Source organism: Bradyrhizobium sp. USDA 4516, from assembly GCF_054055915.1.
The window spans coordinates 5986850-6044520 of record NZ_JBSRXT010000001.1 but is presented as its reverse complement, the minus strand read 5'-3'; the positions used below and the strand labels follow the sequence as shown (position 1 = coordinate 6044520).

50 protein-coding genes (2 of these 50 running past the window's edge) are annotated in these 57671 nt (G+C 64.3%); 19 read left to right on the top strand and 31 right to left on the bottom strand.

Annotation, left to right across the window (positions count from 1 at the left end; genetic code table 11):
* A protein-coding gene (locus ACVI1L_RS27505) for a hypothetical protein (protein ID WP_456784327.1) crosses the window boundary here: on the top strand, positions 1-320 show its 3' portion. It extends 88 nt beyond the left edge of the window; 320 of the gene's 408 nt are visible here — the last part of the coding sequence; its start codon lies off the left edge, out of view; it ends in the stop codon at positions 318-320.
* A gap of 290 nt (positions 321-610) precedes the next feature.
* Here ACVI1L_RS27505 and ACVI1L_RS27500 read toward each other — a convergent pair whose 3' ends face one another.
* Complete coding sequence (locus ACVI1L_RS27500) at positions 611-826, bottom strand: hypothetical protein (protein ID WP_168856488.1); 216 nt, start codon at positions 824-826, stop codon at positions 611-613.
* A gap of 289 nt (positions 827-1115) precedes the next feature.
* Here ACVI1L_RS27500 and ACVI1L_RS27495 point away from each other — a divergent pair, with 289 nt between their 5' ends.
* Positions 1116-1562, top strand: coding sequence for a hypothetical protein (locus ACVI1L_RS27495; protein ID WP_076833062.1), 447 nt, complete (start codon positions 1116-1118; stop codon positions 1560-1562).
* Between the two features lie 166 nt (positions 1563-1728).
* Positions 1729-1962 carry a hypothetical protein gene (locus tag ACVI1L_RS27490; protein ID WP_456784326.1) on the top strand — a complete coding sequence of 78 codons (234 nt, stop codon included), beginning with the start codon at positions 1729-1731 and terminating at the stop codon, positions 1960-1962.
* 78 nt (positions 1963-2040) lie between these two features.
* Here the strand turns inward: ACVI1L_RS27490 and cax are convergent, their stop codons facing one another.
* Positions 2041-3144 (bottom strand): calcium/proton exchanger, encoded by a 1104-nt coding sequence (gene cax, locus ACVI1L_RS27485; RefSeq protein ID WP_076833060.1) that lies wholly within the window; start codon positions 3142-3144, stop codon positions 2041-2043.
* A 181-nt stretch (positions 3145-3325) separates the two neighbouring features.
* Between cax and ACVI1L_RS27480 the strand changes: the two genes are divergently transcribed.
* A complete protein-coding gene (locus tag ACVI1L_RS27480) occupies positions 3326-3880 on the top strand; it encodes a Spy/CpxP family protein refolding chaperone (RefSeq protein WP_233475477.1) in 555 nt (184 codons plus the stop codon).
* 98 nt (positions 3881-3978) lie between these two features.
* On the opposite strand, the gene ACVI1L_RS27475 is transcribed toward ACVI1L_RS27480, so the two are convergent.
* On the bottom strand, positions 3979-4386 hold the full coding sequence (locus tag ACVI1L_RS27475; protein WP_076833057.1) for a GFA family protein: 408 nt from the start codon (positions 4384-4386) through the stop codon (positions 3979-3981).
* Positions 4387-4635: 249 nt separating this feature from the next.
* On the opposite strand from ACVI1L_RS27475, the gene ACVI1L_RS27470 reads away from it, so the two are divergent.
* The 4 genes from ACVI1L_RS27470 to ACVI1L_RS27455 all read left to right on the top strand — a co-directional run bounded on the left by ACVI1L_RS27470 (position 4636) and on the right by ACVI1L_RS27455 (position 7344).
* Positions 4636-5589: a metallophosphoesterase family protein gene (locus tag ACVI1L_RS27470; RefSeq protein WP_456784325.1), complete on the top strand. Its 954-nt coding sequence runs from the start codon at positions 4636-4638 to the stop codon at positions 5587-5589.
* Between the two features lie 12 nt (positions 5590-5601).
* Positions 5602-5925 carry a cupredoxin domain-containing protein gene (locus ACVI1L_RS27465; protein WP_028331706.1) on the top strand — a complete coding sequence of 108 codons (324 nt, stop codon included), beginning with the start codon at positions 5602-5604 and terminating at the stop codon, positions 5923-5925.
* 94 nt (positions 5926-6019) lie between these two features.
* Positions 6020-6577, top strand: coding sequence for a sigma-70 family RNA polymerase sigma factor (locus ACVI1L_RS27460; protein WP_018270594.1), 558 nt, complete (start codon positions 6020-6022; stop codon positions 6575-6577).
* A complete protein-coding gene (locus tag ACVI1L_RS27455; protein ID WP_057015688.1) occupies positions 6574-7344 on the top strand; it encodes an anti-sigma factor family protein in 771 nt (256 codons plus the stop codon). The genes ACVI1L_RS27460 and ACVI1L_RS27455 overlap by 4 nt, the downstream gene beginning before the upstream one ends.
* A gap of 102 nt (positions 7345-7446) precedes the next feature.
* On the opposite strand, the gene hpnO is transcribed toward ACVI1L_RS27455, so the two are convergent.
* Complete coding sequence (hpnO, locus tag ACVI1L_RS27450) at positions 7447-8838, bottom strand: aminobacteriohopanetriol synthase HpnO (RefSeq protein WP_057015689.1); 1392 nt, start codon at positions 8836-8838, stop codon at positions 7447-7449.
* Between the two features lie 101 nt (positions 8839-8939).
* Here hpnO and ACVI1L_RS27445 point away from each other — a divergent pair, with 101 nt between their 5' ends.
* A complete protein-coding gene (locus ACVI1L_RS27445) occupies positions 8940-9569 on the top strand; it encodes a DUF2147 domain-containing protein (RefSeq protein WP_057015690.1) in 630 nt (209 codons plus the stop codon).
* Positions 9570-9655: 86 nt separating this feature from the next.
* Here the strand turns inward: ACVI1L_RS27445 and hpnN are convergent, their stop codons facing one another.
* Positions 9656-12268 (bottom strand): hopanoid transporter HpnN, encoded by a 2613-nt coding sequence (gene hpnN / locus ACVI1L_RS27440; protein WP_456784324.1) that lies wholly within the window; start codon positions 12266-12268, stop codon positions 9656-9658.
* Between the two features lie 449 nt (positions 12269-12717).
* Here hpnN and ispH point away from each other — a divergent pair, with 449 nt between their 5' ends.
* A complete protein-coding gene (gene ispH, locus ACVI1L_RS27435) occupies positions 12718-13644 on the top strand; it encodes a 4-hydroxy-3-methylbut-2-enyl diphosphate reductase (protein WP_076833051.1) in 927 nt (308 codons plus the stop codon).
* A 43-nt stretch (positions 13645-13687) separates the two neighbouring features.
* Entirely contained in the window at positions 13688-14848 is a 1161-nt protein-coding gene (hpnH, locus tag ACVI1L_RS27430; RefSeq protein ID WP_028331712.1) for an adenosyl-hopene transferase HpnH, read from the top strand.
* A 53-nt stretch (positions 14849-14901) separates the two neighbouring features.
* Here the strand turns inward: hpnH and ACVI1L_RS27425 are convergent, their stop codons facing one another.
* The 10 genes from ACVI1L_RS27425 to ACVI1L_RS27380 form a co-directional block, all read right to left on the bottom strand.
* Positions 14902-15804, bottom strand: a complete 903-nt coding sequence (locus ACVI1L_RS27425; RefSeq protein ID WP_456784323.1) for a Rossmann-like and DUF2520 domain-containing protein — start codon at positions 15802-15804, stop codon at positions 14902-14904.
* Positions 15801-16643, bottom strand: coding sequence for a class II aldolase/adducin family protein (locus ACVI1L_RS27420; protein WP_456784322.1), 843 nt, complete (start codon positions 16641-16643; stop codon positions 15801-15803). Before ACVI1L_RS27420 ends, ACVI1L_RS27425 begins: the two co-directional genes overlap by 4 nt.
* A gap of 1 nt (position 16644) precedes the next feature.
* The gene (locus ACVI1L_RS27415; RefSeq protein WP_456784321.1) at positions 16645-18345 is read right to left on the bottom strand and encodes an acyl-CoA dehydrogenase family protein; all 1701 of its coding nucleotides are present in this window, start codon (positions 18343-18345) and stop codon (positions 16645-16647) included.
* On the bottom strand, positions 18342-18986 hold the full coding sequence (locus ACVI1L_RS27410; protein WP_057015695.1) for a TetR/AcrR family transcriptional regulator: 645 nt from the start codon (positions 18984-18986) through the stop codon (positions 18342-18344). The genes ACVI1L_RS27415 and ACVI1L_RS27410 overlap by 4 nt, the downstream gene beginning before the upstream one ends.
* Positions 18987-19337: 351 nt before the next feature.
* Entirely contained in the window at positions 19338-20096 is a 759-nt protein-coding gene (locus tag ACVI1L_RS27405) for a phosphorylase (RefSeq protein WP_456784320.1), read from the bottom strand.
* Positions 20093-22054: a squalene--hopene cyclase gene (gene shc / locus ACVI1L_RS27400; RefSeq protein ID WP_057015697.1), complete on the bottom strand. Its 1962-nt coding sequence runs from the start codon at positions 22052-22054 to the stop codon at positions 20093-20095. The genes ACVI1L_RS27405 and shc overlap by 4 nt, the downstream gene beginning before the upstream one ends.
* A gap of 164 nt (positions 22055-22218) precedes the next feature.
* Positions 22219-23469, bottom strand: a complete 1251-nt coding sequence (gene hpnE / locus ACVI1L_RS27395) for a hydroxysqualene dehydroxylase HpnE (protein WP_456784319.1) — start codon at positions 23467-23469, stop codon at positions 22219-22221.
* Positions 23469-24305, bottom strand: a complete 837-nt coding sequence (gene hpnD / locus ACVI1L_RS27390) for a presqualene diphosphate synthase HpnD (RefSeq protein WP_141339499.1) — start codon at positions 24303-24305, stop codon at positions 23469-23471. Before hpnD ends, hpnE begins: the two co-directional genes overlap by 1 nt.
* On the bottom strand, positions 24302-25180 hold the full coding sequence (gene hpnC / locus ACVI1L_RS27385) for a squalene synthase HpnC (protein ID WP_456784318.1): 879 nt from the start codon (positions 25178-25180) through the stop codon (positions 24302-24304). The genes hpnD and hpnC overlap by 4 nt, the downstream gene beginning before the upstream one ends.
* 194 nt (positions 25181-25374) lie before the next feature.
* Positions 25375-25611, bottom strand: coding sequence for a hypothetical protein (locus ACVI1L_RS27380; RefSeq protein ID WP_057015701.1), 237 nt, complete (start codon positions 25609-25611; stop codon positions 25375-25377).
* A gap of 406 nt (positions 25612-26017) precedes the next feature.
* Here ACVI1L_RS27380 and ACVI1L_RS27375 point away from each other — a divergent pair, with 406 nt between their 5' ends.
* Positions 26018-26521: a hypothetical protein gene (locus ACVI1L_RS27375; RefSeq protein ID WP_028331723.1), complete on the top strand. Its 504-nt coding sequence runs from the start codon at positions 26018-26020 to the stop codon at positions 26519-26521.
* Positions 26522-26616: 95 nt separating this feature from the next.
* Here ACVI1L_RS27375 and ACVI1L_RS27370 read toward each other — a convergent pair whose 3' ends face one another.
* The 4 genes from ACVI1L_RS27370 to ACVI1L_RS27355 form a co-directional block, all read right to left on the bottom strand.
* The gene (locus ACVI1L_RS27370; RefSeq protein ID WP_456784317.1) at positions 26617-29001 is read right to left on the bottom strand and encodes an efflux RND transporter permease subunit; all 2385 of its coding nucleotides are present in this window, start codon (positions 28999-29001) and stop codon (positions 26617-26619) included.
* A gap of 197 nt (positions 29002-29198) precedes the next feature.
* Positions 29199-29993 (bottom strand): ethanolamine ammonia-lyase subunit EutC, encoded by a 795-nt coding sequence (eutC, locus tag ACVI1L_RS27365; RefSeq protein WP_456784316.1) that lies wholly within the window; start codon positions 29991-29993, stop codon positions 29199-29201.
* Positions 29994-29997: 4 nt separating this feature from the next.
* Positions 29998-31584 (bottom strand): B12-binding domain-containing radical SAM protein, encoded by a 1587-nt coding sequence (locus ACVI1L_RS27360; RefSeq protein ID WP_456784315.1) that lies wholly within the window; start codon positions 31582-31584, stop codon positions 29998-30000.
* A 129-nt stretch (positions 31585-31713) separates the two neighbouring features.
* On the bottom strand, positions 31714-33096 hold the full coding sequence (locus tag ACVI1L_RS27355) for an ethanolamine ammonia-lyase subunit EutB (RefSeq protein ID WP_456781179.1): 1383 nt from the start codon (positions 33094-33096) through the stop codon (positions 31714-31716).
* Positions 33097-33434: 338 nt separating this feature from the next.
* Between ACVI1L_RS27355 and ACVI1L_RS27350 the strand changes: the two genes are divergently transcribed.
* The gene (locus ACVI1L_RS27350; RefSeq protein WP_141339491.1) at positions 33435-35141 is read left to right on the top strand and encodes a methyl-accepting chemotaxis protein; all 1707 of its coding nucleotides are present in this window, start codon (positions 33435-33437) and stop codon (positions 35139-35141) included.
* A gap of 165 nt (positions 35142-35306) precedes the next feature.
* The gene (locus ACVI1L_RS27345) at positions 35307-36809 is read left to right on the top strand and encodes a sensor domain-containing diguanylate cyclase (RefSeq protein ID WP_229189439.1); all 1503 of its coding nucleotides are present in this window, start codon (positions 35307-35309) and stop codon (positions 36807-36809) included.
* Between the two features lie 46 nt (positions 36810-36855).
* On the opposite strand, the gene ACVI1L_RS27340 is transcribed toward ACVI1L_RS27345, so the two are convergent.
* The 11 genes from ACVI1L_RS27340 to ACVI1L_RS27290 form a co-directional block, all read right to left on the bottom strand.
* Positions 36856-37734 carry a transglutaminase family protein gene (locus ACVI1L_RS27340; protein ID WP_229189438.1) on the bottom strand — a complete coding sequence of 293 codons (879 nt, stop codon included), beginning with the start codon at positions 37732-37734 and terminating at the stop codon, positions 36856-36858.
* The gene (locus ACVI1L_RS27335; RefSeq protein WP_456784314.1) at positions 37731-40268 is read right to left on the bottom strand and encodes a circularly permuted type 2 ATP-grasp protein; all 2538 of its coding nucleotides are present in this window, start codon (positions 40266-40268) and stop codon (positions 37731-37733) included. The genes ACVI1L_RS27340 and ACVI1L_RS27335 overlap by 4 nt, the downstream gene beginning before the upstream one ends.
* Before the next feature lie 20 nt (positions 40269-40288).
* On the bottom strand, positions 40289-43546 hold the full coding sequence (locus tag ACVI1L_RS27330) for a transglutaminase family protein (protein ID WP_456784313.1): 3258 nt from the start codon (positions 43544-43546) through the stop codon (positions 40289-40291).
* Between the two features lie 226 nt (positions 43547-43772).
* Positions 43773-44276, bottom strand: coding sequence for a GDSL-type esterase/lipase family protein (locus ACVI1L_RS27325; RefSeq protein WP_057015711.1), 504 nt, complete (start codon positions 44274-44276; stop codon positions 43773-43775).
* Positions 44277-44502: 226 nt separating this feature from the next.
* Positions 44503-46026, bottom strand: a complete 1524-nt coding sequence (locus ACVI1L_RS27320; RefSeq protein ID WP_456784312.1) for a UxaA family hydrolase — start codon at positions 46024-46026, stop codon at positions 44503-44505.
* A gap of 198 nt (positions 46027-46224) precedes the next feature.
* The gene (locus ACVI1L_RS27315) at positions 46225-47001 is read right to left on the bottom strand and encodes an HpcH/HpaI aldolase family protein (RefSeq protein ID WP_018270573.1); all 777 of its coding nucleotides are present in this window, start codon (positions 46999-47001) and stop codon (positions 46225-46227) included.
* 40 nt (positions 47002-47041) lie between these two features.
* Complete coding sequence (locus tag ACVI1L_RS27310; protein WP_456784311.1) at positions 47042-48127, bottom strand: malate/lactate/ureidoglycolate dehydrogenase; 1086 nt, start codon at positions 48125-48127, stop codon at positions 47042-47044.
* 36 nt (positions 48128-48163) lie between these two features.
* Positions 48164-48892 (bottom strand): ABC transporter ATP-binding protein, encoded by a 729-nt coding sequence (locus tag ACVI1L_RS27305; RefSeq protein ID WP_057015754.1) that lies wholly within the window; start codon positions 48890-48892, stop codon positions 48164-48166.
* Entirely contained in the window at positions 48892-50664 is a 1773-nt protein-coding gene (locus tag ACVI1L_RS27300) for a branched-chain amino acid ABC transporter ATP-binding protein/permease (RefSeq protein ID WP_141339479.1), read from the bottom strand. The genes ACVI1L_RS27305 and ACVI1L_RS27300 overlap by 1 nt, the downstream gene beginning before the upstream one ends.
* Positions 50661-51536 carry a branched-chain amino acid ABC transporter permease gene (locus ACVI1L_RS27295; RefSeq protein ID WP_016841141.1) on the bottom strand — a complete coding sequence of 292 codons (876 nt, stop codon included), beginning with the start codon at positions 51534-51536 and terminating at the stop codon, positions 50661-50663. The genes ACVI1L_RS27300 and ACVI1L_RS27295 overlap by 4 nt, the downstream gene beginning before the upstream one ends.
* A 75-nt stretch (positions 51537-51611) precedes the next feature.
* On the bottom strand, positions 51612-52757 hold the full coding sequence (locus ACVI1L_RS27290; protein WP_028331737.1) for an ABC transporter substrate-binding protein: 1146 nt from the start codon (positions 52755-52757) through the stop codon (positions 51612-51614).
* A 289-nt stretch (positions 52758-53046) separates the two neighbouring features.
* On the opposite strand from ACVI1L_RS27290, the gene ACVI1L_RS27285 reads away from it, so the two are divergent.
* Complete coding sequence (locus tag ACVI1L_RS27285; RefSeq protein WP_076832993.1) at positions 53047-54042, top strand: GntR family transcriptional regulator; 996 nt, start codon at positions 53047-53049, stop codon at positions 54040-54042.
* A gap of 25 nt (positions 54043-54067) precedes the next feature.
* Here the strand turns inward: ACVI1L_RS27285 and hpaR are convergent, their stop codons facing one another.
* Complete coding sequence (hpaR, locus tag ACVI1L_RS27280; protein WP_057015717.1) at positions 54068-54601, bottom strand: homoprotocatechuate degradation operon regulator HpaR; 534 nt, start codon at positions 54599-54601, stop codon at positions 54068-54070.
* A gap of 110 nt (positions 54602-54711) precedes the next feature.
* Between hpaR and hpaH the strand changes: the two genes are divergently transcribed.
* The 4 genes from hpaH to hpaD all read left to right on the top strand — a co-directional run.
* A complete protein-coding gene (gene hpaH, locus ACVI1L_RS27275; protein ID WP_141339477.1) occupies positions 54712-55518 on the top strand; it encodes a 2-oxo-hept-4-ene-1,7-dioate hydratase in 807 nt (268 codons plus the stop codon).
* 21 nt (positions 55519-55539) lie between these two features.
* Positions 55540-55938, top strand: coding sequence for a 5-carboxymethyl-2-hydroxymuconate Delta-isomerase (locus ACVI1L_RS27270; RefSeq protein ID WP_076832987.1), 399 nt, complete (start codon positions 55540-55542; stop codon positions 55936-55938).
* A complete protein-coding gene (gene hpaE, locus ACVI1L_RS27265; RefSeq protein ID WP_456784310.1) occupies positions 55931-57475 on the top strand; it encodes a 5-carboxymethyl-2-hydroxymuconate semialdehyde dehydrogenase in 1545 nt (514 codons plus the stop codon). The genes ACVI1L_RS27270 and hpaE overlap by 8 nt, the downstream gene beginning before the upstream one ends.
* 107 nt (positions 57476-57582) lie before the next feature.
* Positions 57583-57671, top strand: the 5' end (the start) of a protein-coding gene (hpaD, locus tag ACVI1L_RS27260) for a 3,4-dihydroxyphenylacetate 2,3-dioxygenase (protein ID WP_057015721.1). The gene runs 895 nt beyond the window's last position; 89 of the gene's 984 nt are visible here — the first part of the coding sequence; the start codon lies at positions 57583-57585; its stop codon lies beyond the right edge, outside the window.

Below are 57671 nucleotides of genomic sequence, written 5' to 3'. Positions count from 1 at the left end.
CGCTCGATTCCGATGAGACCAGAGGCTTCCTCAGCGGTTTCCAATACACGCGAACCGACGTCGACGGTGCGCTGGGCAGGATCAACCCGAACACGATTGCCTATGTCGGCGGCTACTATCAATGGCCGAACAATTGGAAATTTACCGGCCGCGTGGGCGTGCAATCCTTCGAGGGCGCGCAGCTTCTGAACCTCGCATCAATTCAGCCCTTTGCGCAACCGATCGTGCGGATCGATCTCGACCGCGTGGACGATAATGACAACCGACTGTTTGGCGTCACAGCCGAAATCATGTGGGTGCGAAACCGGCCTATCAACTGACGTTCAGAACGCCTCTGTATGCCGTCAAGAACTAGCCGGCGCCCCGGCCGCCCGAGCAAGCAAGCACCGAGACCATCCGACGAGGGTGCGAGCGACCCGCCCCCGACCGTGCTCCTACGACAGGTAGTTCTGCCCCGGTCACTTTGACTGCGTCCTCTGCGGCCGTCACCGGGTCGGCCATCGGCGCGCCGGGATGCTGCGCCAATCGGTGCAGTGACACGGCCAAACAGTCATGGCGTCAGCAAGTTACCTCGAAAACCGAAGCACGCTCGCGGCAACCAATCGTCCGGCTATTGTTGATCGTCGATCGGTTTGACCGAGTAGGCCGGCGCGCGCACCGGCTGGATCGTCAGCCGATAGGCGATCAGGTTGGTGCCATCGAAGGCCTCGAGCAAGTAGTCGCAAACGGGACAGCGATACTCACCCTTGGCACCAGGTTCGGACCATAGCTCCAACCGCCGGAAACCTGCGCCACAGCACGCGCACGTCACATCCGCTTTGCGCACGTTGATCCTCTTGGCTGCGTTCCGCAGGACGTAAAAACACCAGGTGAACTCGGCAATGAAACGATGGCTGTCGCCTGACTGAGGCGAAAAGCAAATGCCATGGAACTCACGTTCGCATTCCAGGCAAGATGCTTCGGCAGCAAAGTACAGATTGGCCTGGGGTTGATGACAGCTGCCTGACCCTTTTGGAATGCGCGCCCTACTGCATTCCGTTGATCTACGTCAATCTCGCGAGGCGAAATTGTCGCAGTGTCGCCGTTCGCAAATTGTCCCATAGGGAGGACACGCCATGCTTCGTTGCATCCTCGCCGCTCTGGCGGCTCTGGTTCTCGTCGCTGTCTGCCTGATTCCTGATGACGCCTATGCCCGTCGCGGAGGAGGCGGCGGCTTCCGCGGCGGCGGAGGCGGCTTTCACGGCGGCGGGATGCGCGGCGGTGGCATGCATGTAGGCGGCGGAAGAGTTCACGGTGGAGGATATCGCGTTGCCGGCCGTCCAGGTGGCCGACCGATTGCAGGGCGTCCGGGCTATCCCGGTCGACCGATTGCAGGGCGCCCTGGCCGCCCGGTCGCCGGCTATCCCGGCTACGGCAGAGGCTACTATCGGCCGGGCTGGGGTTATGGTGCTGCCGCCGTCGGCGCTGCAGCCGCAGCCGGCGCGTATGGCGCCTATGGCTACTACGGCAACCAAAGCTGCTACTACAATGAATACGGGCAAATGGTCTGCCCGCAGTATTGATCCGGCTGAGCTGCAATGGATGGACGTGCGGTTGCACCGCACCGGCTCGCTGTCGAGCTTCGGTCAGGCATCGGCATGTCCATTTTGAATGGATCGATCGCAAAGAGACGCCACGATCGCCATCGTGGCGGTCCCTTGAATTTTGCTTTTCCAAGGAGACGGCTCGATGGAGTACGACGCCTTCACCGACGCGAGCCTTAAGATGATGTACGAGGCTGTTCGCGGCGCGCTCGAAGCCGACGATGAGTTCGAGGCAAACGGTGAAGATCCAAAATTCCGGATCCGGTCGACGGCCGAATGGAAGCGGCATGCCAGCAATCTTGAGGCCGAGATTCTGAAACGGGGGCTCCAGATCGACATCATCGACTGGACGCGCGGTCAGAGCGAGCTACCGCTCTAAAGCCATCAGGGGTCCGCGTGAACGCGACGAAGAACACGCGCCCTCGTCCGGATTGGTGCCGGCAACGCTCGCCGTTGATCAAACCGGGCCGTGCGATCCAGGTGGCACCATGTACAGGGTCATGGCGAAAATCACATAGATGAGCACGAGCAAGGCGCCGATAAACCATGCCGACCGTCCGCTGTTGGTGATGAAGCAGGACGTCACGGAGGCGATCATGACCATCGTCACGGCGCCCGGCCAGAACTGCAAATCCATCGGCTTCGGACCGACGACGTAGCTCAGAAGCACCAGTGCCGGCGCGACAAACAAGGCGATTTGAGACGCGCTGCCGAGCGCGATGCTGACGCTCATATCGAGACGGTTCTTGCGCGCCGCAGAAAACGCGACCGCCATTTCTGCCGCGGCGCCGACCAGCGCGACGATGATGAAACCGACGAACGCCGGGCTCAATCCCAGCGTCTCGCCCGCTTTCTGCACCGAGCTGACGAATATTTCGCTGACCAGCGCAACCAGCACCGTGACGACGAGAAGGGTGCCTAACGCAAGTCCGATCGGCCAGCCGGCGCCGCCGGTTTCGCCATGCTCCTCGCTTGCGAACAGCTCCTTGTGTGTCTTGAGCGAGAACAGCAAGCCGAGCCCATAGGCGCATATCAGCAGCACAGCGAGGCCCGTACTGAGAGCCAGCGCCATGGCCTCGCCGCGCGCCGGATCGAGGTCGGCGACAGCCGAGGGCGCAAGCAGCGCAATCGTCGCCATCAGCAGCAGCGCTGCATACATCCTCCCGCCGGCCCGGTTATATTCCTGAACGTGATGGCGGAGCCCCCCGAGCAGGAACGATGCGCCGAGCATGAAGAGTGAATTGGTGACGATGGCACCAGCGATCGATGCCTTCACCAGCATGTATTCGCCGGCATGCAGCGCAGCGATCGCGATAATCAGCTCGGTCAGATTGCCCAGGGTTGCGTTGAGCAAGCCTCCGATTGCGTCGCCCGTTTTCTCCGCGACGCTTTCCGTCGCGTGGCTGAGAAGGGCAGCCAACGGCACGATGGCCAGCACGGCGAGCACAAACAGTGCTGTGTGGGCGGACGGAGCTGCCGTCTCGACCACCAGCACAATCGGCACGAAGACAAGCATCCAGAATAATGGATTGTGACGAATTTCCTTGAGCAGAAGGTGCATGGGACCGCCCGGTCGGTGGGAGTTGGACAGCAATTTCTGAACACCTTGGACCGCCCGCGCTTAATCTAGCTCAACCCGCAAACAGCCGACGTCGCTCGGTATTTTGCGAACGGTCAGAAGAGCGTTCCTGCCTCCGGCTCCCTGCCCCTTTGACCTAGATCAACCGGCAGCCGATCCGGCTATGTTTTCCTTCTCGGGACGTCCAAGAAAAGCAGCTCAGGAGTTTGCAATGACGAGGAACGCAGCCGCAGCAGCGATTGCACTTTTGATGACAACCTCGTCTCTCGCCATCGCAGCAGAGACATCCCCGACTGTCGGCGTTGCGCCACCCAGCGCCGCCGACCTGAAGAGCCTGACCGACATGCGCGTCGGCATCGTCAAGGCCGCCTTGCAGCTGACTCCGGATCAGGAGAAGTACTGGCCGGCCATCGAGGATGCGATCCGCACCAGAGCGAAAAATCGGCAGGCTCGGTTGGAGCGCATTGCCGAATTGCACGAAAACGGACCGATGGACGGAATGCATGAAGGCAATCCGGTCGAATTCATGCAGCGCAGGGCGGATCGGCTGATTCAGCGCGGGACCGACCTCAAGAAGCTCGCCGATGCCTGGGAGCCGCTCTACAAGACATTGAGCGATGATCAGAAGAGAAGGATGGCGTTCGTGTCGTTCGCTGTCATGCGTAGCGTGCGAAATGCGATCGAGCAGCGCGGCGGTCCGGAAGACGAGGACGAGTAAAGCCAAACGGGCGCAGGCGTCTACGTTGCGGGGCGATTCCATGTCGCGGCGCGCATCGCCGCTTCGCCAGAGGCAGCGCCGCGTTCATCAACCGGCGGTCATTCCGGCGGCGGAAAGCGGTCGAAGGTCGGCAGCTCATGCGCATCCTCCATCCAGCGCAGCCGCTCCGCGACCTGGATATGCATCGTGGCCGGCACCGCGTCGGGATCGTCATAGGTGCCGCTCTGGATGTCGATGAACCCGGGCAGCATGTTGCCATTGGTATAGAAAAGTCCGCTGCCGCAGTTCGCGCAGAAGTGCCGCCGGCCATGCTCCGAGGATCGGTAGATCCTGGGCTGCCCCTTGGTCACCTTGACCATGTCCTCGGCAACCATGATCCAGCCAACCATCGGCGCGCCGGCGTGGCGCCGGCAATCGGTGCAGTGGCACAAAGCATGGACGACCGGTTCGCCGGTCACCTCGTAACGGATCTCGCCGCAGTGACAGCCGCCGGTGACGTCAGCCATGTTTTCCTCCGCTCGATCAGTGGTTTGCCGGATCGATAACGCTGCGAGCAGCAATGCTTCAATTGCGCATCTTGCCCTTGCGTCGAGCTGTCGCGCGGTCCCCTGCGCCTGCCGATCATGCGGGCCGGCGTCGCAGCTCACGAAATCGTCATCCCTGCCCTCGGCCCCGCCGAGGCCTCGGGAATAAAGCCCCAGCCCCGCCGATCACCTCCCCGGAAACCCAATCCCTGGGCCCACGGGAGACTTGCCATGAGCGGACACGATCACGACCATCGCGATGAGGAAAAAGGCGTCAGCCGACGCAAGGTGCTGGAATGCATGACCTGGGCCGGCACCGGCGTGCTGTGGACCGTCACCGGCGGCGTGCCGCATTCGCTCGGCATCGTCGGCTCGGCCGCGGCTGCGGAAGCTGCGCCCGGCATGACCTTCATGCAGATCAGCGACAGTCATGTCGGCTTCGACAAGCCGGCCAACCCGAACGCCATCGGCACGCTGGAAGAGGCCATCAACAAGGTCCGGGCGATGCAGGTCAAGCCGTCCTTCATGATCCACACCGGCGACATCACGCATCTGTCGAAGGCATCCGAATTCGATGACGCCGATCGCATCATCTCGCAGGCCAAGCTCGACGTGCACTACGTGCCGGGCGAGCACGATTTCATCGACGAGGAGGTCAAGTTCTACAAGGAGCGCTACGGCCGCGGCACCAAGGGTCCGGGCTACTATTCGTTCGATGCCGGCGGCGTGCATTTCATCGGCCTCGTCAACGTCGTCGACCTCAAGGGCGGCGGCCTCGGCAATCTCGGCAACGAGCAGCTCGAATGGCTGGAGAACGACCTCAAGGGCCGCTCGAAGTCGACGCCGATCGTGCTGTTCGCCCACATCCCGCTGTGGACGGTCTATCCGCAATGGGGCTGGGGCACCGAGGACGGCGCCCGTGCGCTGGAATACGTCAAGGGCTTCGGCTCGGTCACAGTGCTCAACGGCCACATCCACCAGGTGATGCAGAAGGTCGAGGGCAACGTCACCTTCCACACCGCGCGTTCGACCGCCTTCCCGCAGCCGGCGCCGGGCTCCGCCCCCTCGCCCGGCCCGATGAAGGTGGAGGATGCCAAGCTGCGCAGCATGCTCGGCGTCGCCAGCATCAACTTCAAGCAGAACAGCCAGCCGCTGGCGATCATCGACACGCCGCTGCAAGGCTGAGGGACAAGACCGATGAGTTCGATCAATCGACGCGACTTCGGGATCGCCGTGGTCGCGACCATGCTGCTGCCGGTCACGGCGGCCCGCGCCGAAGATACCGCGGTTCACATCGACAACTTCTCGTTTACCCCGCCCCAGCTCGAGGTGAAGGTCGGCACGACCGTGACCTGGACCAACCGCGACGACATCCCGCACACCGTGGTGTGCGCGGGCAAATTCCGCTCCAAGACCATGGATACCGACGGCACCTTCTCGTTCACCTTCACGGAGCCCGGCGAGTACAAGTATTTCTGCTCGCTGCATCCGCACATGACAGGCAGTGTCAAGGTTGGGTAACGTGACAACCCATACAATCACAACCATGCCCGGCCGGTGGCCCTCCGCCCCCGGCCGGGCACGAGCCGTCTCTCGACATGCCGGGCAGGACACGATGGTTGTCAACGCGTCGCAAGACGATCCCGAAAAGGCGCGGCGCTTCCGCGAGGCCGCGCTGCCGTACCTTGACGACGCCTATACGCTGGCCCGCTATCTGCTGCGCGATGCCGCCGACGCCGAGGATGCGGTGCAGGAATGCTATCTGCGCGCCTACAAGCATTTCGACAGCTACCGCGGACCTGCGATGAAGCCGTGGCTGTTCGCGATCCTGCGCAATGTCTGCCGCGCCGAATATGCAAGGCGCAAGACCGCCCCGACCGCGGTCGAGGAGTTGCCCGAAGGCGGCGAGCAGACCCCGTTATGGAATGAAGCCCCGGAGACCCCGGAAAAGCAGCTGCTGCGCCGCTTCGACGGCGAGACCGTGCGCAAGCTGGTCGCGGCGCTTGCCGAGCCGTTCCGCGAGACCTTCGTTCTCAGGGAAATCCAGAATCTTTCATACCGCGAGATCGCCGATGTCGCCGCCGTGCCGGTCGGCACCGTGATGTCCCGCCTCGCGCGTGCCCGCGCCATGCTGCGATCGGCCTGGCTTGCGGAACAGGAGCAAGCGAAATGACCTGCGAGGAAGCCGAAGTGCTGATCCACGCGCTGATCGACGGCGAACTCGACGCCGGCCATGCGCGCGAAGTGGAAGTCCATGTCGAGGGGTGCGCGCATTGTGCCGCGCTCATGAAGGAGTATCAGGAGATCCGCCAGGCGATCGCCGAGAGCGATTTGCGCTACAAGGCGCCGCTCGAGCTGCGCCGCAAGATCGAGAAGTCACTGCCGCAACCGCAAGCGCAGGCGGCGCCGACCCGGCGCTCGGTGCTGCGCGGCTTCGCGCTGGGCTCCGCGGTGTCGGCGATGGCAGCGACCGGCCTTGTCGCGATCGTGCTGCGCAACGATGACGAGCAGCGCATCGAGAACGAGGTGGTGTCGGCGCATCTGCGTTCGCTGCAGGCCGGCCACCTCACCGACGTGATCTCGACGGATCAGCATACGGTCAAGCCCTGGTTCAACGGCAAGCTCGACGTCTCGCCGCCGGTGATCGATCTCACCGCGCAGGGCTTTACCCTGATCGGCGGCCGGCTCGACTACGTCAACGCCCGCGAGATCGGCGCCGTGGTCTACAAGCGGCGCCAGCACGTCATCAACCTGTTCGTGGCGCAGACAGCGAACACCGAACGCAAGGCGGCGAAGATCTCGACACTGCAGGGCTTCAACATCCGCCGCTGGAGCGACCGCGGCCTGAACTACTGGGCGGTCAGCGATCTCGGCGCCGACGAGCTCTCCGAGTTCGGCGACAAGTTCGAGGGCGCAATGCGCGCCAACAAGGAGGGGTGAAATCTTGTAGCCCGGATGGAGCGAAGCGCAATCCGGGAACGGTCTTGCCAGTTGCGAGAATCCCGGATTTCGCTTCGCTCCATCCGGGCTACAGGTTCGAAACTACGCCGACTTGCGCACCGCGTTGTCGACCAGCGTCTTGCCGAGCGACCAGATCGCGCCGGGCACCTTGTGGCTGCCGGCGATCACGTCGTCGAACGACTTCTCGATCCAGGTGCAGTCCTCTTCGGTGATCATGAGCGGCGGCAGCAGCTTGATGGTGTGGAGGCCGTGGCCGGCGACCTGGGTCAGGATCTTGTGATCCTTGAACAGCGGCACCGTGATCAGCTGGCAGAACAGGCCCTTGTTGGCGGTCTCCAGCAGATTCCACGACGCCTTGAGCCGCAGCGATTTCGGCGGACCGAACTCAACGCCGATCATCAGGCCTTTGCCGCGAACTTCCTTCATCAGTTCATAGCCAGGCACCATGCGCGTCAGCGCAAGACGGAGCTCGGCGCCGCGCTTGGCGGCGTTCTCGACGAGCTTCTCGGCCTTGATGACGTCGAGCGTGGCAATGCCGGCGGCCATCGCGAGATCGTTCTTGGCGAAGGTCGAGCCATGCACGACCGCGCGGTCCATCTGGTTGAAGATCTTGTCGAAGATGTTCTTGCGCGTCAGCAGCGCGCCGATCGGCACGTGACCGCCGGACAGCGCCTTCGCCAGCAGCACCATGTCCGGCTCGATGCCCCAATGCTCGATCGCGAGGAATTTTCCGGTGCGGCCGATGCCAGTCTGGATCTCGTCGGCGATGAACAGCGTGCCGTATTTGCGGCACAGCGCCAGCGCGCCGGGCAGGAACTCGTCGGTGGGCATGTTGACTCCCTTGCCCTGGATCGGCTCGACGATGAAGGCGCCGACCTGGCGCGACGACAGCGCCTTCTCCAGCGCTTCGAGATCGTTGAAGGGAATCGGAGTGCAGCCCGGCAGCAGCGGCTCGAATCCGCCGCGGAAATTCGAATCATCCGTCAGCGACAGCGCGCCGTAGGACAGGCCGTGGAACGAATGCCCGCAATAGACGATACCGGGGCGGCCGGTCGCGCCACGCGCGAACTTGATCGCGGCTTCGACGGTTTCGGCGCCGGAATTGGCGAAAAACACCTTGTCCAGGTATGGAACATGTTCCAGAAGACGTTCAGCGAGCACGCCGGCGAGCGTCGAGACATCGAGCTGCACGAGATTGGGCAGATCGGCGTCGAGCACGCTCTTCAGCGCCTGGCGCAGGGCCGGATGATTGCGGCCAATCGCAAAAACGCCAAATCCGCTCAATAGATCAAGGTAACGAGCCCCCTGACGATCGAAGAGGTATTGGCCTTGCCCCTTCTGGAAGCCGACGTCGTAGCCGATGGTCTTGAGAACGCGAACGAGCTGCTCGTTGAGGTGACGCGTATGCATGGCACCGCGCTGCCCCTCGCGCTCCACAAAAATCTCGGAAACGTCTAAATTGGAACTTACCATTCGTTACATACGTCGGTTGATGGCCATCTCGTCAACTTAAAACGCTCGCTAGCGGCGTTTTGACCCCGCTCGGATCGTCCAGTTAAGCACAGGTTTGGACCATGTTGCACTGCCCAAGAACTTTCGCGCGTACAATAGCCTTTTCAGGTTTATTTTTGGCCACCGTATTATCACCGGCACTTGCAGCGGACCCGACCGGCGACTGGAAGGTCGCTGACGGTGTCGCCACCATCCGCGTCGCCCAGTGTAATGGCAACATGTGGGGTGCGGTGTCTTGGGAAAAAACCCCAGGCGGCAAGGATAAGAACAATCCTGATCCTGCGAAGCAGAGCAGGCCGACGCTCGGCATGCCGATCCTGATCGACATGAAGAAGAAGGCCGGCGCGGATGCGTGGGAGGGTCAGGTCTACAACGCCAAGGACGGACAGCTCTACAGCTCGACCATCAAGCCCGTCGGCACCGATCAGCTCGAGATCCAGGGCTGCGTGCTCGGCTTCTTGTGCGGCGGCGAGACCTGGACCCGCGTCGGTCCGCCGATTCCGGTGAGCGCAGCCGGCAGCCCGGCGGCGAAGGGCACCCAGCCCAAGTCAACAGCACCGCAGAAAACCACCGGTGCCGTGGCGCCGGCCACCAAGCCGGGGCAAAAGCAGGCCCCGGGCAATGCCAATGCGCAGGCTGACGCCGTGGGCGATATCTGCCTGCTCCCCGACATCGCGCGACCGACGCATTAGCGGAAACCTGCGGGAACACCGTCCGCTGACATCGCGGCTCGGCGGCGCCTGCCGCCAAGCCGGTTCGACAGCGAATCGCCAACGCGTCAGGTGACGTCGTTGGCGATGTCCTCCTCCTTGACCTCGCGCGGCTTGCCCATCAGCGCCGGCTGGAACAGCAACACCGCCGCGAGCGTGGTGACCAGCGAGAGCGCCAGCAGCTTGCCCATGCTGGCGGTGCCGGGATGGCTCGACAGCCACAGGCTGCCGAACGCGGTCGCCGTGGTCAGCGCGCTGAAAAAGATCGCGCGTGTCAGGCTCGACTGCAGCAGATTCGTCCTGCCCTGGCGCCACGCCGTGACATAGTAGATCTTGAACGCCACGCCGACGCCGAGCAGCAGCGGCAGCGCGACGATGTTGGCGAAGTTGAGCGGCAGCCCGATCAAGACGCAAATCTCCAGCGTGACGATGCCGGCGACGAGGAGCGGCACCAGCGTCATCAGCACGTCGACGACGCGGCGCAGCGTGAGCCACAGCAGCAGGCTGATCGTGACCAGCGCCAGAATGCCGGCGTGGACGAACGCCTTCACGATGACGTCGCCCGACTTCAGGATCGAGACCGGTCCGCCGATCGCGGTCGGCTCGGCGGCGAGCACGGCGTCGGCAAAGCGGCGCAGATTGTCGTTGTCGTTCGGATCGCCCTTCGGCTCCACCTCGACACGCATCAGGCCGTCCTTGGTCTTCCAGCTGGCGACGAGTTCCGGCGGCAGGTTCTGCAGCGTGACGGTCTGGGCCTGCAGCGTATTGCGGAGCTGATCGAACACGATCTTCATCGGCGCGACGAATACGTCCTGCGCCTTGTCGCGGGTCGCCTCATTCGCATCGGCGAGCTTCTGCAGCGCGTCGGCGAGCCGGCGCGCGGCCAGCGCACCCGGCCCCTTGCCGTCGCCCGCGGTCTTGCGCAGGCCGTCGACCGAGCTCTTCAGCGACTCGACATTCTCCTGATCCGACGGCGCCGGATCGACCGAATCCGGGTTGAGCGCGGGGCCGAGCGTCTTGGCCGCCTGCGCGATCAGCTTCAGCTTGGCCGGCTGGTCGTCGGGCACGAAGCTGTCGAGCGACATCACGCGCGACACTTCCGGCAGCTTCTCGAGCTTGGCCTCGATCTTCTTGGCGTCGGCTTCCGAGCGCGTCATCACATTGATGGCATTGGCGCCGGTGTTCGGATCCTTCCTCAGGTCGAGGAAGGTCGCGATCGATTCCACCTTGGAATTGCGCAGATTGATCGGGTTGAAGTCGAACTTCATGTAATGGAGCAGCGGCAGGCCCGCGACCGTGACCAGCAGCGTGCCGACGATGATCGGAACGCGATGCTTCTCCAGGAAGTTATCGAGCGGCGCCAGGAAGGCGTAGCCGACCGGCTCCTTCTCGCCGGGCGGATTGAGCAGATCGAGCAGCGCCGGCAGCACCGTGATGCTGGTGACGAACGCCACCAGCATGCCGGCGCCGGCGATCTTGCCGAGCTCCGAGATGCCCTTGTAGTCGGTCGGCAGGAAGCAGAGGAAACCGGCAGCGGTCGCCATCGCGGCGAGCGACAACGGCACCGCCGAGCGGCGCGCCGCGTTTTCCAGCGCCAGCGTCAGATTGTCGTTCTTGAAGCGCTCGGAGCGGTAGCGGACGCTGAACTGGATGCCGAAGTCGACCCCGAGGCCGATGAACAGCACGGCGAAGGCAATCGAGAGCAGGTTCAGCGAGCCGACCATCATCAGGCCGACCGCCGTGGTGATGGCAAGCCCGATGAACAGGTTCACGAACACGGCGAAGATGATCTTGCCGGAATGCAGCGCCATCCAGAGGATGACCAGCACGATCACCACGGTGCCGATGCCGTTGGTGATCGCGCCGTCCTGCACGGTGGCGTATTCCTCGTTGGCGATCGGCACCGGTCCGGTCAGGCGAACGCGCGCGTGATATTCAGTCGGGAATTTCAGATCGGCCGCCGCCTGGCGGATCGCATCGGTCGCGGCCTTGCCCGGCTCCAGCGCCGAATAGTCGATGATCGGCTTGATCTCGATGAAGGCGCGCTTGTCCGAATCGGTCAGCGGCTTGTCGCTGGTGAGCTCGCGCCACGAGAAGGTCGCGTTGCCCTTGGCGAGGACGGTCTCGACCGTCTCGGAGATCAGGTTGAAGGGCGGCGCGGCATTGTCGAGCTTGACCTGCCCGCGCTTGACGCCGGCAAGGCCGGTCTCGAGCGCGCCGGTCAGGCCACGTATCGAGGGATCGCCGGCCATGATCTCGATCAACGGTGCAGCCGATTCGAGCTGGCCCGCGACCTTGCCGACCTCTTCGGTCGGCAGGAACAAGAGGCCATTCTTCTCGAAGAATTCGCCGGAGCCGAGCGCGGTGATCGCTTCGAAGTTCTTCTTGTCGGCCTGCAGCTTCGCGGTGAGCGCCTTCGCGGCCGAGCTGGTCAGCTCCGGCGTCGCTGCCTCGACCACCGCCAGGATCAGCCGCTCGCGATCAAATGCTTCCTCGAACTGGTTGTCGCGCTTGCGCCAATCGAGATCCGGCGAGATCAGCTTGTTGATGTCGGTGTTGATCGAGAAGTTGCGGGCCGTGTAGAAGCCGGCGCCGATCGACAACAGGACAGAGATAATCACAACCGGAAGGGCAAAACGCGTACAGGTTCTAACAACGGAGACGACAATATTTGTCAGCACTTCGTTTCTTTCTATCTCGGGGAAGCATGGCCGAAAACGCCCGCTCTGTAGCGGAGTTCCCGGGACCGATCTAATGTTGTTTTGGTTATCTTCCTCGACGGGACAGCGAGGAGGTTCCAAACCACAGGAACGGCCACGAATGGCCGGTATAAACCGCATCAGTGGGCGATAAAGTGACGAACAAGTGAGGGAGACGGACGGTCGCAGGGGTCGAAATCCACACCATATTACCTCTAACGCCCCTAGTCCGTGACCACGCCCCCATCGAACCGCTACCTTTTTGCCACAAATCGCTGTATTTCCATGCGCTTGGGGCGCAGATCCCGCCCAGGAACTGTGATGGCTCAGACATTGCAACTGACGTTGCGACGTCCGACCTGTGGAGTGCGTTGCCGAAAAGGCCGCAGGGCATTGAACGAGATTGGTGCAATTTGCGTAACGGACGTCAGATGGAAGTGTTTCTTGCTCAGCCGCGCGGCTTTTGCGCGGGCGTTGTGCGCGCGATCGAGATCGTCGAACGCGCGCTCGAGAAGTATGGGCCGCCGGTCTATGTCCGCCACGAGATCGTGCATAACAAACACGTCGTCGAGAGCCTGAAGAAGAAGGGCGCGATCTTCGTCGAGGACCTCTCGGAAGTGCCGGCCAAGGCGGTGACCGTCTTCAGTGCCCATGGCGTTGCTAGGAGCGTCGAGGAGGAGGCGGAAGCCCGCGATCTGCCGGTGCTCAATGCCACCTGCCCGCTCGTCACCAAGGTCCACAACCAGGGCAAGCGCTATATCTCGAAGGGCCGCGCGCTGATCCTGATCGGGCACGCCGGCCATCCCGAGGTCGAGGGAACCATGGGCCAGGTTCCGGGGCCGGTCCTGCTGGTCCAGAGTGTCCAGGACGTGGCGGAACTGAGGCTGCCGAGCGATACGCCGGTCGCCTACATCACCCAGACCACCCTGTCCGTGGACGACACCAGGGACATCATCGCGGCCCTTCAGGCAAAATTTACAGATATTCAAGGCCCGGATATCAGGGATATCTGCTATGCGACACAGAACCGCCAATCTGCGGTAAGGGACCTCAGCAAACTGGTTGACGTCATTTTGGTGGTGGGGGCCGCCAACAGTTCCAACTCGAACAGGCTTCGTGAAATCGGCACCGAGGTCGGCGTCGCGAGTTATCTCATTGCCGATGGGAGCGAACTCAATCCGGATTGGCTCAAGGATGCGAAGGCCGTCGGCATTACCGCGGGCGCTTCTGCGCCCGAAGTTTTGGTCGACGATGTGATCGAGGCTCTGCGGCGGATCGGACCGGTGTCGGTCTCGGTCGTTCCGGGCCGAGAAGAGAATATCGAATTCCGGCTGCCAGCCGAACTGACTGCGGGCTGATCTGAACCACATCCCTTTGATAAGTGCAGAAAGAAATCGTCTAATGGCTATACCGTTCTTCAAGGAAATGCGTATCGGCGGCTATCTGATCAAGCAGAAGCTGCTTGGCCGCAAACGCTATCCGCTCGTGCTGATGCTGGAACCTTTGTTCCGTTGCAACCTCGCCTGCGTCGGCTGCGGCAAGATCGACTATCCCGATGCGATCCTCAATCGCCGCATGACGGCGCAGGAATGCTGGGATGCGGCCGATGAGTGCGGCGCGCCGATGGTGGCGATCCCCGGCGGCGAGCCGCTGATCCACAAGGAAATCGGCGAGATCGTGCGCGGCCTCGTGGCCCGCAAGAAGTTCGTCTCGCTGTGCACCAATGCGCTGCTGCTCGAGAAGAAGCTCGATCTGTTCGAGCCGTCGCCCTATTTGTTCTTCTCGGTGCATCTCGACGGCCTGAAGGATCATCACGACAAGGCGGTGTCGCAGAAGGGCGTGTTCGATCGCGCCGTCTCGGCGATCAAGGCGGCGAAGGCGCGCGGCTTCACGGTCAACGTCAATGCCACAATCTTTGATGGTCATCCGGCCGAGGAGATCGCCAAGTTCCTCGATTTCACCACCGAGCTCGGCGTCGGCGTCTCGATGTCGCCGGGTTACGCCTATGAGCGTGCGCCCGACCAGGAGCACTTCCTCAACCGCACCAAGACCAAGAAGCTGTTCCGCGACGTCTTTGCGCTCGGCAAGGGCAAGAAGTGGAATTTCATGCATTCCGGCCTGTTCCTCGACTTCCTCGCCGGCAACCAGGAATACGAGTGCACGCCATGGGGCATGCCGGCGCGCAACATCTTCGGCTGGCAGAAGCCCTGCTATCTGCTCGGTGAGGGCTACGCCAAGACCTTCAAGGAGCTGATGGACACCACCGACTGGGACACCTACGGCACCGGCAAGTACGAGAAGTGCGCCGACTGTATGGCCCATTGCGGCTACGAGCCGACCGCGGCGACCGCCGCGATCAACAATCCGCTGAAGGCGATGTGGGTTGCGCTGCGCGGCATCAGGACATCAGGCCCGATGGCGCCCGAGATCGACATGTCGAAGCAGCGTCCGGCGCAGTACATCTTCGCCGAGCAGGTGCAGAAGAAGCTCTCGGAGATCCGCCGCGACGAGGCTGCGGCCGCCGCCGCCAAGCAGCAGGCGAAGGCCTCGACCGCCGCCTGACGAGCGAAAGCAACATGAAAGCCCCGGTTCAGCGAACCGGGGCTTTTTTTCGTTCAGGATGCCGCCTGCTCTTCCAGTCTCGTGCGCAGAAGCAATTTCTCGATCTCCGCCGCGCGCGGAGCGCTAAGTGTACCGCGCTCGATCCCGAGCGGGACATTGCGCAAAGCGAGCTCGCGATACAGCGCGCCGGATGGAGGAAATCGCTCATCCAGCGCCCGGAGGTGCTTGAGGATCGTTCCGACGTCGCCGCGCGCCACGCAGCCGCCCATGCCGTTGGCGAGGCCACCGTCGAGAACAGCCGCGACCGTCCCCCGCAGCAGCGGCATCATCGCGCGCAACGCGTCGGCCTCGCTGGCGCCAAAGCTCTTCCAGAGCTCGACGCCCTCCTTGAGCAGCGCGATCAGGAACGGACCGACGTAATAGGCCGACGCATGATAGAGCGCCCGCGCACCGGCCCGCAGCGCGAGCGGTTCACACCCGATGCGGGTCGCAAGCCATTCCAGGTCACGCCTGAAGTCACCCTCTGCCTCGATGCCGACGGTGCATCCGCGCAACCCCTCGAGCGCGACGTCGGGATTGGCGAACATCTGCATCGGATGAAATCCGCCGGTCGCGGCGCCTGCGGATTTCGCGTGATCGAGCGCGGCCAGTTCGGTCGCACCGCTGCAATGAACCACGCGGTGACGCGGCTCCCAGCGCAAATCGCGGCAGACCGGCAGGATCGCGTCGTCGCTCACGGTGAGGAACACCATGTCGCAGCGGTCGACGACCTGCTGCGCGTCCGTCATCGGCCGCGCCGACGGGGTGCGGGATCCGAGCCGCTGCGCGGCATCGGCACCGCGGTTGTAGAACGCCGCGACGTTCAGCCCCGCGCAGGCGAAGGCCGGCGCGAGCGTCTGCGCCACGCGGCCGGCGCCGATGAAGCCGATCCGCAACGCCGCCAGCGCCGTGCTCATTGCGCGTAGCTCCCGTCGATGCGGTCGAGCCTGCGCCGCAGCGCCGGCCATTCCAGCAGGCCGTACCCGGCTTGCAGATTTTGCGCCGCTTCATTCAGCACCGGATTGGTGTCGCGCTCATTGTCCAGCGTGATCTCGGTGCCGGCAAAACAGGTCACCGTGTTGCCGATCGCCATCTCGGTCGGCGCATGCAGCGGCCGGCCACAGCCGAGCGCGTCGACCTGGATCCGGCAGGCCTGCTCCAGCCAGTAGATCGCGTTGAACGCCTGCGGAATCGTGTTGCCGCACACCAGGAGGCCATGATTGCGCAACACCAGCACATTGTTGCGACCGAGATCAGCGACGACCCGGTCGCATTCCTCCCGATCGATCGCCGGCCCCTCGAAATCGTGATAGCCGATCCGACCGTGAAACCGCATCGCCGTCTGCGACAGCGGCAGCAGCCCCTCGGCAAGCGTGCTGACGGCGATGCCTGCCCTGGTGTGGGTATGCAGGACGCAGTTCACGTCGGGCCGCGCGCGATGGATCGGGGCGTGCAGATAGAAGCCAGCCACGTTGACGTTGTAGCCGTGGTCGGGCTGCAGCAGGGTGCGGCCCTCGATGTCGATCTTGACGAGGCTCGACGCCGTGATCTCCTCGTACAGCATGCCATAGGGATTGATCAGATACTGATCGTGACGCCCGGGGACCTGTGCACTGATGTGATTGTAGATCAGGTCGGTCATTCCGTAGAGCGCGACCAGGCGGTAGCACGCCGCAAGATCGACCCGGGTTGCCCACTCCTGTTCCCCCACGACGGCCCTGATATCGCTGACGGCACAAACTTCGGTCTGACGCATGTTACTGGAGCCCTTGGTGACGAATGACGGTGGCGCGCTCAACGATACGGCTGAGGCCTTCCGTCGACGGAAGCCCGCCGAATACCTGCATCCCGTCCGCGCCAAGCCTGGATTTCACGAACAGATCGGCGGCAGCGGCGTCGCCATGCCTCAGCATCTCGGCGGCCTGCAGCGCATGCGCCATGCGGGTGACGAGCGCTCTCGCATGCCCGTCGTCCGGGTATCGAGCACGCAAGCGATCGGCGAGGTCGTCCGTGCTTCGGTCATAGACCGGATTGAGGCCCCTGCTCGCACGCAACTCGTCGACGAATGCGTCCCGGCAATTCGCATCGCGTTGCATGGCGCGCAAAACGTCCATGCACATCATGTTCGAGGTGCCTTCCCAGATCGAATTCAACGGCGCCTCGCGATAGAGCCGGGCCATCGGATTCTCCATGATGAAGCCGTTGCCGCCATGCACCTGCAGGCATTCATAGGTGAAGGCCGGCGCGCGCTGGCAGTTCCAGAACTTCATCACGGGTGTCGCGACCCGCGCCAGCAAGCGCTCGTGTTCGCTTGTCTGCAGGCCATCGGTCGCGCGCGCGACCCGAAACGCGCCGAGCATCGCCGCCTCGCTCTCGAGCGCGAGGTCGGCGAGCACGTTGCGCTGCATCGGAAGCTCGGACATCGGCTTGCCGAACGCGGTTCGGGTTTGCGCGTGGTTGAGGGCGAGGCTCAGCGCCTGGCGCATCAGCCCGGCGGAGCCGACAGCGAAATCCAGCCGCGTCAGATGGGCATGCGAAAGGATTTCCGCGATGCCGCGGCCCTCTTCGCCGACCAGGATCGACCACGTATCGTGGTACTCGATCTCGCTCGATGCGTTCGATCGGTTACCGCACTTGTCCTTCAGGCGCTGAATGTGGATACGGTTGGCGCTGCCGTCCGGCAACAGGCGCGGCACGAACAGGCAACTGACGCCGGACTGGGTGCGCGCCAGCGTGTAGAATCCGTCGGCCACCGGCACCGAGAAGAACCATTTGTGGCCGGTGAGCGCATAGATCTCGCCATGCGCGCCGCGCTCGACAAAGCGCGCGGTGGTCTGGGTCTCACGCAGATCGGAGCCGCCCTGCTTTTCGGTCATGGCGTAACCGATGACCGCGGCGCGCTTGGCCTCGATCGGAAGCCGCCGCGGATCGTAGTCCGCCGCCAGCGTTCGCTCCCGCCACAAATTGAATTGCGGCTTGCCGGAGAACCCGGCGATCGCGGCGTACGCCATCCCGGTGGGGCAACCGACGCCGTTCTCGATCTGGTTCCAGAGATAGCTCAGCGCCGCACGCACCAGATGGCCGTGTGGTTCGCGCGTCGACCAGGCGAGGCTATGCACCTCGCTCCGGAACGCCAGCGCCATCAATTGATGCCAGGCCGGATGAAATTCGACCCAATCATTGCGGTTGCCATACCGGTCATGGGTCAGGAGCTTCGGTTCGTGCTCGTTGGCCAGCCGTGCCGCCTCCTGCACGGATTCGCTGCCGGCATGAGCTCCGAGCGCGGAAAGCTTGTCTTTCGCCCACGGCGCGATCGTCGCGATCAGGCCACTCAGCGCGCGGTCGTCATCGAACGCATTGAAGCCGAGCGCCGGCCGCGCCTGATTGCGTACTTCATGGGTCGCAAACGGAGCGGCTTTCGCTTCAGCGACGGCAACCGGCTGGACGCGCGCGTTCATGCGGAGACTCGCGATACAGGGATGAGTTCAGGCGTGGCGTGGCGAAACAGCATGCGCGCGGAAAGCCCTGCGATCGACTGTGCGATCGCCTTCGCCGCGTCGGAATCGGGGGCCGCTTCGGGCGCAAGGGGACCGACCAGCGCCTCCATGAAGGCGCCGGTCACGCAGGATGCCGCGACGTTCGCGTCGATCTCGACGAACTCACCGCCGGCGATACCGCGCCGAACCAGCCTTGCGATCTGATCGGCCAGGGCCGCCCGGTATTTCAGGCGCGCCGCGTCGATCTCGGGTTCACAGGGTTCGGCAATCAACGCGTACGCCAGGCGGCGGCCGCGCATCGCCCGGACCGCGAAAGTGTAGATCGCGTCGACCAGGCACTGGGACGCCGAGCCTTCCGCCTCGACGATCGCGGCGACGACAGCCACCTCGCGCTCGGACACCAGGGCGAGCACCTGCGCGTACAGGTCCGCCTTGGAGTCGAAGTAGCGATACACGCTGCCTGTGGCCACGCCGGCCCGTGAGGCGATCAGGGCGATCTGGGCGTCCTTCCAGCCACTCAGCGCCACGGCCTCCCTGGCGGCATCGAGAATACGCGCTTTGGTTTCGACCAGTTGGTTGAGGCGAACGGCAGCGATTGCCATAGTGAACCTTAATTCATGAATAAAGGATCATAGTTCATTTTCGGATGAATAGCCGTAGCTGTCAAGCATCGACCCAGCGCGGTCCGCGTAGGGCCCTTCCCGGGGCGCCGGCGCGCTGCTGGCAAGTCGTCAGAGGCTGGCCGCGCGACCCCACCGGCCCGAGGGACACGGATATGCGGGGTCTCTCACCGCACAGCCGACGCGCAAGTCCGCTGACCGCGTGGAACCGGAACAGCGTGGCATCGAGCGAAACCTTTGGGCATCAAAGCAAAAGGCCCGATCGCGATGCGACCGGGCCTGTGAGTTGAGCTTGATGCGGTGAGAAACCCGGTCCCTGCCCGGCGCAGCGGATCAGGCCGCCTTCGCTGTGATCAGAACGTCTTCTACCGGCATCAACACCTCGTTGCCGAGCAGGAAGCCGCGGCAGCTGCGCAGCGAGCGCAGCGCGCGGTTGAAGTCAATTCCGGTCGACACCAGCGCGCGCAGCGTCCGTGGATTGCGGGCGATGCCGCGCAGCACCTTGCGCAGGTCGATGTCGCCGTTCGGCTTCACCGCGGATTTAGCAAGTTCCGGTAGCGCCCGGTGCGCGGGATCGCTGATTACGCGCAATGCGGCAAACGGAATGCGGGCCTTGGCGGCATAGGCCGCCGCGATATGGCTCTCCATATCGACCGCGGCTGCGCCCGTCATCGAGCGCAGAGCGGCCTTGCAGGCCTTTGCCGCGATCACCTCTTCCACGCCGGCGAGACTGCCGCGGACGATCCTGCGGCGCTTCAGCGCGGCGCTGGCGATCATCTCTTCGTTCAGCGCGGATGCGGCCAGGAAACGGGTATCGCCCGACATCACCTCGGTCGCAACCACGACGTCGCCTGACTTGAGCGACGGATCGAGCCCGCCGGCCACGCCGAACGAAATCACGCCACGGAAGGTGCTCGGATCCAGCGTCGCCAGCAACTGACGCAGCTGCTGCGGATCGCTCGAACTGCAGATTACGATCATGCCGGGGCCTGCCGCGATGCGAGCCTCCTGCACCAATCCAGTCACAATCAATACCGGCCGAGGATCAATTCTACTGCCCACGGTCTCGGCGGCCCCCGCCTCAACAATCACATCCCGACCCCTACCACCCTGCTATTGGTGCTTCTCAAATTTCGATACCGCGCCAGCGCCCAGAGCGGAAAGAACTTCGAGTAGCCATGATATCGCAAGTAAAATACCCGCGGAAACCCCGTAGCTGTGTATCGCTGCTCGTCCCACAGCCCTTTTTCCGTCTGTGTTGCCTTTAGGTACTCCACCCCGCGCGTAACAGCGGGATTTTCGACCTCTCCGGCCGCCATCAATCCAAGCAAAGCCCATGCCGTTTGCGAGGAGGTCGAAGGCGCAACTTCATAACCCTTGTAATCCAGCCGGTAACTGACGGCGTCCTCGCCCCAGCCGCCGTCTTGATTCTGGACTGACGCCAGCCAGTCGACCGCCTTCCGAATCATCGGGTCGTTGCGATCGACCCCTGCGACATTTAGCGCCGAGAGCACCGACCAGGTGCCGTAGATGTAGTTCAGGCCCCAGCGGCCGTACCAGGAGCCCTCGGCAAGCTGGGTGCGGCGCAAATAAGCGACGCCGTCAGCCATCGCCTTGTTGCTCTCGGCGGTCTCGCCGAGCTGGCCCAGCATCGAGATGCAGCGCGCGGTGACATCCTCGGTCGGCGGATCCAACAATGCGCCATGATCGGAGAACGGGATGTTGTTGAGGTAATATTCGAGGTTGTTGACGTCGAATGCGGCCCAGCCGCCATCGCGGCTCTGCAGCCCCTCGATCCACTCGCGGCCGCGCGCGATGGACTCATCATATTCCCTGGTTCCGGTATGACGCCGCACGCGATCCATCGCCATCACGACCACCGCGGTGTCGTCGAGATCGGGATAATGGTCGTTGTTGTACTGGAACGCCCAGCCGCCCGGGCGGACGTCCGGCGCCTTGACCGCCCAATCGCCCTTCAGGTCCAGCACCTGGCGCGGCTTCAGCCAGTCGAGGCCCTGCCTGGCCTTGGCCAGGGTGTCGTCGCCGCCCGCTTCCTGCAGCGCATGACAGGCCAGCGCGGTGTCCCACACCGGCGAAACGCAGGGCTGGCAATAGGCCTCGTGTTCACTAATCACGAGCAGCTTGTCGATGCCGCGGCGGGTGGTGGCGCGCGGCGGGAAATTCTCGTCCTTGCCGAGCGCCTCGTACATCATGACGATGTTGGCCATCGGCGGATAAATCGCGCCCATGCCGTCTTCGCCGTTCAGCCGCTCTTCGGTGAAGGCGAGCGCGGCATCGATCGCGCGCTGGCGCAGGCTCTTCGGAAACATCGGCTCGATTACCCGCAGCACGGCGTCGAGCGAGCGGAACAGATAGAACCAGCTCGCGCTCTGATGCGGCGCCTTCGGCGCCATGCGGACCGATTTCGGATCCTCCAGGAACAGTTCGTCGATGCCGACGCCCTTCGGATTCTTCGCACGCGGCTTCAGCGCGGCAAGCACCATCAGCGGCACCATGGTGGTGCGCGCCCAGTAGGAGATCTTGTTGATGTGGAACGGCGACCACATCGGCAGCAGCATGATCTCGATCGGCAGCACCGGCGTCGCGCGCCAGGTCACGACGCCATAGAGCGCGAGCAGGAATCGCGTGAACACGTTGCTGCCCGAAGCGCCGCCGCGCGAACGGATCGCCTCGCGCGCCCGCGCCATGTGCGGCGCGTCGACGGAATCACCGATCATCTTCAGCGCGAAGTACGACTTCACGCTGGCGCTCATGTCGAACGGGCCGTCATGCACCAGCGGCCAGCCGCCATGGGCGCCCTGGACGCGGCGCAGATAGTTGCCGATCTTGGCCTCGAGCCCGGCATCGATCGGCTCGGCCAGGTAGTGACGCAGCAGGATGTACTCGGCCGGAATGGTGCTGTCGGCCTCGAGCTCGAACACCCAGTGCCCGTCGGATTGACGGTAGCCAAGCAGCGCTTCGGTTGCCTTGGAGATGCTCTTCTCCAGCGCGACCGGGTCGACTGCAACGCTGTGATCTCTCGCAAGCATTTCGCTCGATATCCTCTTCATCGCGGGCCGGCTGATCGAAAGCCGCGGCCGCTCCAGAGCATGATCCGATTGCTTCGGATCACGTTCTTGTCCTTCTGTTTGGTCGCGTTTTCTTCACGCGAACCGGTAGCCACTTCGCTCGAAAACGCGCCAACAGGTCGAATCTAACGTCTGGCCAGAACCAGATCGGCGGCGCGATCCCCCGATCGCACCGATCCCTCGATGGTTGCCGGCAACCCGGTAGCAGTCCAGTCGCCGGCAAGGAACAGGTTTTTTTGCGCCGTCGCGGGCCCCGGACGCAGGGCATTCTGTTCCGGCGTCGCCTCAAATGTGGCACGGCGCTCACGCACGATCTGCCAGGGCGGCAGGTCGCCGGAAACCCCCGAGGCCTCGCAGATGTCCTGCCAGATCGCCAGCGCGAGCTCCTCGCGCGGCATATCGACCAGGCGGTCGCCGTTGCTGATCGTCACCGACAGGCGTTGCGGGAACGCGAACAGCCACTCCACGAGGCCGCCGACCACGCCGAGAATGGGCGCGGCGTCGCGCGGCGGATCGACGCGGAAATGCGCGTTCACGATGGCGCGGAATTTGGTCGGGGTTTTCAGGCCGGGCAGCAGTGCGGCCGCGGCGCGCGGCGGCACCGCAAGCACGACGGCGTCGTCGGCTCCCAGCGCGACCTTGTCGCCATTGCCAAAATCGAGCTCACTGATGCGATCACCCGACATGCCGAGCGCACGCAATTCGTGACTGAACTGAACGCTGTGGCCCCTCTCCTGCAGCAGCTTCACGGCCGGCTCGATCAGGACCGAGCTCAGGCCGTCGCGCGCGATCAACGGACGGCAGGCCTGCCCGCCCGCGAGCAGCGTCTCGCGCACGATGGCGCCCGCGAGCCCGGCCGAGCCCTCCGGCGGATCGACGTTCAATGCGGCGAGCAGCAGCGGCTGCACCAAGCGGTCATACAGCGTGCCCTTGCAGGGAATAGTGTTGCCGACCAGCGCACCGGTGCCGGCCCAAGCCAGCGGCGCCAAGGCGAGATAGTCGCGCAGGCTAGTGTCCGGGACGCGGCGCGCCTCGTCGAACACCCACAGCGGCAGGCGGGAATCGCCGAGGTCGAGCTGCCAGCGCCGGCCGCTGGCAAGATCGACGAACGGAAACTGCGCGCGCGCAGGCCCGACGAGGCCGGCCTCGGTGCCGATCGCGCGCGCGTAGCTCAGCGCATGGCGATTGCCCGACAGCAACAGATGGTTGCCATTGTCGATGGTGAGATTGGTGGCCGCGTCGAAATAGGAGCGGCAGCGGCCGCCGGCCTGCTGCGTTGCCTCATGGACGAACACCTTGTAGCCGCCATTGGCGAGGCGCACCGCCGCGGAGAGGCCGGAAATGCCGGCACCGATGATATGAACGGTCTTTTGCATCAGATGATCGCGTAACGAAGAAGGATGCCGATCTTGGCGGCCTTGGACACACGTACCGGCGCGCGCGGCGCGGTGAAGCCGCGCGCGATCAGAAGATCGAGAATCGCGCGGTAGTATTTCGACATGATCCGCGGCGCGCGCACGGCGCGGCGCGAATTGCGCTTCATGATCTCGTCGGATTTCTGGAAATGCATCTTGGCCCGCTCGGCCAGCGGCGCGCACACCTTCGGCAGCGCGCGGTCGGCGGTGACGCGGGCCGGATCGTTATTGGTGATGCCGGCGTGCCAGAGCCATTCGCGCGGCAGATAGAGCCGGCCGAGGCCGGCATCCTCGTCGATGTCACGCAGGATATTGGTGAGCTGCAGCGCGCGGCCGAGGTGGTACGCGAGCTGGATGCCATCGTCCTCGGGCAGGCCGAACACGCGCACCGACAGCCGGCCGACCGCGCTCGCGACGCGATCGCAATACAAATCGAGCGTCGCGAGATCCGGCGCGCGGATGTCCTGCGGCACGTCCATCTCCATGCCGTCGACGATCGCGACAAAATCCTCGCGCTTCAGGCCGAAGGTCTTCACCGAGGCGACATAGTCCTTCAGCCGCTCCGGCGGATGCCCCGCATAGAGCGCGTCTATATCGTCGCGCCACTGCTGCAGCGCGGCCAGCCGCTCCGGCCGCGGGCCGTCGGAATCGGCGATGTCGTCGACCTGCCGGCAGAAGCTGTAGATCTGGAACATCGCCTCGCGCTGCGCGCGCGGCAGAATGCGCATCGCGGCGTAGAACGAGCTGCCCGACGCGGTGCTTCCGTAACTTGCGTTGGCCGCCGCCTCAACGCTCATGCGCCAGCCGCCGATTTGGAGACCGCACGCCGTCCGGTCGCACGCCGCGCCGTCTCGCCGACCACGCCGCCAAGGCTCTGCAGCAGCAGTTCGAGCGGGCTCAGATGCACGCGCTCGCTGAGCGGATCGCGCACCTTCAGCATGTTGACGATCTTGTCGGCGAACGCCTGGATCACGGAGATCTCGAGCCCCAGCCTGAAATCCTTCACCTCGGCGGCGAGCGACTTGCTCTGGTCGAGCAGCGCCTCGGTGCGCACGGCGAGCGCCTGCAGGCATTTGAGCAGGGCCATCTGCGATTTCGCCTCGCCGAGCATCTCGACGGTCGCGCCCGCGGCGGCCAGGGCTTCGCGCGGCAAGTAGACACGGTTCAGGTTGCGGTAGTCCTTGCCGCAGTCCTGCAGATGGTTGTTGATCTGCAGCCCGGCGCAGAGCGCGTCCGACGCCGCCCAGGTCGAGGTATCCTCGCCGTGCACGTCGAGCATGAACCGCCCGACCGGCATCGCCGAGTACCGGCAATAATCGATCACGTCGTCCCAGTTCTCGTAACGCAGCTTGGTGACGTCGAGGCGGAACGCCACCAGCACGTCGAGCGCGTGCCGCGGCGGCATGCTGCGCTCGGCGAACGCGCGGCGCAGATTGACCGCTTCCTTCTGGGTGTCGCCATTGCCAAGCAGCTCGGCCTCCATGAGGTCGAGGTAGCGCAGCTTCTCCTCGGCGGGCAGCGTGGCGTGATCGGCGATATCGTCGGCGGTGCGGACGAAATTATAGAAGGCCAGGATCAGGGCACGATGCCGCGGATGAATGATCCACGACGCGACCGGGAAATTCTCGTCGCGGTGGGTCTTTCCGGATCGCAGGTCGCTCGCGGTGGTCATGGGAAATTTGGGCTACACTGGTCATGGCACGACGCAGGCGCGAAAGGTCAGCGCATGCGGGGGATTTGCGAGCCCCATATAGGGGAATACGCCACCAAAACCAATGCTGTCCGTGACCGCCAGCATACCAAGCCCGTGGCCGGCACACATGCCGAGCACGGGCTTTGCGGCGATCCATGGGGCCCGAACCGGCCTTACTGGCCGTGGGTCTTCAGCACCTGGTCGCAGGCGGAGCTGATCTTGCTGCGGTTCTGCTGCAGGCAGGCGAGAATGGTGAAATCGCCCTGATCGATCACGGCGCGGCAGTGACGCTGCACGTCGCGCGTGCAGGCCTTCTGCTCATCGGGTGTCCCGCGCGTCTGCTGCTGGGCGAAGGCGCTGGAGGAGAGGGGGATCGACAACAGGGCAAGAGCCAAGAGAAATTTACGCATCGTATTCCTTCATTTCCGACAGCAGAAAATCTGTTCCCGAAAAGCGCTTCGGCATGGCCGGGACGGATTTTGGGGATTTGCAGACGCCACGTAACGCGGCAACGGATTGACGACAAGCACCGCTAAATGCGGCTAAATTTGCGGCGCTGTAAACCCCTACATAAGTTATTGATTCGCAATGACGATTCGTGCCATCACTTTGTCGCGTTCGGCTATTGCGGATAGCAGTTGCGCAAAGCTACATGCCGTCACGAAGCCGACGGTTTCTGATTCTGTTCGATGACAATATGGGCGTCGCGCGCCGTTTCTGTCGTTTGAACCTAACATTCTTCGGTGACACTAAACCTTCGATGCGGCGAGACGCTTTCTTGCGTAGGAAGCGTTGATTTTGATGGGAAAATTCACAATGAAACGGTTTGGTTCCAGCCTTTATGGTCAGGCTCTCAGGGCTGTGGGCGTCGGCGCCGCACTGATGCTCTCTGCCTCCGCCGTCCACGCCCAGGCCAGCGGGCCGTTTGCCGGTTTTGCCGGCTCGTGGACCGGAACGGGCACGGTGGCGCTGTCCAACGGCACGACTGAACGGATTCGTTGCAAGGCGGATTACAAGGTCGCACCCTCGGGCATGAGCCTGAAACAGTCCCTGCATTGCGCCAGCGACAGCTACAAGTTCGACCTCTCCAGCGACGTCACCAGCCAGGGCGACCGGATCTCCGGCAACTGGAGCGAGGCGAGCCGCAACATCTTCGGCAATCTGCAGGGCACCGCGGGCGGCGGGCGGATCGACGTGTTCGTCGAGGCGTCCGGCTTTGCCGCGAACCTGAACCTGCAGACCAACGGCTCCAAGCAGGTCGTGCAGATCGACTCCAAGGGCGAGATCCGCGGCGTCTCGATCACGATGACGAAGAGCTGACGCTCCCGGCCGATTGCGCCCACAAGACACAAAGGCCCGGTTCCGAACGCTTCGGAACCGGGCCTTTTTGCTGCAGCTTTTTGATCGCTCGTCGATCAGGCCTTTTCGATCGGCGCGGGCTGGCCGCCCCTGCCGCGGAGCTTTTGCGACAGGTTGATCAGGAACATCGAGGTCGGCCGCAGGATGAAGAGGTCCGCAACCAGGGCTGCGACCATCGAGAAGGCGCTGAGCCAGCCGAACAGGCGCAGCGACGGCAGGTCGGAGAACACGGTGACGACGAGACCGCAGGCCAGCACCACCGTGGTCAGGATCAACGCTGGGCCGACCAGGACGGTGGCGCGCTCCACCGCAAGTTCCGGCGTGACACCCGGCTTGGTCTCGAGCCGCAGGCGATTGAGGAAGTGGATGGTGGCGCTGAGGCCGAGGCCGAACGACACCGTCAAAGCCACCACGCTGGCGAATTGCAGCCCCTCCCCGAGCAGCCACAGCACCGTGCCCGACAGCACCACCGGGAAGATGCCCGGCAGGATGCAAGAGAACATCACCACGATCGAGCGGAACGCGAGCCCGATGAAGATCGCGACCAGCAGGAATTCGATAGTGAGGCCGTGGTTGAGCTTCTCGATCATGCTGGCGCTGTTGCGTGCGGCAATCACCGACAGACCCGTGACCGCGATCTCGTAGCCGGGATGCTCGGCGCGCACCTTGTCCAGCGAATGATCGAGTTTGTTCACCACCGGAAGCAACTGGCTCGAGTCCACATCCGGGACGCGGCCCGACACCACGACAGCATCCTGATTCTTGTCGATGAACCGGCGCACCAGGTGTTCGGGGATCAGGTCGACATATTCCTTCAGCGTCGCGACATCATTGCTGCCGGCCTTTTCGGCGAGCCAGCGCCGCAAGGTCTCCAGCGACCAGACGTTGCCGACGCCGGCAGAGTCCTCGACCATTGCATGGACATCGGCAATCGTCTTCAAGGTCTCCGGCGAGTACAGCGATTGCCCCTTGGGGAATTCGATCAGCACATCGACCGGATTGGCGCCGGTCAGCTTGGCGTCGAGCCGGCTCGACGCCGCCACCGCCTGCCGCTTGTCCGGCACCTGATCGGCGAGCCGGTAGCGCGGCTCGAGATTGGCGTAGATGATGCCGAGGCCGCCGACCACGATCAGCGCAAGCAGGCTGAACAGCCCGGGACGGCCGACCATGCGCACCGCGATCCAGTAGCAGAAATTGCGCAGCGCCTGTACGCCGGCATCCGCGCTCTGGAACTTGACCGCAAAGATCTTCTCGTTGCGCACGAACAGGACGCCGAACACCGGCACCAGCGACAGCACCGCGATCAGCGCGATGATGGTCGCCGCAAGCCCGGCCTCGCCGAACTTGCGGATCAGGTCGGAATCCGAAAACTGCAGCGCGATGAAGGAAATTCCGGCCGTGCCGTGCGTCAGCACGCAGGCCGGGCCGACCACCAGCACCGCATTCTTGAACGCGGTGAACTTGTCCTGCCCGGCGATCAGCCGGTCGCGCGCCGCGAATGTCAGCTGCATCGAGTCGGAGAAGCTGATCACCATGATGAGCGGCGTCATCACGTTGAGGAACATGTTGAGATTGAAATTGGCCCAGCCGAGGCCGCCGAGCGCGAGCAGGATCGCAATCATCGGCGGGAATGCCGCCGCCACCATGAAGGATATCTTGCGGAAGAAGATGATGGCGATGATGCAGCCGGCGAGGATGCCGAGGATGTTGTAGGTCAGGCCGTCGCGCTCGACCGCGTTGCGGATCTCGAGCTGCATGACCGGCACGCCGGACAATTGCGCATTGAGCCCGCTGCCGCCGAGGTCGTCGGCCATGATCTTCCTGATGTCGCCGACCACCTTGCTGAGCTTGTTGCTGCCGACCACTTCGGGCTCGAGCGACAGCACGATCAGCGCGAGCGTGCCGTCCTCCGACAGCAGCTTGCCGCGGATGATTTCGTTGCTTTTGACGGTCTCGACGAATTTGTCGTAAGCCGCGCCCTCGGGCAGCTCGTTCGGGAACAGCGCCGCCGGCAGCTTGCCGGGCTCCGGCGCCTGGCGCGCGGAGAACAGCGACACCAGGCCGCGCACGCCCTCGACGAGCTGCAGGTCGGTGACCATATCGCGCAGCTTTTCGAGATTGTCGCGGGCGAGCAGCGTCTTGCCTTCGACCACGACGAGGACGTCGAACTCGGTCGCCGGGAAGCGTTTGGTCACCGCCTCATATTGCTTGTAGTCCTTGGAGTCGGAGCGGAACAGCTGCGACAGCGAGTCGTCGATCTTGATCCGGTGCACGCCGAACACCGCGCCGATCAGCAACAGAACGAGGACGATGCAGGACAGGATCGGCGCCCGCATCGGGATCAGGCCGAGACGCTCGATCCCGAACGCGATGCTGAGGCCCGACCGCGGCTCTTCGATCTTCTCGACGTGGACCTGACTTTCGGAATTCTTTTCGAGCATGCCCTGTCCAGTTCTGAAAACGGCTCAATCTGTCTAGCTTGGGTCTAGGGGCGCGAATGAGGCGGGTGAGCGCAACTGATCGGCGCTAGTCCTTGAAAACACGCGAATATTGACCGGCGCCGGTTTTACCTGCCCGACCCTTTGCTCGCAAGCGCGAGGGGCTGACCAAATCGACAGGGAACCGCCGATCCCCGCCATTAAGTATCTGATTTGTCACACCCTGGTAGCGCATTCCTCGACGATCCACCGCCGCTTTCATCTTTCAAGGCGACCCCTGTGATCTGGCGTGCCAGGCCCTCGCGCACAAGCCACGAAATCCTGAATGCGGCCTCCGCATAGCTCAGCCCGGCATGGTGGATGTTGGAGATGCAGTTGCGGTCGGCATCGGTGAGGCCGATCCGCGGCGCGAAGGTGAGATAGGCGCCGAGGCTGTCGGGTGCGGACAGGCCCGGCCGTTCGCCGATCAGCATCACCAGCATGCGCGCGCCGATGATGGCGCCGATCTCGTCACCGAGCGCGACCCGCGCGCCGGACGCTGCGATCACCGCGCCGGCCTCGATCTTGTCGGCCGCAAGGCGCGGCACGAGATGCCGAATCAATTCGACGGCATGCACATTGACCGCCGTGGGCGACAGGCCGTCACCGATCACGATGGCGCAGGGGCATGTTGTGATGCCGCAGGTCTCGAGCGACCGCCGCGACCCAGAATCCAGCATGCGCCCGAGATCGGGCCGCCGCAGATAGTCGCGCCGGCTGTGCGCCTGGCTCGATACCTCAAGCGGCGAGATGCCGAGGCCGGCAAGACCGGCCGCGATCCCGCTGACATCGAAGGCGGCGTGGACGGCGTCGCGGGCGCGGGCATGGTCGAGCGTGAACGACAGCAGCGCATCGGTCGGCAGGCTGGCCCCGGACCGGCCAAGGCCGACGCGCGCCGGCGTGAGCTCGCGCAGATCGGCAAGCGAAGGGGACGTGGGCGCCGGCGGTGTCGTCATGCTGTTATTCGGCGGGGACGGAAGCCTCGCGCAGCCGGATCGAGTAGTTCGAGGCGTTCTGCCGGCCGCTGGAGGCTGCACGCGCAAAGGTGATCAAATGATGCGCAACCAACGTCGCCGAGATCAATCCCTCGATGTCGCCGCGCTTGAGCCGGCCAAGCGCAAACTTCCAGAACACGCGCTTGTAGTCGCCGAGCACGCCGACCTTCCAGAAGATGTTGCGGAGCATGATCAGGCCGCGCCGGATGTTGGCCCAGCTCTTCATTTCCGGACTGACCGGCACCTTGATGCGATTGGCATAGGTGTAGTTGCATTGATGCAAATAGCGCGCGAACAGCCTTTTCGGCTCGTAGGCAACTTCCATGCATTTGCGCCAGGAACTGACCACGTCCTCATAGGGCAGCAGGAACTCGACATTGGAGTCGCGGCCCTCGTCATCGATCAGCCGCCCGGCTTTTTCGAGCCGATCCCACAATGGCGTCTTCGGCAGCGCCTGCAGCAGGTTGATGGTGAGCAGCGGAATCCGCGACTCCTCGACAAAGGAGAGCAACGCGTCGCCGGTCTGGGGCTTGTCGGTATCGAGCCCCATGATGATGCCGGAGACGACCTCCATGCCGAACGAGTTGATGGTGCGCACGCCCTCGAGGATCGGAACCATCATGTTCTGATCCTTGTGCATGGCCTTCAGCGCGTCGGGATCGGGCGTCTCGATGCCGACGAAGATCGTCACGAAGTAGGCTTCGCGCATCTTCTCCAGGATCTCGGGACGCTTGGCGATGTTGAGCGTCGCCTCGCAAGCGAGGCGCGTGACATATCCGGTCCGCTTCTGCCACTCGATCAGGTGCGGCAACAGCTCGCTCGCCGCCTTGCGGTTGCCGATGAAATTATCGTCGACGAAATACACGGTGTCGGTGGCACCACAGGCGCGCAGCTTGTCGAGCTCGGCGATGATCTGCTGCGGCGACTTCAGGCGCGGATTGCGGCCATAGAGCCCGGGGATGTCGCAGAACTCGCACTGATAGGGGCAGCCCGAGGAGAACTGGATGCTGCCGAGGAAATACTTCTTGGTTTCGGCGAGCTCATAGGCCGGCAGCGGGAATTCCGTCATCGGCAGCCGGTCGATGGTTTTAAGCACCACCTGCTCGTCGGGACGGCTGGTATCATCAGCCAGACGCTTGATCAGCTCATTGGTCGCATCGCCGAGCTCGCCGACGTGGAGGTAGTCGAATGAGGGATAGTAGTCCGGGCAAGCACTGACCGACGGGCCGCCGATCGCGACCACCAGGTGATGGTCATGCGCGCGATGGCAGATGTCGTTCATCTGCTGGCGCTGGATATGCATACCGCTGACGAACACGGCATCCGCCCATTCGAAATCCTCCGCCGTCGCCGGACGCAGATTCTCGTCGACGAAACGGACCGGCCAGTTCTCGGGAAGGTATGCGGCGATCAGCAGCAGGCCCTGCGGCGGCATGAACGCCTTGACGCCGTCAGTGAGGGGGTAGGCGTGCTCGAAGGTCCCAAACGACGACGTATAGCGCGGAAAAACGCAGAGGATACGTCGTACTGTCTCTATGCCCTCAGCTCTCATCAAGCGACCCCGAAGCACCGGCAAATCTAACCACGGCGCGGAACGCTGGGCCAGAAATTCTTCAACATTGTGGCACTACTTAACGTCATAACGACGAGATAGTTGCTCTGCAGAATTTCGCTATCCCCCTCAGGTCAAGAGCCTGGCAGCGAGGTCGGGCAGCCGCTCCGCATCGGCCACGAGGCGGAAGTCCTGCCCGGCAAGGCCGACGCGCGCGAGCCAGTCGTCGAATTCGGGGGCCCGCCTAAGGCCGAAAAGGTCGCGGACATAGAGCGCATCGTGAAACGATGTCGACTGATAGTTCAGCATGACGTCATCCGCGCCCGGCACGCCCATGATGAAGTTCACGCCGGCGGCCGCGAGCAGCGTCAGGAGATTGTCCATGTCGTCCTGATCCGCCTCGGCGTGGTTGGTGTAGCAGACGTCGATCCCGAGCGGCAGGCCGAGCAGCTTGCCGCAGAAGTGATCCTCGAGCCCGGCGCGGATGATTTCCTTGCCGTCATAGAGGTACTCAGGACCGATGAAGCCGACCACGCTGTTGACGAGCAGCGGATCGAACGCACGCGCCACCGCATAGGCCCGCGCCTCGCAGGTCTGCTGGTCGACCTGGTGATGGGCATTGGCGGACAGCGCTGAGCCCTGCCCGGTCTCGAAATACATCACATTGTCACCGACCGTGCCGCGGCGCAGCGACAGCCCCGCTTCCCGGGCCTCCCGCAACAGCGAGAGGTCGACGCCGAAACTGCGATTGGCCGCCTCGGTGCCGGCGATCGACTGGAACACGAGATCGACCGGCAGCCCCTGCCCGATCAGTCCGAGCGTGGTCGTGACATGGGTCAGCACGCAGCCCTGCGTCGGAATCTCGAATCGCGTGATGATGTCGTCCAGGAGCCGCAGCAGCGTGCCGATGACGTTCGGGTCGTCGCTCGCCGGATTGATGCCGATGCAGGCATCGCCCGCTCCCAGCAGCAGCCCGTCGAGAATCGAGGCGGTGATGCCCTTGGGATCGTCGAAAGGATGGTTCGGCTGCAGCCGCGTGCTCATTCGCCCGCGCAACCCGATGGTGTTGCGGAAGCGGGTCGTCACCTCGCATTTCTTCGCGACCAGGATCAGATCCTGGTTGCGCATCAGCTTCGACACCGCCGCAACCATCTCTGGCGTGATGCCGCGCGAGATCTTCTTGATCGCTTCCCCGCTGGCGGCATCCGACAGCAGCCAGTCGCGGAATCCGCCGACGGTGAGCGACGACACCGGCAGAAAGCCGGCAACGTCGTGGCTGTCGAGGATCAGGCGGGTGACTTCGTCAGCCTCATAGGGGATGACAGGCTCATCGAGGAATTGTTTGAGCGGAACATTGGCCAGCGCAAGCCGCGCTGCGATCATCTCCTCCGCGCTGTCGGCGGCGATGCCGGCCAGGCGGTCGCCTGAACGCGGGGGCGAGGCCTTGGCAAGCAGGATGCGCAGATCGTCGAATGCGTAATTGGTGGCGTCGATGGTGTGACGATAGAGCATGAGGGGTTCGTCGCGGGCTGGGGCAGCGCAATCTAGCACCTCTTTGCGAAAGGCGTGCCATCGGCTTCGCCCCGCGTGCTGGCGCCTTTGCCGGTAACGGCGGCGCAGCCTCGGCACGACCGCAAGCCGCGAGCACCCGGCAGACTCAAAGCGGCCCATAAGGCATTGGGATTATTTACAGATTTTAACGGTCGCGGCTGCACAAATCTCGCGTGTTAAGAAATTGTCCATGAAAATTTTGCATAAGCTTTAATCGGCCGAAGGTACTCCCCGGCCTCTTGGAGTGCCCCGCAATGCCCGCCCCCGTCACATCCCCCATCTCCATGTCCCGGCCTCCAATGGCATCCCGATTCTCGCTTGCTGCCAGGCTGTACTCGACGTTTGCGCTGATTGCGGCGCTGACCGCGGCCATCACCTTCCTGTCCGAATACAATGCGCGGCGTAATGCCGAGCTGACCGAGGCCGTCGACCTCGCAAGCCGTGCCGCACTCAATGTCGAGCGGGTCAATTCACTGGTCTACGCCGTGGTGATGGAATCCCGCGGCATCTACATGTCGACCGATCCGGCAGCGGTGAAGAAATACGGCGACGGGCTGCTGGCGTTCAACGAACGCATTCTCGGCGTGGTCAAGAACTGGGAAACGCTGGTGCAGGCCGACGACGCCGCCCAGTTCGCGGTGTTCAAGAAGCGCATCGAGCAGTTCATCGATTTCCGCAAGGAGCTGGTACGCCGCGGCATCGAGATCGGCGCCGCAGCCGGGCGGGAATGGGGCGACAACGACGCCAACCGCGACGTGCGCACCGCACTGAACAAGGATCTCGAGGCGCTCTCCAAGGTCTATGCCGACCGCAGCAAGAAGCTGGCGCGGGAGACCGACACCAACCGCACGATGGCGCTGGTGCTGACCGGCCTCGGCGCCGCGGCCTTGATTGTGGTGGTACTCGGCGTGCTGATCATCGCCCGCTCGGTGGCCCGGCCGCTGTCGCAGATCACCATGACGATCAAGCGCGTCGCCGAGGGCACCGACCATGTCGAAGTACCGCATGTCGGGCGCAGCGACGAGATCGGCGCACTGGCACGCGCCATCAAGGTCTTCCAGGAGGCGATGGACCGCAATCGCAGCCTCAACGCGCAGGTCGTACAGGATTCCGAGGCGCGCGACGCGCGCGGCCGGCATATCGAGACCTTCGTCGAAGCGTTCCGTGGCACGATCGGCGAGGTGCTCCGCGCGGTGCACGACAACGCCGCGACGATGCGTCAAACCGCGCAGACCATCGCAACCGTCGCGTCGGACGCCAGCGACCGCGCGGTGGCGGCGGCAGGCGCCACCGAACAGGCCTCGAGCAACGTCTCCGCGGTGGCGGGCGCAGCCGAAGAACTCTCCGCCTCGGTCGAGGAGATCGGCCGCCAGGTCAAGCAGTCGTCCGGCGCAGTCGATCAGGCCGGTGCGCGCACCGACCGCTCGATCACCGAGATCGAGGGCCTTGCCGCCACCACCCAGCGCATCGACGGGGTGCTGAGCCTGATCCAGGCGATCGCCGAGCAGACTAACCTGCTCGCCCTCAACGCCACCATCGAAGCCGCCCGCGCCGGCGATGCCGGCCGTGGCTTCGCCGTCGTCGCGCATGAGGTCAAGGCGCTGGCCGGCCAGACCGCGAAGGCAACCGCCGAGATCAGCGAGAATGTTGGCCTGATCCAGGCCTCGACCCGCAACTCCGTGGCCGCCGTGCGCGAGATCGGTCAGGCGGTGCGCGAGATCAGCAACGTCACCGCGAACATCGCGAGCGCGGTCGGCCAGCAGGACGCGGCGACGCGCGAAATCTCCGCCAATGCCCAGATGGCCGCCCAGGGCAACGAGACCCTGGTCACTAATGTCGGCTCGCTCCGCGATGACATGGACCAAACCAGCAAGGCGGCGGAATCGGTGCTCGCGGCCTCGAACGATCTGACCACAACTGCCGAGACGCTGTCGCGCGAGGTCGAGCAGTTCTTCCGCAACCTGCGCAGCGACGCGGCCGACGGCCTGCAGCGGACCGGAACCTGAGCGGCGATCTGGCGGGGCCCTGCGACAGGGCCCCGGCAATCCGGATGGTTAAGACTCTCCCAACGCACGGACACAAATTGCCTCCGCTTCGGGTCGCATTTCTCAATTTGATGCCTCCATAGAAAAGCGTCGCTGCGCGAGGGCGCGGGGAAGTGGAACCGAGCAATGAACGGGCTTTTGCCAAAGCCGAAGGCAGTGCCGACCAAACGGCTCCTTGCGCTCGGGATCGGCCTCGTTCTCTGCTTTTCGGCGATCTGCGCATCCATCCTCTGGGAGATGGCGGGCAAGGACTATCAGCATGCGAAGCAAGGTGCGACCAACCTCGTCGCCTCCATCGCCAGCGAGATCGACCGCAACATCGACCTCTACGACCTCTCGCTCCAGGCGGTCGCCGACGGCGTCAAGCTGCAGGAACTCGGCAAGATCAGCCCGGAGCTTCGCCAAGTCGTGCTGTTCGACCGCGCCGCCACGGCCAAGGATCTCGGCTCGATCCTTGTGCTGAATGCGGCGGGGGACGTCACGCTCGATTCCAGGACGTTGACGCCGCGGGCCGCAAATTTCGCCGATCGAGACTTCTTCCGGGCACATCAGACGCGAGCGGACGGCGGGCTGTTCATCAGCGCTCCGTGGATTACCTCTGACGGCGAATATCTGATCAGCCTCAGCCGCCGCATCAACAATGACGACGGTTCCTTTGCCGGCGTGGTCGCGGGCAGCATGCGGCTCAGCTATTTCCACAATCTGTTTCGCAAGCTGAATTTCGGCTTCGGCGACAGCATGGCGCTGTTCAACAGCGATGGCGTCATACTGATGCGCGCCCCGTTCGACATCAGCAAGATCGGGCAAAGCATCAAGGACTCTCTGGTCTTCAAGCAATTTCCGGCACGACAATCCGGCTCCTACATCACGAAATCGATCGTCGATCATGTCAGCCGGCTCTATGTTTTCCAGGCGGTCGGACACAATCGCCTGCTCATCGCCGAGGGTCTTGCGCTCGACGGCATCTATGCCGACTGGTGGCAGCAGCTCTGGCTGATCGGCAGCGTGGTGGCAGCGCTCTGCGGCTTCTCGATCGTGCTGATGTTCTACCTGGTGGCCGCTCTCAAACGGCGGGCCGCCGCGGAAGACCGGCTCGCGCACCTCGCGAGCACGGATGCACTGACGGGCCTCGCCAATCGTCGCCGCCTCGACGATACCCTTGACGTCGAATGGCGCCGTGGCATGCGTGCAAAGGCGCCGGTCTCGCTTCTGATGATCGACGTCGATCATTTCAAGATCTACAACGACACGTACGGGCATCAGGCCGGCGACGCCGTGCTCACCACCGTGGGACGGTGCATCGCAGGCAGCGCCAAGCGTGCAACTGATCTCGGCGCCCGCTATGGCGGCGAGGAATTTTCGGTGTTGCTGCCCGGCATCGGCAAGGCGGGCGCCCTGGAAATTGCCGAACGGATCCGCGCCAAGCTGGCGGCCGCGCGGGAATCCGAGCCTGAGTTGCCGACCGTCAGCATCGGATTGTCCTGCCTCGTCCCGGACCACGAGCGCACGTCGCGCGATCTGCTCAAGGCCGCGGACCTTGCGCTCTATCAAGCCAAGCGTGAAGGCCGCGACCGCGTCATCGTCAGCCCGATCGGGTGGGATAAATCGGGCAAGCGGCACGTCGCCTGATCGCGACCGCATTGGCGCGGTCGAACGCGCCGCCCGCCCGTCTCGCTCACTCCACCGGCAGCACGTCAACCGCGACGGCGAGCTTTTGCTTGCGCGCGCCGACGATGACGCCATCGACCGGCGAGACGTCGGCGAAGTCGCGGCCGATGGCGAGAATGATGTGGTCGCTCCCGACCATCAGATCGTTGGTCGGGTCGAACCCGACCCAGCCGAGCGCGCTGCCGCACCAGACCGAGACCCAGGCATGGGTGGCGTCGGCGCCCTGCAGCCGCGGCTGGCCCGGCGGCGGAATGGTGCGCAAATAGCCGCTGACATAGGCCGCGGGCAGGCCGAGGCCGCGCAGCCCCGCGATCATCACATGGGCAAAGTCCTGGCACACGCCGTGGCGCTTCTCGAACACGTCGCGAAGCGGTGTCGAGATCACGGTCGCCTTGGGATCGTATTTGAAGTCGTTGCGGATGCGGCGCATCAGGTCGGCCGCCCCGGTGAGGATGCCGCCGCCGGGCAAAAAGCTCGCGGAAGCGTAGGCCGTCACGGGCCGTAGCACCGGCACCAGTGCGCTGGCAAAGACGTAGCCGACCGGCGAGGCCGCATCGAGGCTCAATGCCTCGAACGCGTTGTCACGCACGTCCTCCCAGGGCGGACTGGCGGCGTCGCACGCCGGCGGCTGTCGCGCCACCGAGACCCGCGAGCGGGCATCGATGCGCAGACTGCGATGCGCGGTCTCGATCAGGACGCTTTCAGTGAGCGTGCCGAAGAAGTCGCGCCTTGCGGTGCGTTCCGCGGGCCTCGGACGGATCTCGACCGAATGCGAGATCAGCTGCTGCCCGTCGCCAGTGACCGGCTCCAGCCGCAGCGAGCAGCGCGCGAAGCTGACCTGGGTCTCGTAGCTGTAGGTCGTGACGTGACGGATGTCGTAGATCACGCCAGCCCCGTGAGCTTCTCCGGCCGGCTGGCATTCGGTCCGTGCGGGAAATAATGCAGCCCGATCGCGTCGGCGAGGTTGAGCAGATCCTGCTCCAGCGCGAACAGCGTCTTGACGTCGAGGCTCGAGGCTTCAGCCGTTGTGAGCATTGCCTCGACCGCGACGGCAAGACGCTGCGGCCGCTCGATCAGGCCATGCTCCTTCAGGCTCGGCAGCGCGGCAATATGCTCGTTCAGCGCCGCGACCTGGAATGCGACCGAGCGCGGATTGTAGGGGTCGAGCACCGCCAGATCGCGCACCGGTGCGAGCAGCGGCTGCACCAGATAGCGCGAGCGATAAGTGATCTGGCAGTCGACCAGCGTGAGCAGAACGTCGAGGTCCTCGTCACCGGCTTCGTCATAGGCGAACTGACGGGCAAAGCGCGTGGTGTTGACGGCGCGCTCGGCGCGGCGGCCCATCTCGAGGAAACGCCAGCCGGCGGCGCGGTTCATGTTTTCCTGCGCGAGGCCGGCGAAGCTTGCGAGCTCCTGCAAGGTCAATTCGGCGGCGCTGACGACGCCCTCATCGTCATGAACCTCGATGGCCAGCCGATCAGCCATCTCGGTGATGACCTGCCAAGCGTCCGGCGACAGCCGCTCGCGGAGCGAGGTCGCCGTGCGCTGCGCGGATCGCACCAGCGACAGCGCCGAGCCGAATTTCTCCTCGCTCTGCAGCGCTTCGAGCGCGACCTTGGCGAGATTGGCGCGCGCGGTCTGCGAGGCCGCGCCCCAGGCGACCAGCATGCGCTGGATGCGCTCGGCCGAATGCATCGCCGGCGCCGAGCCGTTCGAATTCGCGCGCGCAGGATCGCGCAACGGCGTGCACAGCGCGCGGATCAGCCGGATGGTGGCCTCGGCGCGCTCCAGATAGCGGCCGAGCCAGAACAGATTATCGGCGGCGCGGCTCGGCAGCACGCCGGCGATGCGGCGGATGCGGACGGTGTCGACCGCCGGCAGCAGGGTCGAGGTCTCAACCGCCTTGTCGGAGACCACCCAGACATCGGCGGACACCGCGCCATCGCCCATCGACACCGCGCGCGCATCGGCCCGATCGGCAATCCGGCAGAAGCCGCCGGGCAGCACAGTCCAGCCGCTCGGCGTCGCCGCCGCGAACACCCGCAACACGAACGGACGCGGCGCGATGCGACCGTTCTCCCATACCGGCGTGGTCGACAGCCGCACGAGCTCCTGACCGACATAATCGATGCCGCGATGGCTGATGGCATCCTTCAGGCGGTCGCGGTCCGCTGCCGACAATTCGCCCGGGAGCACCGGTCCGTTGCCGGGAAAATCCGCAACGCCGCGGCCATAGGCGCCTTCGATCGCGAACTCGTCGAGCCGCGACAGCACCTCTTCGCGGGCGGATTTCTGGCCGCACCACCAGGTCGCGATGTGCGGCATCATCAGGTCTTCAGAGAGCAGGCGCCGGCACAGATTGGGCAGGAAGCCGAGCAGCGCCCTCGCCTCCATCACGCCGGAGCCCGGCATGTTGGCGACCACGACGCCGCCCTTGCGCAGAACCTCGACAAGCCCGGGCACGCCGAGATAGGAGGACGCGTCGAGCTCGAGCGGATCGAGCATGTTGGAATCGACCCGGCGCAGCAGCACGTCGAGCCGCTTCAGCCCGGCGACGGTGCGGATGTGGACGCGATCGCCTGAGACCGCGAGATCGTCGCCCTCGACCAGCAGGAAACCGAGATAGCGCGCCAGCGTGGCGTGCTCGAAGTAGGTCTCGCTGAACGCGCCGGGCGTCAGCAGGCCGATCCGCGGCTCGTCGCGATCGGCGCTGGCGCGCAGCGAATCGCGGAACGCCTCGAAGAACGGCGCGACGCGCTCGACATTCATCGACTTGTAGAGATTGGAAAAGGCGCGCGACAGCACCAGGCGGTTTTCCAGCGCATAGCCCGCGCCCGACGGTGCCTGCGTGCGATCGCCGAGCACCCACCAGCGGCCGTCAGGCCCGCGGCCGATGTCGGCGGCATAGAGATGCAGATAGCGGCCCCCCGGCGGCTTGATGCCGCTGACCGCGCGCAGATACTCGCTGCTGCCGGCGATCGCCGCGGCAGGGATGGCGCCGTCCGCAACGAGGCGGCCTTCGCCGTAGAGGTCGGCCAGCACCATCTCCAGCAGCTGCGCGCGTTGCGCGACACCGGCGGCGAGCTGGCGCCAGTCCGCCGCGTCGATGATCAGCGGCAGATGGCTGAGCGGCCAGATCCGGTCGGAAGTGTCGCCCGGCGCGCGATAGGTGACGCCGGCCTCATGCAGATGGCGATCGGCGGAGGCGAAGCGGCGCTCGATATCGGCCGGCGACAGCGCGGCAAAGGCGTCGAAGAAGCGGGCCCAGACCGGCCGCGGCGCGCCGTTGTCTGCAATATACTCGTCGGGAATGCCGGGCAGCCGGACATAGTCGCGGGTCCACTGCGCCATCCGGCGCTGACCGGGACGGGCCCTGCTCTCCTGACTGCTGCCTGGACTATTGCCACCCGATGCGGACATTCCACTTCCCCTTGACACAATTAGTGCAGGAGCGGCGTCCGCAAGTCGAGGGTCAAGGGAAACTCAATTGTGCGTTCCTCCGGCGGCGTCTCGATCTTGCCGGGGGTATGGCCGTGCTCCTGGAAGCGCGCCAGCCGCCGCGCCTCGGCCTCGTAGGAATTGACCGGCTTGGTCTCGTAGTTGCGGCCGCCGGGATGGGCGACATGATAGACGCAGCCGCCGAGCGAGCGTCCGTTCCAGGTGTCGATCAGGTCAAACGTCAGCGGCGCATGCACGGGAATGGTCGGATGCAGGCCGGAGGCCGGCTGCCAGGCCTTGAAGCGGACACCGGCGACCGCCTCGCCGGCACGGCCGGTCTCGGTCATCGGCATCCGTCTGCCGTTGCAGGTGATGACATGGCGCCCATCGACGAATCCGGTCGCCTTTACCTGCAGCCGCTCGACCGACGAATCGACATAGCGCACGGTGCCGCCGGAGGTGCCCTCCTCGCCCAACACGTGCCAGGGTTCGAGCGCCTGCCGCAGTTCGAGACCGACGCCGCCGTGATGAACGCGGCCGAAGGCGGGGAAGCGGAATTCGAGCTGTGCCTGGTACCATTCCGGCTCGACGTCGTAACCGGATTGCTTGAGCTCGGCGAGCACGCCGAGGAAATCCTCCCAGAGGAAATGCGGTAGCATGAACCGGTCATGCAGCGCGGTGCCCCAGCGCACGAACCTGCCCTGCTGCGGCTCACGCCACAGCTTTGCGATCAGCGCGCGGATCAACAGTTGCTGCGCCAGCGACATCCGCGGGTCGGGCGGCATTTCGAGCGCGCGGAATTCGACCAGGCCAAGCCGGCCGGTCGGGCCGTCGGGCGAATACAGCTTGTCGATGCAGATCTCGGCGCGGTGGGTGTTGCCGGTGATGTCGACCAGGATGTGCCGGAACAGGCGATCGACCAGCCACAGCGGCGCATCCATGCCCGGCGGCGGCACGTGCGACAGCGCAATCTCCAGCTCATAGAGCCCGTCATGCCGTGCCTCGTCGATCCGCGGCGCCTGGCTGGTCGGACCGATGAACATGCCGGAAAACAGGTAGGACAGCGACGGATGCCGCTGCCAGTACAGCACGAGACTCTTCAACAGGTCCGGCCGGCGCAGGAACGGAGAATCCTCCGGCTTGCTGCCGCCGACCACGATGTGGTTGCCGCCACCGGTGCCGGTGTGGCGGCCGTCGATCAGGAAACGGTTGGCCCCTAACCGCGTCTTGGCGGAGTCCTCATAGAGGCCGAGCGTGATGTCGACGGCCTCGCGCCAACTCTGCGCCGGCTGCACGTTGATCTCGATCACGCCGGGATCCGGCGTCACCTTGATCACCTCGATGCGCGGATCGAAGGGCGGTGCATAACCCTCGACGTGCACCTGCAGCTGCAACTCTTCGGCCGCGGCTTCGATCGCTGCGATCAGGTCGAGATAATCCTCGACCTTCTCGACCGGCGGCATGAAGGCGCACAGCACGCCGTCGCGAACCTCGATCGACATCGCGGTGCGCACCGGCAGCGGCTCGGGAATCTCCTTCAAGGCTTGCTGCAGCTCGTCGGAAAGCACGTCGCGCGTCGCCATCGGATCGCGTTCGACGACGTAGGGATAATCGTCCGGCGGCACATATTCGAGCGAGGCGATCGGAAGCCGCAAGCCCAGCGGCGAGTCGCCGGGTGACAGGAACAGATGGCTACGCCGGATCTTCCAGCGCTCGCTGCGCCAGCGTGCCTGCACGCGATCACCGAGCGGGCTCCAGCGCTGGATCGGCAGCACGTAACCTTTCGGCGTGGTCAACCCCTCGTCGAACACCCGCGCCATCCGGGCGCGCTCTTCCGGATCGGTCAGCTTGGAATTCGCCGGGCTGACATTGGCCGGCAGGCCGGCTTCACGCTGCAGCCAGAAGGCGGGATCTTCATAAGCCGGCATGGCATAGTCGACGCCGAGACCAAGCTTGGTTGCTGTTACTTTGACGAAACGCTGGGCCTCCGCGATCTCGGCCCTGCGCGAATTCTCAATGCCGGCGATCAGCTCGGCATTCTTCCAGATCGGCTTGCCGTCCTTGCGCCAGTAGAGACCGAACGCCCAGCGCGGCAGGCTCTCGCCGGGATACCATTTGCCCTGGCCGTAATGCAGCAGGCCGCCCGGAGCGAACCGCGTGCGCAGCTTGCGGATCAATTCGTCGGCGAGCGCGCGCTTGGTCGGGCCGACCGCGGCGACATTCCACTCCGGCGATTCCAGATCGTCGACAGAAACGAAGGTCGGCTCGCCGCCCATGGTCAGGCGCACATCGTCTTTCCTCAGGTCGGCATCGACCTGCTCGCCGAGCTGGTCGAGCCGCGCCCAGGATTCATCGGAGAATGGTTTGGTGATGCGCGGCGCCTCGCCGATGCGCTTGACGCTCATCTCGAAGCCGAACTCGACATTGGCAACGCCCGCGGTGCCGGTCACCGGCGCGGCCGAACGATAGTGTGGCGTGGCGCAGACCGGGATGTGGCCCTCGCCCGTCAGCATGCCGGAGGTGACGTCGAAACCGATCCAGCCCGCCCCCGGCAGATAGACCTCGGCCCAGGCGTGCAGATCGGTGAAATCGCTCTCGACCTCGCGCGGCCCCTCGAGCGGATCGATGTCCGGCCGCAGCTGAATGAGATATCCGGAGACGAAACGCGCGGCGAGCCCGAGGTGGCGCAGCGTCTGGATCAAGAGCCACGCCGAGTCGCGGCAGGAGCCGGAGCCCGCGGCAAGCGTCTCCTCCGGCGTCTGGATGCCGGCCTCCATGCGGATGACGTAGCTGATCTTCTTCTGCAGCTGCGCGTTCAGCTCGACCAGGAAGTTGACGGTGCTGTCAGCCTGGCGCGGAATCTCCTTCAGGTAAGCCGCGAGCAGCGGCTCGGCCTCATCGGTCTCGAGATAGGGCGCGAGCTCGGTCTTGAGATCGCCGGGATATTCGAACGGAAAGCTGTTGGCAAAGGGCTCGACGAAGAAGTCGAACGGATTGACCACCGTCATGTCAGCGGTGAAATCGACCTCGACCTTGAGCTCGGTGGTCTTCTCTGGAAAGACGTAGCGCGCCAGCCAGTTGCCCTGCGGGTCTTGCTGCCAGTTCACGAAGTGATTGGCGGGCGTGACCTTGAGCGAATAGCTCGTGATCGGCATGCGCGTATGCGGCGCGGGCCGAAGCCGAATGGTCTGAGGCCCGAGATCGATCGGCCGGTCGTATTTGTAGTGCGTGACGTGATGCAGTGCGACTGATATCGACACGGACCGAGGGCTCCAGCAGCTTTTTTGAGCAGAACACTGCTGCCGGTCGACATCAAGCACTAACAACGGGCACGGGGTGCCCAAGGTAAGGGCGCGATCCGTAGCCCTGATGGAGCGAAAGCGAAATCCGGGGCCTTCATCCGCAGGAAGAGTCCCGGATTGCGCGGAGCCTGTCATCGGGCGCGCATTCGCGCGACCCGTTGGCTTCATCCGGGCTACGCGATTGCTAGCGGCCGATTGCGCCGGATACCTGCGAAGCAAGCTGCTCGGCGAGCATATGATAGCCCTCGGGGGTCAAATGCACACCATCGGGCTGATGGGGGAGTCCACCCAGCATCCCGTTAGGGAGCATGATCACCGCGATGCCACGGGCGCTGAGACGACTTTGGATATCCGCGGTCCGGTCAGGGCTGCCCTTGCGCCGGTCATTGCCGCCTGGCTGCAAAATAACCGCACGGGTCCCGTTCGGGACGGCGCGGTCGAGGCGTTGCAGCATCCCTTCCGTGGTGTCGCCGTTGATGCCGGCGTTCACGATGCGGACGCTCAATCCCTTCGCCCGCAAGATCGCTTCGAGCTGCGCGGGATAGGCCTGGTTGCGCGCCACGCCCTTGCCGTAGGTATTGCTCGCGCCAAGCGCGACTATGGTTGCGGCGTCAGCCGAAGCGGCGCCGAGGCTCAAAGCGGCGAGAAATGCAATGCATCCAACAATTCCCAACCAACGCGCGCGCATGCTTCCTCTGTCCCCTCCGTAGCCCGGATGGAGCGCAGCGTAGTCCGGGAAGCTTCATTCGCCAACGTACTTCCTTGTCGTCCCTGCGAAAGCAGGGACCCAGACCGCGTGGTCCTAATGATGAAAGACGATGGCAGACGCCTCGCACATCACTACGGCCGGTGGTTATGGGTCCCAGCTTTCGCAGGGACGACGGCGGAGTAAAAGGCTAGATCGTGGCCCAATTCTACATCGTCGCGCCGAGCACCCACGGCGCGAATTCGGCGCCGCCGAAGTCAAAGCTCTCGCTCTTGGTCGGCTGGCCCGAGGCGGTCTTGAGGATGAGGTCGAAGATGCGCTGGCCGCATTCCTGCACGCTCTCCTCGCCGTCGAGGATGGTGCCGCAGTTGACGTCCATGTCGTCTTCCATCCGCTTGAACATCGGCGTGTTGGTGGCGAGCTTGATCGACGGCGCCGGCTTGCAGCCGAACACGCTGCCGCGGCCGGTGGTGAAGCAGACGAGGTTGGCGCCGCCCGCGACCTGCCCGGTCGCGGCGACCGGGTCGTAGCCGGGCGTGTCCATGAACACAAAGCCCTTCTTGGTGACGGGCTCGGCGTAGTTGAGGACGTCGACGAGGTTGGTGCTGCCGGCCTTGGCCATCGCGCCCAGCGACTTCTCAAGGATGGTGGTGAGACCGCCGGCCTTGTTGCCCGGGCTCGGATTGGCGTTCATTTCGGCGCCCTCACGCTGGGTGTACTCCTCCCACCAGCGCATCAGGCCGACCAGCTTCTCGCCGACCTCGCGGCTGACGGCGCGGCGAGTCAGAAGATGCTCCGCGCCATAGGTCTCGGGCGTCTCCGAGAGGATCACGGTGCCGCCGTGACGGACCAGCAAATCGCTCGCCGCGCCGAGCGCCGGATTGGCAGATACGCCGGAGTAACCATCCGAGCCACCGCATTGCAGCGCCACGGTGAGTTCGCACGCCGGCACCGCCTCGCGCTTGACCTTGTTGGCATCGGCGAGCGCCTCCTTCACGAAGGCAACGCCGGCTTCCACCGTCTTGCGGGTGCCGCCGACCTCCTGGATGTCCATCGCGCGGAGGCGGCCGGCGAGCTTCTGCTCCTGCATCAGGCCGCCGATCTGGTTCACCTCGCAGCCGAGGCCGAGCACGATGACGTTGGAGAAATTGACGTGCCGCGCATAGCCGCCGAGCGTGCGGCGGAGCAGCGCCAAGGGCTCGTCCTGGGTCATGCCGCAGCCGGTCTTGTGGGTCAGCGCGACGACGCCGTCGACATTCGGGTAATCGGCGAGCGGATTGTCGCCGGTGAACGGATTCTTCTTGAACATGTCGGCCACGATGCCGGCGACATGGGCACTGCAGTTCACCGAGGTGAGGATGCCGATATAGTTGCGGGTCGCGACGCGGCCGTCGGCGCGGCGGATGCCTTCGAACGTCGCCGGCAGATCGAAGTTCGGCACCGGCTTGACGTCGACGCCATAGGCATAGTCCTTGGCGAAATCACCCATGCCGCAGTTCTGCGTATGTACGTGCTGGCCGGGCGCGATCGGCTGGGTCGCAAAGCCGATAATCTGGCCGTAGCGCCGGATCGGCTCGCCTTGCGCGATCGGCTTGATCGCGACCTTGTGGCCCGCGGGGATCCGATCGACCGTCGTGACGCCCTCAGTCACCTCAAGCCCCGGCGGCAGGCTCGCGCGCGCGATCAGGACGCTGTCGTCGGCGTGCAGGCGGATCACTTGTGCCGAGGCCATCGGAGTTCTCCTTTGGAGTTAGTCACCTCTCCCCGTCCTTTACGGGGAGAGGTCGAATTCTCGCACAGCGACAATTCGGGTGAGGGGCGACGCACGTTGCCAATTAAAAAGACGGTGCTAGCCGGATAGAGCCCCTCACCCCAACCCTCTCCCCGCAAAAGCAGGGCGAGGGAGCAGAGCTAACATCGCGGACAGAGCTTACGCCTTGCCGCCGGACTTTTCGCGGGTCGCGTTGACCTGCATCTTGGCGTAGACCTGCATCAGGCCGACCTCGTTCGATAGCGTCACGAGCTTGAAGCCCATGTTGATCGCGCGCACCGCGCCTTCGGCGCCCGAGCAGTGGATGCCCGGATTGAGACCGCGCTTGCCGCATTCCTTGATGATCTTCTCGTAGATCTTGAGGATCTCCGGCTCATCGCGATCGAGCTTCGGCACCAGGCCGTAGGAGAAGCCGAGATCGGACGGGCCGATATACACGCCATCGATGCCTTCGACATCGAGGATCGCTTCCATGTTCTCGACCGCGGTCTTGGTCTCCATCATCGGCAGCAGCACGATCTCGTCGTTGGCGGTCTGCTGATAGGTGCCGGCCGAGCCGTACATGCCGGCGCGGATCGGGCCGTTGGAGCGCACGCCCTTCGGCGGATATTTTGCGTAGGAGACGAGGTTCTTGGCTTCCTGCGGTGTGTTGACCATCGGGCAGATCACGCCATAGGCGCCGCCGTCCAGCACCTTGCCGATGATGCCGGGCTCATTCCAGGGTACGCGGACCATCGGAGTGACCGGATGGGCGTGCATCGACTGGAAGCACTGCACCATCGATTGATAATCCTGCACACCGTGCTGCATGTCGACGGTGACGCTGTCGAAGCCGCATTGCGCGATCACTTCGGCCGAGAATCCCGAGGGGATCGCGAGCCACGCGTTCACCACCGCTTTGCCCGATGCCCAGACTTGCTTGACCTTGTTTGCCATTGATCGCGTTTCCCTTTGCGGTTTATTGGAGGACGAGCCTTCAGCTGGTCGCCCGCTGGATAGAAACTTCGCTGACGCCGACTTCGCGCGCGGTATTCACTATCGCCGCCCACGTATCGTCAGGCAAGGGGATGCCATTCCTGGTGCGATCGGCACGGGTTTTCCGCTCCGGATCGCCTGGAACCAGCACGGAATCCGTGCCCGCGATCGGCTTGGTGGCGCGGATGAAATCGGTGTAGCGGGTGATTTCTCCATCGAAGAAATTGCTGGTGTCGATCACCTTGGGGTCGATGTAGAACGCCATCATGCCGTTGGCGAAGCGCCGGTCCGACGACGTCGCGCCGGTGCCGGTCAGCGCGCCGCCCAGCAGTTCGCAGATGAAGGCGAGACCCGAGCCCTTGTGATCGCCGAAGGCGCGGATCGCGCCAGTTCCCTTGGTGTGGTCGCGCGGTCCGTCCGGCGTGTACGGCCCATACAGCACGTGGGGATCCTCGCTCAGCGTGCCGTCGGCATCGACGAGCGCTCCGATCGGCAGCTTCTTGCCGCCGCGGCTTGCCACCAGGCACTTGCCCTCGGCGACAACCGAGGTCGCAAAATCGAGCACGATCGGATCCTGGCCCTGACGTGGAATGCCGACGCAATACGGCGCCGTGGACAGGCGCTTCTCGACGCCGCCGTAAGGCGCAACCAGCAGCGAGCCGGCCGCGGTCACGAAATGAATTGAAACAAGACCTTCGGCGGCGGCCATCTCGGCCCAGTCGCCGACGCGGCCGAGATGACCGGAGTTGCGCAGCGCGACCGCGGCGAGCCCCGCCTTCTTGCACTTCTCGATGCCGAGTCTGACCGCAACCGGCGTGACGGTCTGGCCATAGCCGAACTTGCCGTCGACCACCGCGAGCGATGGCGTGTCGACCACCACCTCGGGAGTCTGGTTCGGCACGATCGAGCCCATCTTCTTCCACCTGACATAAACCGGCACGCGGATCACGCCGTGGCTGTCATGACCTGTAAGATTCGCGGTCGTCAGATAGGTCGCGATGCGCTTCGCCTCTTCCGGAGAGGACTCCGAATGGGAAAACACCTCGGACACGAAGTTGATGAGGTTATCGACCTTGATGGTGACCATGAAAAACCAGCTCGCTCAGTAAAGCACGGGACGTTGTCAGGCGTGGGTTTTGGCGTGGCCGCCGAGATAGGCCGCGGCGATAGCCTCATTGCCCCACAATTCGTCGGGCTTGCCGCCCAGCACGATCCGCCCCGTTTCCAGGACAAAGCCATGATCGGCGACCGAAAGTCCCATGCGCGCATTTTGCTCGACGAGCAAGACCGTGGTGTCCTTCCTGATCTGCGAAATGATGCGGAACACCGCCTGCACGATCACAGGCGCCAGCCCGAGCGACGGTTCGTCGAGCAGCAGCAGCCGCGGCTTGGCCATCAGGCCGCGCGCCACCGCGACCATCTGCAGCTGGCCGCCGGACAGCGTCCAGCCGAGCGCGTTGGAAAAGGCGCGGATGTCCGGGAACAGATCGAACATCGCGTCGGCCTCGCGCGAGATCTGCGACGCCGGCACCTTCCGGTTCGATGCGCCGAGCATGATGTTCTCTTTCACGGTGAGGCCCGGAAACACGCGGCGGCCTTCCGGCACGTGCGAGATGCCGAGCCGGACGATCGCTTCGGGCCCGAGGCCCGCGATCGAGTGGCCGTCGAACATAATGTCGCCGGAGGCGGGCTTGGCGAGGCCTGAGATCGCGCGCAGCGTGGTCGACTTGCCGGCGCCGTTGGCGCCGAGCAGCGTGACCACCTGGCCCTGCTCCACGGCGATGGTGACGCCGCGCAGCGCCTCGATCTCGCCGTAGCGGACCACGAGATTACGGATTTCGAGCAGCGGCATCATTCGCTCCCGAGATAGGCGGAGACGACGTCGGGATGGCGCAGCACCGCCATCGACTCGCCGTCCGCGATGCGGCGTCCGAAGTTCAGCACGGTGATGTGCTGGGCCGCTTCCGACACCAGCGTCATGTCGTGATCGATGATCAGGATGGTGAGGCCCTGGGCTGCGATGCGCTTGAGCAGCTCATGCAGCTCCAGCTTCTCGGTCGAGTTGAGACCGGCCGCCGGCTCGTCGAGCAGCAGCAGCGTCGGGTTCGACGCCAGCGCCCGCGCGATCTCGATCAGGCGCTGGTGGCCGTAGGAGAAGCTCGAGATCAATTCGTTGGCGCGGTTGCCGAGCCCGACGAAGGTCAGCGCCTCCATCGCGCGCTCCGTCAGCGCGTCCTCGCCCTTCCCGATCATGGTGTTGCCGGGCCGCTCGGCGCCGATCTCGACATTCTCCAGCGCGGTCATCGAACGGAACAGGCGGATGTTCTGGAAGGTGCGTCCGAGGCCGGCCGCCGTGCGCTGATGCGGCGCCATGTTGGTGATGTCGGTGCCGTCGAGCACGATCCTGCCCGCGGTCGCCTTGTAGAGCCCGGACAGCACGTTCAGCGTCGTGGTCTTGCCGGAGCCGTTGGGCCCGATCAGCGCATGCACGCTGCCGCGCTTCACCGCGATATCGACGCCGTCGACCGCCTTGAGGCCGCCAAAGTGCTTCGACAGCCCGGTCACTTCGAGCACGATGTCGCCGCCTGACGTCGCCGGCTTGAGCTGCAAGGCCGCCGCGGCCGGCGGCGCCTTGGTGTGCGCACGCCAGCGCGTGAATGCGTCCGACACAAAACCCCAGATGCCGTCGGGCATGAAGCGGATGATCAGGATTACGAACAGGCCGTAGATCGCCAGATAAAGTCCCGGCACGCTCTTGAGGAAGCGCAGCCATTCCGGGATCAGGATCAGGAGGCCCGTACCGATCACCGAGCCAATCGGCGAGGCCACGCCGCCGAGCAGCGACATGGTCAGGAACACGATCGATTCCGCGAACGAGAACTGGTCCGGGCTGACATAGGCGAAGCCGCCGGCGAACAGGCCACCGGCCAGACCGCCGAGCAACGCGCACAGGCCGAAGGCGTAGATCTTGGTGCGGAACACGTCGATGCCATTGACGCCCGCCGCAAGCTCGTTGTCGCGCACCGCGCGCATGGCGCGGCCGAGCTTGGTATCAGGCAGATGCCAGACCAGATAACCGACGATCGCGAGCATCGCGACGCAGAAGGCCAGGTAGCTCTGCGAGGACTGGAACAGCTCCGGCCGGCGAATGTTGGCGACGCCGTCCGGCCCGTGGGTCACGCCGATGGCATTGATCATCACCAGCGTCACGATCTGCTGGAACGAGATCGTCACCATCGCAAGGTAGTGCCCGCCGAGCCGCAGCGTCGACATGCCGAGGAACGCGCCGGCGATCAGCGTGATCGCGCAGGCGCCAACCAGGCAGAGCCAGAAGTTCAGGTGCAGGTCCGCGGTGCCGAGCCCGACCACATAGGCGCCAAAGCCGAAGAACGCGGCCTGCGCCAGGTTGATCTGGCCGCACAGGCCGAGCACGACCGACAGCCCGAACACCGCGATCGAGAAGGTCGTGGCCTGCAGCAGGATGTTGAGGATGTACCCGTCGAACCGCATGCCGGCGGCGAGCGCCACCAGCACCGCGGCGCCGATGAAATACGGCAGATGACGGATGATCAGCGGCTTCGAGCGCACGGCCGGCGCGGGGATCATGTTGTCGGTGGCGCTCATGCTTTCTCCGCGACGCGTTCGCCGAAGATGCCCTGCGGCCGGAACACCAGGAAAGCGATCAGCACCAGGAAGGCAAAGCCGTCCTTGTACGGCACCGAAATATAGGCGGCGCCGAACGTCTCGATGACGCCGAGCGCGAGGCCACCGACGATGGCGCCGGCAACGTCACCGAAGCCGCCGATGATGGTCGCGGCAAACGCCTTCAGCGCAATCGTCGAGCCCATCTGGATCGAGACGAACAGCACCGGCGCCACCAGGATGCCGGCGAGACCGCCGAGCACGGCCGAATAGATGAAGGTGATCATGATCATGGTGGAAACGGAAATGCCGAGCAGCGAGGCCATTTCCTTATCCTGCGAGGTCGCCTGCAACTTCTTGCCGAGCAGCGTCTTCTCGAAGAACCAAAAATTGAACAGCACCAGGAGGATCGTGACGCCGATGATCAGAAGATACTGGCTGTCGAGATAGACCGGGCCGAGCTGGATGCCGGGCGTATCGAACCAGCCCTGCAGCACCTGCGGCTGCGGGCCGTAGATCGCAAGCACCGAGTTCGACAGCAGGATCGAGGCGCCGATGGTGGCGATGATCACGGGCAGATAGGTGCGATTGCGCAGCGGATAATAGACGCCGAGATTGAAGATGACGCCGAACAACGCCATGCCGGCGAGCGCGATCAGGAACGACAGCCAGTAAGGCCAGCCGAGATCGACCGAGAACACCACCATCAGATAGGCGGCGACCATCGAGAACTCGCCTTGCGCGAAGTTCACCACGTTGGTGGCACGGAAGATCAGCACGAAACCGAGCGCGACCAGCGCGTAGACCGCGCCGATGCCGATGCCGGTAAAGAGCAGTTGGAGGACGAGATCCATGACGAGCGCTCGATCTGAGAATTGTGTCGCGGGCGAACGGCCTCTCCGAGGTGGCCTGGAGAGGCCGAACCGCTATCAATCGTTGAAGTCGATATGCTTGTCGTAGACGATCTTGCCCTTGTCGTTCTTCACGACATTGTAGCCGTGCAGACCGTCGCCGTTCTTGTCGAAATTGTACTCGCCCTCGGCGCCGGCGAACTTCTGCGTCGCGAGGATGGCGTCGCGGATCTTGTTCGGATCGGTCGAGCCGGCCTTGTTGATCGCCGCCGACAGGATGGTGATCGCATCGTACGGCCAGGCGCTCTGGTTGTCGGGCGCGGTCTTGTAGGCATCGCGATAGGCCTTGCCGAACGCCTTCGCCGCATCGCTTGAATCCTCGGCGAAGTCGGCGACGCCGTAGGTGTTGAACAGCGCGGGGCCGGCGAGCTTGGTCGAGGAGACCGCCACCACCGAGGGCGAGCCGACCCAGGGAATGTTGACGCCGAGCTGGCGCAGCTGCCGGGCAAAGATGCCGAGATCGTTCTCGAAGGTGAAGTAGGTGCCGAGCACGTCAGCGCCGGACTGCTTCACGGCCAGTACGACCGGGGTGAAGTCCTGACTCTGATTGGCATAGCCCTGGTCGAGCACCGGCGGCGCGCCGAGCTTGGTCAGCGCTTCCGAGAGCGCCTTGCCGCCCGCCGTGCCGAAGGCGTCGGTCGAATGCACGATCGCCCATTTCTTCTTTCCGAGCGTATTGACGCCGAAGTCGGCGATCACGCGGCCGGAATAATTGTCGTTCGGACGGAAGCGGAACAGCCAGGGATTGCCGGAATGGGTGAGGTCGGGATTGGTGCCGCCGATCATCACCGGCTTGCCGACCTTGATCACGTCGGGCGCCATCGCCTGCACCTGGGTCGAGCGGATCGAGCCGAGGAAGGCGACGATGTCGGATTGCGCGGCGAGCTTGGAGAATGCCAGCACGATGCCCGGATTGGTGGTCTGATCGTCCTCGATGACGAGTTCGACCTGCTTGCCGAGCACGCCGCCGGCCTTGTTGACCGCGGCCAGCGCCAGCTTGGCGCCGTTCTGGGCCCACAGCCCCTGCTCCGCCGCGGGTCCGGTCACCGGCACGCACATGCCGATCTTGATCGTCGCACCCTGCGCCCAAGCGCTGCGCATCAGCGCGGGTGCAGCGAGACCTGCCGCCAAACCAGCGGAAAACTCACGTCTCGTCAGTTTCATTCCATCCTCCCTGTGATGCGCCGAACTTGCTGTCGGCTGCGTTGAGACGAGCTGACGCGTCGATCTGTTGGCCCGTTCGCAGCCATCAAACGGCGCGACGAGCAAACGTGAGCACCGCTGCAGCGCACAAGCCGTGCAACGGCGACCATCAATCTGGCGCTTGACCCAGCTAAACATGATTGCACATTGCACGCAATAGTCAAAAGTTCGCTGGCAGAGGTGCGTAAATGCCTGCTACGAGCGACCATGACGCGATCACGTGATAGTGTGGCCAGCGGGCAGCCATTCCATGTCGATTCCACGAGCGAAATCGCAGACCAGACGAAAACAGCCGGCCTACGCGCTGATCAAGAGCGCATTGGCAAAGCACATCCGCGCCGGTCACGTGCCGCCTGGCACGGTCCTTTCCGAATCGGCGATCGCGACCTTGTTCGGCTCCAGCCGCTCTCCGGTGCGGCAAGCTTTTGAACAGCTCGAGCATATCGGCCTGGTGCGGCGGTTCGACGGTCGCGGCGTCATCGCCGGCAAGCGCAAGGTCGACCCTCGGCGCGTCCCGATCACACCGGAAATGTTTGGGCTGACCGACGGCCCCGTCGATGCCGTGCGCAGCGACGCCTGGGATACGCTCTACTACAAGCTCGAACGTGAGATCATTTACCGGTCGCTGTTCGGACGCTTCCGCGTCAGCGAGCTCGCATTGGCGCGGCATTTCCGGGTGGGGCGCACGGTGGCGCGCAACCTGCTGCTGCGCGCGCAGGCGATCGGCATCCTCGAGAAGGGCGCCAAGGCGCACTGGTACGTGGTGCCGTTGGACGAGGACCGCCTACGCGACATCTTCGAGGTGCGCGCAACGCTCGAGCCGCTGCTCCTCAAATCCGCGACGGCGACAATTCCTGCCGCCCTGCTCGACCGTATGGCGGAGCGGCTGCGCGAGGGGATCCAGCACCGCGACCGCGTCGGCGTCGGCGAACTCGATGAGATCGAAGGCGACCTCCATATCCGCTGCCTGGGTTACGGCGCCAATCGCGAGATGATCGAAGCCCTCAAGCGCACCCACTGCGCTTTCGTGATCGGCAAGCACATTCAGGTCGCCCTGACCGCGCCGCAGATCGATTCCTTCATGGACGAGCATCTGGTGATCATCGAGGCCTTGCGCACGCGTGACGGCGACGCGGCGGCAGCCATCTTGCGCCGCCATATCGAATGGTCCCACTCGAAGGTCGCGGGCTGGATTGCCGAATTCCGCGCCATCAACGTGATTTCGCGCGTGCCCTACATGGCCTGAGCGCGAATGCCGCGCATGATCGAAGCTACTCGTCAGCCTCGACCTCGGCGTCATCGGACGAGCCCATTCCGGCCAGGCTCGCTTCGAGCGCGCCCAGCATCTCCTGCAATTCGGCAAGCTTGCGCGCCCCGAAGCGCCGGGTGATCTCGGCATAGATCGTCTCCGACGTCGGCGCCACTGCCTCGATCAGCTTCAACCCCTTGGCGGAGATCGAAACCACTGCGCGCCGCGCGTCGTTCTCCGCTGCCTTGCGCTCGATCAACGCGCGGCCCTCGAGATCGCGAAGGATTCGCGACAGGCTCGGGCCGAGCAGAAACGCCATGCGGGCGAGTTCGGTGACCTCGATCTCGTCGACCGCGGTGAGCGCGCGCAGGATCCGCCATTGCTGCTCGGTCAGCCCGTGATTGCGCAGCGACGGACGGAATTGCCGCATCACCGCCTCGCGGGCGCGAAGCAGCGACATCGGCAGCGAGCGCGAGAACTCGCGCATCGGGGTCCGTCGCGCCGCCACGTCCTCGCCCTGCCCCGGCCGAATGTCGTTCGAATTTTTGCGCGCCATTACCTAATCCTGCGCAACGAAATTTTGCGTTGCAACATGCCTTGATTCAGTTTGCGGGAATTCACTTAACATGTTAATCATCTCCCGACATCCACTTTTGTGTAGCACGCATGGCCCTCTCCAAGGACGATATCCGCGCTGCCGCCGAACGGCTCGACGGCGCGGAAAAGACCCGCAAGCAAATCCGCCAGCTCTCGCTGGAATACCCCCGCATCACCCTCGAAGACGCCTACGCGATTCAGAAGGCCTGGGTCGAGATGAAGGTGGCGCAGGGCCGCGTCGTCAAGGGCCACAAGATCGGCCTGACCTCGAAGGCGATGCAGAGCGCGCTCAATATCGACGAGCCCGATTCCGGAATCCTGCTCGACGACATGTTCTTCGCCGATGGCGGCCTGGTCCCGACCGACCGCTTCATCGCCACCCGCGTCGAGGCCGAGCTTGCCTTCGTGATGAAGCATCGCCTGACCGGGCCGAACTGCACACTGTTCGATGTGCTGAACGCGACCGATTTCGTGGTACCGGCGCTGGAGATCCTGGATACCAGGGTCGAGCGCGTCGATCCCGAGACCAAGGCGACCCGCAAGATCTTCGACACCATCGCCGACAACGCCGCCAATGCCGGCATCGTGCTCGGCGGCCGGCCGATCCGCCCGCTGGACGCCGACCTGCGCTGGATCGGCGCGCTGTGCTTCCGAAATGGCCAGCTCGAGGAAACCGGCCTGGCCGCCGGCGTGTTGAATCATCCGGCGACCGCGGTGGCGTGGCTCGCCAACAAGATCGCGCCGAACGGGCTGGCGTTGGAAGCCGGCCAGGTCGTGCTGGCGGGCTCCTTCATCCGTCCGATCGAGACCCGCAAGGGCGACACCATCCAGGCCGACTACGGACCGTATGGTTCCGTAAGCTGCTACTTCGCCTGACGCCTTCAGCAGGAGCGCTGCATGCCGCATTTCACGCTTGAATACTCTGCCAATCTCGACGATCTGGTCGACATGGGCGCGACGGTCGAACTGGTCCGCAAGGCCGCGGTCGAGACCGGCATCTTCCCGCTCGGCGGCATCCGCGTCCGTGCCGTCAGATGCGAGCACTACGCGATCGCCGACGGCCGCAAGAATTACGGTTTCCTCGACATGGTGCTGCGGCTCGGCGAAGGCCGCGATCTCGCCACCCGCAAGAAGGCCGGCGAGTACATCTTCAAGGCGCTATCGGCTCATCTCGATCCGGTCTTCGCCAACAGCAAATTCGCGTTGTCGTTCGACATGCAGATCAACGACAAGGAAACTAGCTGGAAACGCAACAACATCCACGACGCACTGAAGGTGGAGACGGTCAATGGATAAAGCGACAGCGAAATCGCCAGCCGACGTGTTCCAGGCCAACCGCGATCGCGCCGGCCCGCTGCTTGCAAGCTTGAAAGCCGAAGGCATCGGCCATGTGATCGACGGCAAGATCGTGCCGGCGGCCTCCGGCCAGACCTTCGAGACGAGATCGCCGATTGACGGCACGGTGCTGGCGACGGTCGCACGCGGCAATGCCGAGGATATCGACCGTGCCGCAACCGCGGCGTCCAAGGCCTTCAAGACCTGGCGCGACATGCCGGCGGCGCAGCGGCGCAAACTGCTGCATCGCGTCGCCGATGCGATCGAGGCGCGCGCCGACGACATCGCCGTGCTCGAATGCATCGACACCGGCCAGGCGCACCGCTTCATGGCCAAGGCCGCGATCCGCGCCGCGGAGAATTTCCGCTTCTTCGCCGACAAATGCGGCGAGGCCCGCGACGGTCTCAACACGCCTTCGGACGAGCACTGGAACATCTCGACCCGCGTGCCGATCGGCCCGGTCGGCGTGATCACGCCGTGGAATACGCCGTTCATGCTCTCGACCTGGAAGATCGCGCCGGCGCTCGCGGCCGGCTGCACCGTGGTGCACAAGCCGGCGGAATGGTCGCCCGTCACCGCCGATCTGCTGGTCAAACTCGCAAAACAGGCCGGCATCCCCGACGGCGTGCTCAACACCGTGCATGGTTTCGGCGAAGAGGCCGGCAAGGCGCTGACCGAGCACCCCGCCATCAAGGCGATCGGCTTCGTCGGCGAGAGCGCGACGGGCTCAGCGATCATGGCGCAGGGCGCGCCGACCTTGAAGCGGGTGCATTTCGAGCTCGGCGGCAAGAACCCGGTGATCGTATTCGATGATGCCGATCTCGATCGCGCGCTCGATGCCGTCGTGTTCATGATCTACTCGCTCAATGGCGAGCGCTGCACGTCGTCGAGCCGGCTGCTGGTTCAGGAGAGCGTCGCCGGCAAGTTCATCGAGAAGCTGACCCAACGCGTAAAGGCGCTCAAGGTTGGCCATCCCCTCGATCCCGCCACCGAGATCGGGCCGCTGATCCATGAGCGGCATCTCGCCAAGGTGTGCAGCTATTTCGACGTCGCCAAGAAGGACGGCGCCACGATCGCGGTCGGCGGCAAGCCGCATGACGGTCCTGGCGGCGGCCACTATGTGCAGCCGACGCTGGTGACCGGCGCGAACGCAAAAATGCGCGTCGCGCAGGAGGAGGTGTTCGGCCCGTTCCTGACCGTGATCCCGTTCAAGGACGAAGCTGACGCCATCGAGATCGCCAACGGCGTGCAGTACGGCCTGACCGGCTATGTCTGGACCGGCGACATGGGCCGCGCGCTGCGCGTGGCGGATGCGCTGGAAGCCGGCATGATCTGGCTCAATTCGGAGAACGTCCGCCATCTGCCGACCCCGTTCGGCGGCATGAAGTCGTCAGGCATCGGCCGCGACGGCGGCGACTACTCGTTCGACTTCTACATGGAAACCAAGCACGTCTCGCTCGCGCGCGGGACGCACAAGATTCAGAAACTGGGAATTTAGCCAGCCGTCGTTCCGGGGCGATGCGCAGCATCGAACCCGGAACCTCGAGATTCCGGGTTCTCGCTTCGCGAGCCCCGGAATGACGATAGAATTGAGGGGAAACACCGATGCCCGTTCCAACGCACGTTTTCGATCCGCCGTTCAACATCATCCGCTGCAGCCATGCCGTGCTCGACGTCACGAATCTCGACAAGAG

Coding starts and splice junctions, on each gene's coding strand:
- ACVI1L_RS27455 (WP_057015688.1), top strand. CDS start 6,574: ATGACCTGCGAGGAAGCCGAAGTGCTGATCCACGCGCTGATCGACGGC.
- hpaR (WP_057015717.1), bottom strand. CDS start 54,601: ATGGCGCGCAAAAATTCGAACGACATTCGGCCGGGGCAGGGCGAGGAC.
- hpnD (WP_141339499.1), bottom strand. CDS start 24,305: ATGAGCGTTGAGGCGGCGGCCAACGCAAGTTACGGAAGCACCGCGTCG.
- ACVI1L_RS27335 (WP_456784314.1), bottom strand. CDS start 40,268: ATGTCCGCATCGGGTGGCAATAGTCCAGGCAGCAGTCAGGAGAGCAGG.
- ACVI1L_RS27465 (WP_028331706.1), top strand. CDS start 5,602: ATGAGTTCGATCAATCGACGCGACTTCGGGATCGCCGTGGTCGCGACC.
- hpnC (WP_456784318.1), bottom strand. CDS start 25,180: ATGACCACCGCGAGCGACCTGCGATCCGGAAAGACCCACCGCGACGAG.
- ACVI1L_RS27420 (WP_456784322.1), bottom strand. CDS start 16,643: ATGCGTCAGACCGAAGTTTGTGCCGTCAGCGATATCAGGGCCGTCGTG.
- ACVI1L_RS27315 (WP_018270573.1), bottom strand. CDS start 47,001: ATGGCAAACAAGGTCAAGCAAGTCTGGGCATCGGGCAAAGCGGTGGTG.
- ispH (WP_076833051.1), top strand. CDS start 12,718: ATGGAAGTGTTTCTTGCTCAGCCGCGCGGCTTTTGCGCGGGCGTTGTG.
- ACVI1L_RS27305 (WP_057015754.1), bottom strand. CDS start 48,892: ATGCCGCTGCTCGAAATCCGTAATCTCGTGGTCCGCTACGGCGAGATC.
- ACVI1L_RS27425 (WP_456784323.1), bottom strand. CDS start 15,804: ATGAGCACGGCGCTGGCGGCGTTGCGGATCGGCTTCATCGGCGCCGGC.
- hpaH (WP_141339477.1), top strand. CDS start 54,712: ATGGCCCTCTCCAAGGACGATATCCGCGCTGCCGCCGAACGGCTCGAC.
- ACVI1L_RS27370 (WP_456784317.1), bottom strand. CDS start 29,001: ATGCTCGAAAAGAATTCCGAAAGTCAGGTCCACGTCGAGAAGATCGAA.
- ACVI1L_RS27300 (WP_141339479.1), bottom strand. CDS start 50,664: ATGAGCGCCACCGACAACATGATCCCCGCGCCGGCCGTGCGCTCGAAG.
- ACVI1L_RS27375 (WP_028331723.1), top strand. CDS start 26,018: ATGAAACGGTTTGGTTCCAGCCTTTATGGTCAGGCTCTCAGGGCTGTG.
- ACVI1L_RS27290 (WP_028331737.1), bottom strand. CDS start 52,757: ATGAAACTGACGAGACGTGAGTTTTCCGCTGGTTTGGCGGCAGGTCTC.
- cax (WP_076833060.1), bottom strand. CDS start 3,144: ATGCACCTTCTGCTCAAGGAAATTCGTCACAATCCATTATTCTGGATG.
- ACVI1L_RS27295 (WP_016841141.1), bottom strand. CDS start 51,536: ATGGATCTCGTCCTCCAACTGCTCTTTACCGGCATCGGCATCGGCGCG.
- ACVI1L_RS27460 (WP_018270594.1), top strand. CDS start 6,020: ATGGTTGTCAACGCGTCGCAAGACGATCCCGAAAAGGCGCGGCGCTTC.
- ACVI1L_RS27475 (WP_076833057.1), bottom strand. CDS start 4,386: ATGGCTGACGTCACCGGCGGCTGTCACTGCGGCGAGATCCGTTACGAG.
- ACVI1L_RS27490 (WP_456784326.1), top strand. CDS start 1,729: ATGGAGTACGACGCCTTCACCGACGCGAGCCTTAAGATGATGTACGAG.
- ACVI1L_RS27350 (WP_141339491.1), top strand. CDS start 33,435: ATGGCATCCCGATTCTCGCTTGCTGCCAGGCTGTACTCGACGTTTGCG.
- ACVI1L_RS27320 (WP_456784312.1), bottom strand. CDS start 46,026: ATGGCCTCGGCACAAGTGATCCGCCTGCACGCCGACGACAGCGTCCTG.
- shc (WP_057015697.1), bottom strand. CDS start 22,054: ATGCTTGCGAGAGATCACAGCGTTGCAGTCGACCCGGTCGCGCTGGAG.
- hpnE (WP_456784319.1), bottom strand. CDS start 23,469: ATGCAAAAGACCGTTCATATCATCGGTGCCGGCATTTCCGGCCTCTCC.
- ACVI1L_RS27495 (WP_076833062.1), top strand. CDS start 1,116: ATGCTTCGTTGCATCCTCGCCGCTCTGGCGGCTCTGGTTCTCGTCGCT.
- ACVI1L_RS27380 (WP_057015701.1), bottom strand. CDS start 25,611: ATGCGTAAATTTCTCTTGGCTCTTGCCCTGTTGTCGATCCCCCTCTCC.
- hpnH (WP_028331712.1), top strand. CDS start 13,688: ATGGCTATACCGTTCTTCAAGGAAATGCGTATCGGCGGCTATCTGATC.
- ACVI1L_RS27310 (WP_456784311.1), bottom strand. CDS start 48,127: ATGGTCACCATCAAGGTCGATAACCTCATCAACTTCGTGTCCGAGGTG.
- ACVI1L_RS27355 (WP_456781179.1), bottom strand. CDS start 33,096: ATGCTCTATCGTCACACCATCGACGCCACCAATTACGCATTCGACGAT.
- ACVI1L_RS27285 (WP_076832993.1), top strand. CDS start 53,047: ATGTCGATTCCACGAGCGAAATCGCAGACCAGACGAAAACAGCCGGCC.
- hpaE (WP_456784310.1), top strand. CDS start 55,931: ATGGATAAAGCGACAGCGAAATCGCCAGCCGACGTGTTCCAGGCCAAC.
- ACVI1L_RS27325 (WP_057015711.1), bottom strand. CDS start 44,276: ATGCGCGCGCGTTGGTTGGGAATTGTTGGATGCATTGCATTTCTCGCC.
- hpnO (WP_057015689.1), bottom strand. CDS start 8,838: ATGGTAAGTTCCAATTTAGACGTTTCCGAGATTTTTGTGGAGCGCGAG.
- ACVI1L_RS27470 (WP_456784325.1), top strand. CDS start 4,636: ATGAGCGGACACGATCACGACCATCGCGATGAGGAAAAAGGCGTCAGC.
- ACVI1L_RS27345 (WP_229189439.1), top strand. CDS start 35,307: ATGAACGGGCTTTTGCCAAAGCCGAAGGCAGTGCCGACCAAACGGCTC.
- ACVI1L_RS27480 (WP_233475477.1), top strand. CDS start 3,326: ATGTTTTCCTTCTCGGGACGTCCAAGAAAAGCAGCTCAGGAGTTTGCA.
- ACVI1L_RS27360 (WP_456784315.1), bottom strand. CDS start 31,584: ATGAGAGCTGAGGGCATAGAGACAGTACGACGTATCCTCTGCGTTTTT.
- eutC (WP_456784316.1), bottom strand. CDS start 29,993: ATGACGACACCGCCGGCGCCCACGTCCCCTTCGCTTGCCGATCTGCGC.
- ACVI1L_RS27270 (WP_076832987.1), top strand. CDS start 55,540: ATGCCGCATTTCACGCTTGAATACTCTGCCAATCTCGACGATCTGGTC.
- ACVI1L_RS27445 (WP_057015690.1), top strand. CDS start 8,940: ATGTTGCACTGCCCAAGAACTTTCGCGCGTACAATAGCCTTTTCAGGT.
- ACVI1L_RS27410 (WP_057015695.1), bottom strand. CDS start 18,986: ATGGCAATCGCTGCCGTTCGCCTCAACCAACTGGTCGAAACCAAAGCG.
- ACVI1L_RS27415 (WP_456784321.1), bottom strand. CDS start 18,345: ATGAACGCGCGCGTCCAGCCGGTTGCCGTCGCTGAAGCGAAAGCCGCT.